At 42.3% G+C, this 40,592-nt stretch carries 33 protein-coding genes and 1 pseudogene (1 of these 34 running past the window's edge); 15 read left to right on the top strand and 19 right to left on the bottom strand.

What is annotated here, in order from left to right:
- Window positions 1-48 carry the 5' portion of a WD40 domain-containing protein gene (locus ACYRY3_RS35385; protein ID WP_460206357.1) on the bottom strand. 1,389 nt of this gene lie to the left of the window's left edge, so only the first 48 of its 1,437 coding nucleotides appear in the window; the start codon lies at window positions 46-48; its stop codon lies off the left edge, out of view.
- Between the two features lie 28 nt (window positions 49-76).
- On the opposite strand from ACYRY3_RS35385, the gene ACYRY3_RS35390 reads away from it, so the two are divergent.
- Both ACYRY3_RS35390 and ACYRY3_RS35395 read left to right on the top strand, forming a co-directional pair.
- The gene (locus ACYRY3_RS35390; RefSeq protein WP_460206358.1) at window positions 77-1,204 is read left to right on the top strand and encodes a tocopherol cyclase family protein; all 1,128 of its coding nucleotides are present in this window, start codon (window positions 77-79) and stop codon (window positions 1,202-1,204) included.
- Window positions 1,205-1,953: 749 nt separating this feature from the next.
- Window positions 1,954-2,487 (top strand): YdcF family protein, encoded by a 534-nt coding sequence (locus ACYRY3_RS35395; RefSeq protein ID WP_460206392.1) that lies wholly within the window; start codon window positions 1,954-1,956, stop codon window positions 2,485-2,487.
- Between the two features lie 133 nt (window positions 2,488-2,620).
- Here ACYRY3_RS35395 and ACYRY3_RS35400 read toward each other — a convergent pair whose 3' ends face one another.
- From ACYRY3_RS35400 to plsX, 6 genes are all read right to left on the bottom strand, one after another.
- The gene (locus ACYRY3_RS35400) at window positions 2,621-2,923 is read right to left on the bottom strand and encodes a DUF2288 domain-containing protein (protein ID WP_460206359.1); all 303 of its coding nucleotides are present in this window, start codon (window positions 2,921-2,923) and stop codon (window positions 2,621-2,623) included.
- Window positions 2,924-3,057: 134 nt separating this feature from the next.
- Window positions 3,058-4,107, bottom strand: a complete 1,050-nt coding sequence (locus ACYRY3_RS35405) for an AI-2E family transporter (protein WP_460206360.1) — start codon at window positions 4,105-4,107, stop codon at window positions 3,058-3,060.
- 94 nt (window positions 4,108-4,201) lie between these two features.
- Window positions 4,202-4,840: a lysophospholipid acyltransferase family protein gene (locus ACYRY3_RS35410; RefSeq protein WP_460206361.1), complete on the bottom strand. Its 639-nt coding sequence runs from the start codon at window positions 4,838-4,840 to the stop codon at window positions 4,202-4,204.
- Window positions 4,841-4,972: 132 nt separating this feature from the next.
- Window positions 4,973-5,851, bottom strand: coding sequence for an ACP S-malonyltransferase (gene fabD, locus ACYRY3_RS35415; RefSeq protein ID WP_460206362.1), 879 nt, complete (start codon window positions 5,849-5,851; stop codon window positions 4,973-4,975).
- Window positions 5,852-5,955: 104 nt separating this feature from the next.
- Window positions 5,956-6,948: a beta-ketoacyl-ACP synthase 3 gene (locus ACYRY3_RS35420; protein ID WP_460206363.1), complete on the bottom strand. Its 993-nt coding sequence runs from the start codon at window positions 6,946-6,948 to the stop codon at window positions 5,956-5,958.
- A 112-nt stretch (window positions 6,949-7,060) separates the two neighbouring features.
- On the bottom strand, window positions 7,061-8,086 hold the full coding sequence (gene plsX / locus ACYRY3_RS35425; RefSeq protein ID WP_460206364.1) for a phosphate acyltransferase PlsX: 1,026 nt from the start codon (window positions 8,084-8,086) through the stop codon (window positions 7,061-7,063).
- A 925-nt stretch (window positions 8,087-9,011) separates the two neighbouring features.
- Here plsX and ACYRY3_RS35430 point away from each other — a divergent pair.
- Entirely contained in the window at window positions 9,012-10,349 is a 1,338-nt protein-coding gene (locus ACYRY3_RS35430; protein ID WP_460206365.1) for a D-alanyl-D-alanine carboxypeptidase, read from the top strand.
- 63 nt (window positions 10,350-10,412) lie between these two features.
- Here the strand turns inward: ACYRY3_RS35430 and lptC are convergent, their stop codons facing one another.
- The 4 genes and pseudogenes from lptC to ACYRY3_RS35450 all read right to left on the bottom strand — a co-directional run bounded on the left by lptC (window position 10,413) and on the right by ACYRY3_RS35450 (window position 13,502).
- Entirely contained in the window at window positions 10,413-11,633 is a 1,221-nt protein-coding gene (lptC, locus tag ACYRY3_RS35435) for an LPS export ABC transporter periplasmic protein LptC (protein ID WP_460206366.1), read from the bottom strand.
- Window positions 11,634-12,269 carry a LabA-like NYN domain-containing protein gene (locus ACYRY3_RS35440; RefSeq protein ID WP_460206393.1) on the bottom strand — a complete coding sequence of 212 codons (636 nt, stop codon included), beginning with the start codon at window positions 12,267-12,269 and terminating at the stop codon, window positions 11,634-11,636.
- Window positions 12,270-12,412: 143 nt separating this feature from the next.
- Window positions 12,413-12,679, bottom strand: a pseudogene (locus tag ACYRY3_RS35445) (methionine--tRNA ligase); the annotation flags it as partial.
- A complete protein-coding gene (locus ACYRY3_RS35450; RefSeq protein ID WP_460206367.1) occupies window positions 12,636-13,502 on the bottom strand; it encodes a hypothetical protein in 867 nt (288 codons plus the stop codon). The pseudogene ACYRY3_RS35445 and the gene ACYRY3_RS35450, both read right to left, overlap by 44 nt.
- 617 nt (window positions 13,503-14,119) lie before the next feature.
- Here ACYRY3_RS35450 and ACYRY3_RS35455 point away from each other — a divergent pair.
- The 6 genes from ACYRY3_RS35455 (at window position 14,120) to ACYRY3_RS35480 (ending at window position 19,695) form a co-directional block, all read left to right on the top strand.
- Window positions 14,120-15,397: a DUF4255 domain-containing protein gene (locus ACYRY3_RS35455; RefSeq protein WP_460206368.1), complete on the top strand. Its 1,278-nt coding sequence runs from the start codon at window positions 14,120-14,122 to the stop codon at window positions 15,395-15,397.
- On the top strand, window positions 15,394-17,388 hold the full coding sequence (locus tag ACYRY3_RS35460) for an ATP-binding protein (RefSeq protein WP_460206369.1): 1,995 nt from the start codon (window positions 15,394-15,396) through the stop codon (window positions 17,386-17,388). Before ACYRY3_RS35455 ends, ACYRY3_RS35460 begins: the two co-directional genes overlap by 4 nt.
- Before the next feature lie 116 nt (window positions 17,389-17,504).
- Complete coding sequence (locus tag ACYRY3_RS35465; protein WP_460206370.1) at window positions 17,505-18,449, top strand: eCIS core domain-containing protein; 945 nt, start codon at window positions 17,505-17,507, stop codon at window positions 18,447-18,449.
- Window positions 18,450-18,521: 72 nt separating this feature from the next.
- Entirely contained in the window at window positions 18,522-18,830 is a 309-nt protein-coding gene (locus ACYRY3_RS35470; protein WP_460206371.1) for a hypothetical protein, read from the top strand.
- 71 nt (window positions 18,831-18,901) lie between these two features.
- Window positions 18,902-19,330, top strand: a complete 429-nt coding sequence (locus ACYRY3_RS35475; protein ID WP_460206372.1) for a hypothetical protein — start codon at window positions 18,902-18,904, stop codon at window positions 19,328-19,330.
- A gap of 26 nt (window positions 19,331-19,356) precedes the next feature.
- A complete protein-coding gene (locus tag ACYRY3_RS35480; RefSeq protein WP_460206373.1) occupies window positions 19,357-19,695 on the top strand; it encodes a hypothetical protein in 339 nt (112 codons plus the stop codon).
- A 145-nt stretch (window positions 19,696-19,840) separates the two neighbouring features.
- On the opposite strand, the gene ACYRY3_RS35485 is transcribed toward ACYRY3_RS35480, so the two are convergent.
- From ACYRY3_RS35485 to ACYRY3_RS35500, 4 genes are all read right to left on the bottom strand, one after another.
- The gene (locus tag ACYRY3_RS35485; protein WP_460206374.1) at window positions 19,841-22,861 is read right to left on the bottom strand and encodes a COG1470 family protein; all 3,021 of its coding nucleotides are present in this window, start codon (window positions 22,859-22,861) and stop codon (window positions 19,841-19,843) included.
- Window positions 22,845-25,127 carry a hypothetical protein gene (locus ACYRY3_RS35490; protein WP_460206375.1) on the bottom strand — a complete coding sequence of 761 codons (2,283 nt, stop codon included), beginning with the start codon at window positions 25,125-25,127 and terminating at the stop codon, window positions 22,845-22,847. Before ACYRY3_RS35490 ends, ACYRY3_RS35485 begins: the two co-directional genes overlap by 17 nt.
- 41 nt (window positions 25,128-25,168) lie before the next feature.
- Window positions 25,169-26,350: a DUF4159 domain-containing protein gene (locus ACYRY3_RS35495; RefSeq protein WP_460206376.1), complete on the bottom strand. Its 1,182-nt coding sequence runs from the start codon at window positions 26,348-26,350 to the stop codon at window positions 25,169-25,171.
- 232 nt (window positions 26,351-26,582) lie between these two features.
- Window positions 26,583-27,869, bottom strand: coding sequence for a pentapeptide repeat-containing protein (locus ACYRY3_RS35500; RefSeq protein ID WP_460206377.1), 1,287 nt, complete (start codon window positions 27,867-27,869; stop codon window positions 26,583-26,585).
- A 159-nt stretch (window positions 27,870-28,028) separates the two neighbouring features.
- Between ACYRY3_RS35500 and ACYRY3_RS35505 the strand changes: the two genes are divergently transcribed.
- The 5 genes from ACYRY3_RS35505 (at window position 28,029) to ACYRY3_RS35525 (ending at window position 33,507) form a co-directional block, all read left to right on the top strand.
- A complete protein-coding gene (locus ACYRY3_RS35505; RefSeq protein WP_460206378.1) occupies window positions 28,029-29,786 on the top strand; it encodes a tetratricopeptide repeat protein in 1,758 nt (585 codons plus the stop codon).
- Between the two features lies 1 nt (window position 29,787).
- Window positions 29,788-30,150 (top strand): phage tail assembly protein, encoded by a 363-nt coding sequence (locus ACYRY3_RS35510; RefSeq protein WP_460206379.1) that lies wholly within the window; start codon window positions 29,788-29,790, stop codon window positions 30,148-30,150.
- A gap of 17 nt (window positions 30,151-30,167) precedes the next feature.
- Entirely contained in the window at window positions 30,168-30,293 is a 126-nt protein-coding gene (locus ACYRY3_RS35515; RefSeq protein WP_460206394.1) for a DUF6760 family protein, read from the top strand.
- Window positions 30,294-30,417: 124 nt separating this feature from the next.
- Window positions 30,418-32,031: a cryptochrome/photolyase family protein gene (locus tag ACYRY3_RS35520; RefSeq protein ID WP_460206380.1), complete on the top strand. Its 1,614-nt coding sequence runs from the start codon at window positions 30,418-30,420 to the stop codon at window positions 32,029-32,031.
- A gap of 93 nt (window positions 32,032-32,124) precedes the next feature.
- Window positions 32,125-33,507 (top strand): pentapeptide repeat-containing protein, encoded by a 1,383-nt coding sequence (locus tag ACYRY3_RS35525; RefSeq protein WP_460206381.1) that lies wholly within the window; start codon window positions 32,125-32,127, stop codon window positions 33,505-33,507.
- A gap of 97 nt (window positions 33,508-33,604) precedes the next feature.
- Here the strand turns inward: ACYRY3_RS35525 and ACYRY3_RS35530 are convergent, their stop codons facing one another.
- The 3 genes from ACYRY3_RS35530 to ACYRY3_RS35540 all read right to left on the bottom strand — a co-directional run bounded on the left by ACYRY3_RS35530 (window position 33,605) and on the right by ACYRY3_RS35540 (window position 38,009).
- Window positions 33,605-34,111 carry a phosphate-starvation-inducible PsiE family protein gene (locus ACYRY3_RS35530; protein ID WP_460206382.1) on the bottom strand — a complete coding sequence of 169 codons (507 nt, stop codon included), beginning with the start codon at window positions 34,109-34,111 and terminating at the stop codon, window positions 33,605-33,607.
- Window positions 34,112-34,498: 387 nt separating this feature from the next.
- Window positions 34,499-36,220, bottom strand: a complete 1,722-nt coding sequence (locus ACYRY3_RS35535) for a diflavin flavoprotein (protein WP_460206383.1) — start codon at window positions 36,218-36,220, stop codon at window positions 34,499-34,501.
- Between the two features lie 61 nt (window positions 36,221-36,281).
- On the bottom strand, window positions 36,282-38,009 hold the full coding sequence (locus tag ACYRY3_RS35540; RefSeq protein ID WP_460206384.1) for a diflavin flavoprotein: 1,728 nt from the start codon (window positions 38,007-38,009) through the stop codon (window positions 36,282-36,284).
- Window positions 38,010-38,168: 159 nt separating this feature from the next.
- Between ACYRY3_RS35540 and ACYRY3_RS35545 the strand changes: the two genes are divergently transcribed.
- Window positions 38,169-38,333, top strand: a complete 165-nt coding sequence (locus ACYRY3_RS35545) for a hypothetical protein (RefSeq protein ID WP_460206385.1) — start codon at window positions 38,169-38,171, stop codon at window positions 38,331-38,333.
- Between the two features lie 308 nt (window positions 38,334-38,641).
- Here ACYRY3_RS35545 and ACYRY3_RS35550 read toward each other — a convergent pair.
- The coding region (locus ACYRY3_RS35550; protein ID WP_460206386.1) for an RNaseH domain-containing protein at window positions 38,642-40,592 on the bottom strand (1,951 nt) is incomplete at its 5' end.

Genomic DNA, 40,592 nt, shown 5'->3' on the forward strand with positions numbered 1-40,592 from the left:
CAGACCAAGGATATCGTAAGCATGATTAATGTCGAGGCGATCGCTCATACTGGAAAATAAGATAAATTGTAAATCTATGCTAACTACTCTGAGAAACCCATATTATTTTATTCAAACACCCCATAGTGGCTACCACTGGGACGGTAGTGACCGCCGCTTCTTTGAAGGCTGGTATTATCGCGTAACTTTGCCGCAAGAACGACAAACCTTTGCCTTTATGTACTCCATAGAAGACCCAAAAGGCGGTCAACCCTACAGTGGTGGTGCAGCACAAATTCTCGGTCCAAACGACGAGTATCTCTGGCGTACTTTTCCAGATGTCAGCAAATTTTGGGCAACCCGAGATGCATTAGGTTTAGGGCATTGGGGAAAAACAAACCTAAAAATTCCACCTTGCTATCTAGTGGAAACAGAGTTTGAACGCCACGTACAAGAAGGTTACCAAGCAACCGCCACTCTCAATCAAGGGGCAATTCACGACCCTGCAACAGGTCATTATTGCCGTTGGCAATATGAAATTAAACCAATTTACGGCTGGGGCGATAAAGGAAGCATTCAACAATCAACTGCTGGTTGGCTGTCCCAACTACAGATTTTTGAGCCGGGATGGCAAATTCTCATGGCTCATGGTTTGGCTTCCGGTTGGATTGATTGGAATGGCAAACGCTATGAATTCACCAACGCCCCTGCTTATGGCGAGAAAAATTGGGGAGGTGCTTTCCCGCAAAAATGGTTTTGGTTGAACTGCAATAGCTTTGAAGGCGAATCTGACCTTGCTCTCACCGCCGGTGGCGGACGGCGGGGTGTTTTGTGGTGGATGGAATCTGTAGCGATGGTTGGGGTTCACTATCAGGGGAAGTTTTACGAATTTGTCCCTTGGAACTCAGAAGTTCGTTGGAATATACAACCTTGGGAAACTTCGGGAAGATGGCAAATGCAAGCGTGGAATTCTCGTTATGAGGTTGAGGTTACAGGAACTACCAACTTCCCCGGAACTCGTCTACGTGCTCCAACAGCTAAGGGTTTGCTTTTCTGCTGTCGTGACACAATGCAGGGGGAGTTAAATTTAGAACTGCGAGATAAAGGTACTGAAAAAGAAAAAATCATCCTGAAGGCGCGTAGCTTCCTTTGTGGATTAGAAATAGGTGGTGGATCTTGGGAAAATTCCTGGCAGTCCCATGAAAAGTGGTATCATAATAAGTGATATTAATTTTTTGGGGCTGTAGCTCAGTAGGATAGAGCGAGCGCCTCCTGAATTATCGGGCACCATAAAGGAAACTTTATGAGTGAATGTGGTTAAATTCGGTGAACCCTAAAGGGTGTATAAACTCCAAGGGAATACCGAGCCAAGCCGAAGTTAGTTGTCAAAGTCATTTGTCCTTTGTCATTTGTGAGGAACAAGGGGCTAAGGACACTGGAGCAAGGACAAAAAACTATTCGGAAGGTGTAGAGACTAGTAAGCCACCGCCTAAAGGCTGAAAGCCAATGGTGAAGGTATAGTCCGGAGAGTGGGGAAACTCACACAAATCTGAAGCGCTAGGTCGCCGGTTCGAATCTGGCCAGTCCCGTCCAAAAAAACTAAACAAAGTAGTCACACTATGTGTTATCTGCTTGAATAGCAGGTAAAATCCTGCATTGAGTTTAAAACCTATGTTTTGCTCAAGCAACGCGATATTAGATCCTCGTCGTAGCCTTAACTTGCCGCGACGCTTGGAAGTTGCGGGATCTTATACAATGTTTGCTCGTGCAGACTTGAGAAAAGGGCTATTGTTCAGAGGATTCGATCTCACCAGTCGAAGTTACTGAAATGATAACTCAGATTTTGTATCTGGGCATCTTTTTTGTAGGTCTGTTAATCTACATAATTATTTTTTAAAGCCAAATTTTTGTCCAAGTCGCTGAAGTGATAGAACCTTGAGCAAGCAACCATTTAAAGCTATTTCTTCTCGGTTTATGCTTTTAGCCCTACCACTTATACTGTGGTGGGGTTACAAAGAGATGCAAAACCAATTTGTGCGACCCCAGGCAATTTTAGTTTTGGGTGGTTCAACATCAAAATTAGAGCGAGAGAAGTTTACAGCAAATTTTGCCTATAACTACCCTCATCTACCTATCTGGATTTCTGGGGGTAGTCCTCCAACAATTACAAAACAAGTATTTCGGAAAGCTGGAATTGACACGAAGCGATTACATCTAGACTATAGGGCGCAAAATACCCTTGAGAATTTTACAACACTCGTTGACGATCTAGAAAACAGCGGGATCAAGAGCGTCTACCTCATTACTTCGGATTACCATATGCCTCGCGCCCGTGTCATAGGGGAAATTATTTTAGGTAGTCGAGGAATTGAATTTCAACCAGTACCAGTTCCTTCTGGAACTTCTCCCGAACCAATTGAAAAATCTATCCGCGATGGAGTGAGAGCCATTGTTTGGATAGCAACTGGTTATACGGGTAGTAAAGAATTTGAAAAATATAAGGAATAAGTCATAGCTCAAAATCCAAAACTTTACTACCTCATGACTATTTACATCTCATTATACAGAAGATGTCTTATTTATTCGAGAAATGTCCTTGTTTTTTTGCTTCTAGTATTTACTCTTATTCCCACCGACTTACTTATGGTGCTACTTTTTCTTGCACCAACACGAAGGGCTGTACGATGAGGGTATTAAATCGTTTTTCTTTCTGGGTGTTCCATTTTCCCACTTGAGCGACAGAGGGTTTGGTAATTAAGGCTTCATCAATCCACACTTGTACCTCTGCAACGCGATCGCTAGCTATGGCAACTCCGACCTCTAACAAGTCCAATCCTGCTGCTACTACAATTACTGCATCGCGTTGTACGTGAGGAATTAACCATTCCCACGCTGCTTCGTCTAAATTTTCTGTTAATTCCGATCTTAAATCTTGATTAGTCATTAGTCCTATGTCATTAGTCCTTTGTTATTAGTTTACAGTTAATAATTCCTATTCTAACTAATTTTTCAGCAAAGCTACGTATTTCAACCTAAAATTCTCTTACCTCTAATTTTTCATCCTTCATCCTTAATACTTTATCCTTTTGACTGAGCTTCTGATTTCATTTCATCAATTTCAAATAAAGAAACAATGACCCCTGTGATGGGAATAGAAATAAAAATTCCTAATAAGCCAGCCACTTTAGCCCCGACAAGCAAAGCAAAGAATACCACAACAGGGTTGAGATTAAGGGCTCCCTGCATAATCCGAGGTGAAATTAAGTTATCTTGTATTTGTTGAAGAACAATACAAGCTGCCAGTACCTTGAGTGCCAGCCAAACACCTTGTGATAGTACGATCGTTGTAATAACACTAATACCTAATGTAGCTCCTATACCAGGTATAATATCAAGAATCCCAACGATAACTGACAGGATTAAGGCAAAAGGCACATTGAGCAGTAAAAAAACAAGAAATGTGGAAGAGGTGAGAAATAAAGTCAATATCAATTGACCTTGAAAAAAACCTAAAAAACTGCGTTTTATAATACGTGTAAATCTATCTCGCCTTCGCTGCGGTACTATTTTTAGAATCAACAACCAAAGCTTCTCACCATCTAGCAACATAAAAAAAGCGACTACAGCAATTAAGATAAAAGTCACAAAATTAGTAATAAAGCTTTGAAAAATATTGAGACTAGTCACAAGTATCGATATAGCTTGAGTTCGCAGTTGTTCTTCGATCGCGCTTAAATCTATTTGGAGATTGCGTTTTTGCAGAAATTCCTCTAGTTGCTCTATCAAAGGTACTAGAGAGTTGAGAAACGCCGTCAAACTGTCAATTAATTGTTGTCCTTGAGATAAAACTGTTATGCCAACTGTAATTGTCAAACCACTAAGAATGACAATACTAAGTAAGAAAATGACAACAACTGCTACGCTGTGAGGCAAAAAATGCCGCAGCCATTTTACGGGATAGCTCAACAAAAAAGCCAGAATTGCAGCAAATGAGAAAATGACAATAACTGGTTCAAAGTAACTAAGAAGTTGTACAATTGCCCAGCCAGATGCAACTAAGAGCAAAAAACGAATGAGTGCCAGGTTATTCAGGCGGTGCCAAAAATCCTTGGCATCAAAACCGCTCATACACAGTTTGGGAAGGTTTACAAAATGCTTAATATTAAACTGACATAGCGATCGCTGCGATCGCTACTTCCTTTAAGCATATTCCCCCCTTCAGCTACCGTCCCAAATCGTGAAGCGCATTAATCTCCCATGCACATCGTCGCGTCAGTGCTTCCAATTCCTCTTTACTTGTAGAATTAGGGGCATCGATCGACTTGCCAATCCTGACAGTTACCGGAACTGAACGGGGAATCACTGACCCTTTGCGTTCAATTGCCTGAGTACCCCACAAACATACGGGTAAAAGAGGTACTTTTGCCTTAGCAGCAATCAGGGCTGCACCTCGTTTGGGGTCTGTAATACGTCCATCGGGAGTACGAGTGCCTTGTAAAAAAACGCCTATAGCCCACCCCTCATCCAAACATTTTAAGGCAGCACGAATTGCAGTGCGATCGGCACTACCCCGACTGACTGGGTAAGCCCCGTACAACTCAATAGCTTGTTTTAAAATTGGGATTTTAAAAAGTTCTTCCTTAGCCATGTAAGCCACAGGGCGGCGCATACAGCTAGAAACAATGGGCGGATCGTAGTTACTGGCATGATTGCTGACAACGACAAGGGGTCCGCTTTGAGGAACGTTTTCAGCACCGTAAATTTGCCCTCGAAAGAAGGTGCGTAGCATGGGGTTGACTACCGACCACTTAAAGGCATAGTAAAGTAACAGACTGGCAAATGGTTCGCGGTTTTTGGACATAGGTTAATGGTTAGCGGTTAGTGGATGGTAGTTAGTGGTGAGTCCAGGGAAAGGAGGCGGGTTTCCCGCGCCCTGGGAGGTGAGTCCAAAGGGTTAATTGTTTCCTACTAGCGACTAACGACTAACCACTGACTAAACAAATAAATCAGCACCAGAACGGATATTTTCTAAAGTTAAGCCAGAGCAGGTGCGTTTAATCAGACCGGTTAACACGTTCCCTGGCCCAATTTCCACAACTCGCTCGATTCCATTTACAGGTAAGGCTAATGCAATTTCTCGCCACCGGACTCCGCCAGTCATTTGTTGGGTTAAGCGTTGTTTTAAAACATCCGCATCAGTAGATGGAACTGGGTCTACATTTGATAGGACTGGTACCTTAGCTTGCTGAAATTCTACAGAATTTAAGAGAGTTTGGAACTCAGTCGCTGCTTCTGCCATTAAGTGTGAGTGAAACGCGCCAGAAACATTGAGGGGAAGAGCGCGTTTTGCCTTAACTTGGGACATGACTGCTTTAACGGCTTCTGGAGTGCCTGAAATTACCACTTGTGTTGGACTGTTATCATTTGCCAGAACGACATTAGGTGTTTGAGCGATCGCTTTTTCAAGTTGTTCCCTGTCAAAATTTAGCAGTGCCGCCATCATACCACCTGCAGCACTATCCATGAGTTCAGCACGATTCTTGACTAAATGCAACCCAGCAGACCACTCGAAAACGCCTGCCGCATAAAGGGCAATGTATTCTCCCAAACTGTGACCCGCAACTAGATTCGGGCTGTACTTTTGGAGCAAAATATCAGCTAGTATGCTTTCGACCACATACAGACAAGGTTGGGTGTAGAGAGTGCGAGATAGCTTCTCCTCGTCTGTTTGGCACATTTCTGTTACAGACCAGCCCAAAATTTCTTCTGCTTTGGCAAACTTCTCTTTTGCTGATGGTAAATTGAGTAACTCGATTCCCATTCCCAAGGACTGCGAACCCTGTCCGGGAAATACCCATGCGGTTTTAGTCATTAGTCAATTGTCAATAGTCATTGGTCAAGAGGTCAATAATCATTGGTCATTAGTCCTTGGTTATCAGCGGGCGGACACTCGTACAAAGGACTAATGACAAATAACTATTTTCCCCATCGAAAGATACTGGCACCCCAAGTGAGCCCTGCACCAAAACCGGAGGCAGCTATAATGTCACCGGGTTTGATTTTACCACTTCGTACTGCTTCGTCTAAAGCTAGAGGGATGGAAGCTGCGGAGGTGTTACCGTAGCTTGCAAGATTACTAATAACCTTGTGTTCTGGAATATTCATGCGTTCGGCAACAGCATTGAGAATGCGCTGATTTGCTTGATGCAATAGCAGCCAATCTAGTTGGTCAACACTGAGGTTGGCACGGAACAAAGCTTTGTCTATGACTTCTGGCACTTTTTGCACTGCGAAGCGATAGACTTCTTTGCCGTTCATGGTAATAGGTTCAAAGCTGCCTTTCCCAACACTGATACCTTGAGTCAGTTCCAAAGGGCTGTCTTTGTACGCAAGGTTGAGGTAATGGTTCTGTGTGCCATCGCTTTTGAGTTCAAATCCCAGCAAGTTATCCCTTTGATTTGCTTGCATGACAACAGCCCCAGCTCCATCGCCGAATAGTACACAAGTCCCCCGATCTTGCCAATCTACCCAACGGGAGAGGACATCTGCCCCTATTAACAGTACGTTTTGATAAATTCCGGTCTTGATATATTGGGCCGCGGTAACCAGTCCAAACACAAAGCCGGAACAAGCTGCTGTCAAATCAAAAGCCACTGCTCTACTAGCTCCGAGGGCTGCTTGAATTTTACAAGCAGTCCCAAATAAGTCATCGGGGGTGGAGGTTGCCAGCAAAATCAAATCCACGTCTTGCGGATTGATTTGAGCCATTGCGATCGCTTGATTGCCAGCAGCTGCTGCCAAATCAGTCAATGATTCACCAGGGCTTGCCAAACGTCGTTGACGAATTCCAGTTCTTGTGGTTATCCATTCATCTGATGTTTCAACCAGTTCAGATAGTGCCTGGTTATCCAGGAAACTGGCGGGCACTGCCGAGCCACTTCCTGTGATTGCTATTCCTAAATTTTGCACTCTGGCATCTCCCAAGCTCTCAGCTCTTGTGTCTTTTGTCCTTGGTCCTTTGTACGAGTGTCTTTTGCCCTTGAGTCATTACAAATGACGAATGACAAATGACTTATGACATTTAACCACTTTCATGCTGAACGCTTTCATATTGGGACTGAATTCTTTGTTGCACCCGGTTATCCACAGCTTCCTTCGCCATGCGAATAGCGTTAAAAATTGAAGGTGCCTGGGAACTTCCGTGGCTGATAATACAAACTCCTCCCACCCCTAAAAGCAAAGCACCGCCATGTTCTGCATGATCGACCCGCTGCTTAATCCGTCTGAGATTGGGTTTTAAAATAGCTGTACCGATTTGACCGCGCAATCCTCGGGGTAATTCTTCCCGCATAATTTGCAGCAGGATCTCCCCAACGGCTTCGGCAAATTTCAGCAATACATTGCCCACAAACCCATCACAGACAATGACATCAAAATGCCCGGAAAGGACATCGCGTCCCTCAGCATTACCGACAAAAGTGATTTGGTTATTTTCCCGTAGCAGTTGGTGGGCACGCACTGCTGCGTCATTGCCTTTGCAGTCTTCTTCACCGATATTCAACAAACCTACCTTAGGTTCTGGAGTCCCCAAGACATACTGGCTGTATAGTGACCCCATAACTGCAAACTGCTCCAAAAATTTTGGACGGCAATCTACATTAGCGCCAACATCAAGTACCAGTACTGGCTTGCCTGCTACCATTGTGGGAAATACCGCGCCGATTGCCGGACGGTCAATGCCTGGTAATCGTCCCAAGCGAAGCAAAGCTGCTGCCATTGCTGCCCCAGAATGTCCGGCAGAAACCACAGCATCCGCCTGTTGTTTTTTCACCAAATTCATTGCCACATTGATGGAAGCCTTCGGTTTGCGCCTAATAGCGCTTAAAGGCTCCTCATCCATTGAAATCGTGTCTTCAGCATTCACGATTTCAATTTTGTGCAAATTAGTTTTTGGAGGCAGTTTGCTTTGAATTTGTTGGGGATCGCCCACCAACAATACTTCTACACCCAATTCTTCTCGTGCCCGCAGAGCGCCAGCAACGATTTCATCAGGTGCGTGATCCCCTCCCATTGCGTCAATTGCGATCCGTACGCAAGTCGATCCCATTGCTCAGAGCTTCTAGAAACCTTACAAATTTTACCAGATGCCTCTTCAAGGCAGAAGGATGAAGCATGAAGGATGAAATCCTAAGTATAAAACCCTTAGTTTACCGTTCACTCTTTATCCCTTACACTTTGTTAGAGGTTCTGCCAAGCCCAACATAACACGAATTACACCCGTTACTACGACCGTAAAATTACGGCGATAAAACAGAATTTTGCCCGGTTTTTCAAAAACCCTATTTTCAGCAAAGCCCTGTACCTTTATTTTTTCGCTGGTTTTTGTCCCAAATAAAAAAATTGCCTGATTGGTTCGTTGGCATTGGGAATATATTGGATAGACAAAACTGAGTCAAAGGCTCAAGTGTGTAAATTCACGTCTTGCATTCAGCTTTGGCGATCTAGAAATAGCACGGCAGTTGCTTCAACAGGACAAACCCGTCTGCGCGGGTTTTGTTTGTGTAGCCGCGATTCCTTCCAGTCGTCCAGTACAAGATTTGAGTAGACCCACTTATGCAGCTTTTTAAAGAGTAGAGTAGGGTAGGATGAAGCATGAAGTATAAATTTTTCATCCTTCATCCTTTTTCATTGAGTTTTATTTGAGGATATCCTCATCTATTAAACCAGTAGTATACCTGAAATTCAAAGTCAGTTTTGGGACTTTGATATTGCAATTGTACTTTTGTTGCATTTATCAATAGTAAACCTAACATACGGAGAAATACAAGGTACAGATTCGGGTAATGAATCCTCAAAGGCAAATGCAACAGCCATATAAAATGATTTAGTTGATGCTGCAGGAAGCAACGCCTGTTATTCCAACCACTTCCACAACAAAAAATCAGCGGTTATGATGACTCAATGCAAAGCAGTTTCACATCTTATGCAATATTAATTAGTACAAAGTAGCATAAATTACAGAGGAAGAACGGATGCTGGAATTATTTAGTTCAGGGTTAATTTCCATTTGGCTAGAGATGGCAGGGATACAGGTTAAACCTACAGATGTTTTAGATATACTAGCTTGGCAAAGTAGCCCTGGTTTGGTTCTTGCCGCCGATCCAAATCCATCTGGAGCTACAATTGTGCAGCAATATCTCAAGGGACTGCAAACATTAAAACTCGTAACATCAGAGCAAACACAGAGTCAGGGGATTTGGCTGCAGTCAGGACCGATACTCATGGCTAACCATCAAGGGACAACGCCTCTACCCGCTGCCTCCTTAACCAAAATCGCCACCTCATTAGCTGCTTTAACAACTCTTGGCCCAAACCACCAATTTCAAACTCTCGTGAGTGCTACAGGCCCTTTGCAAAATGGTGTGTTGCAGGGTGATTTAATCATAACTGGCGGCGGCGATCCATTATTCGTTTGGGAAGAAGCTATTGCCCTGGGGAATAGTCTCAATCAAATGGGCATCAAACGTGTGACGGGCAAATTGATAATAAATGGCAATTTTGCTATGAATTTTCAACGCGACCCACAGCTTGCAGGTCAGATGCTCAAGCAAGCAATGAATTCCACAACCTGGTCTCGTGCTGTATCTTTCCAACACTCACTCATGCCCAAAGGCACCCTCAAACCTCAAGTTGCGATCGCTGGGGAAGTAAAATTAGGGGCACAAGATATTGCCTCTTTACAAAATCAACAGCAAACCTTATTGTTGCGTCACTATTCGCTGCCATTGAAACAAATTATCAAAGAGATGAATGTTTTCAGTAACAATGAAATGGCAGAAATGTTGGCAGAAGCTGTTGGCGGAGCACAGATCGTACAATCGAAAGCAGCAAGACTGGCACGAGTGCCGCAGTCAGAAATTCAATTAATCAACGGTTCTGGTCTCGGGCAGGAAAATCGCATTTCTCCAAGAGCAGCTTGTGCGATGTTAATGGCAATTCAAAAGGAAGCTCTCAACTACCAGCTAACTTTAGCCGATCTATTCCCAACTTCCGGTTTTGACCATCGTGGAACCATGCACTCTCGACAACTTCCCCCTGCTACAGTCATGAAAACTGGTACTCTTCGTGATGTCAGCGCTCTAGCTGGAGTTGTGCCAACACGCGATCGCGGTTTGGTTTGGTTCGCTATTATCAATCGTGGTTACGGTGTACCGGCTTTCCGTGCTAACCAAGATCGACTGTTACAAACTCTTGTCAAACAACTACAAATAGCTCCAGGCATACCTGCTAGTTTAACTCCCCACACAACGACTAGCGCATTACCCCAATTTGGTGCAGCCAATCGGAATGAGATGGTGTATGGCGGTTAGTCATTAGTCATTTGTCATTAGTCCTTGGTTCTTACAAATGACCAATGACCAATGACAAATAACTTAATTACTTTTTGGTTCTTTTGGAATAATCTCTGTGACAACTTTATCAGTGGCGTTGTCACCTCTAACCTCTATGGTTTCTGCTTGGAGATTACCAGAGGCTTGTTGACCCTTAAAAGCTAAGGGAGGATCGACTTGCCGATAAACCACATTACCTTGAGCTTCAACTAATTTCTTCTCAAGATACCAAGTCAGATTATTGGATTTTAGGGACTGGCGGCGTTCCCCAACAGCGTAAGCATCTCCTGTGAGATAAACTGTTTTTTGTGGTATCTTCACTTCACCACTGTTAGCTGTAACTCTGAGATTTTCCGCTTGGTGAAAAACCTGCACGGGAGAATCGCTGGTAACAGTTTCCGAGTTCAGGTTCCAGTTCATAGAATGACTGGCTACTTGTACTGGTGGATCTACCAATTGTATTTGGGCATTTTTCTTAACAGTAGCAATCTTAGTTTTCAAGTTAAACTCAGCGGAATCTCCTCTTCCACGGTCAGTAATTTGGTTGTTTTTATAGCGGTCTATTTCAATTGGGCGATTGCCTATTAATTTTTCCTCTTTTATTCGCCACATCAATTGCTCGGTTCGCATTTGCGTTTGCGGATCGATTGATTGTGCAACCACCCCCCCAGAAAACTCCACGAGTTGTTCGCGAGTTTTGACTCGTGCCTCCTGCGCCACGGCTCGTAGTTGTTTGTGAGTTCCATTCACTCGATTGCGGACTATTAGCAAATCTTCTTTAGGTCGCCACTCCAATTCATTACCTTGCAATACAACACCATTACGAGGGTCTGTAGCAACAATTTGTCCCTTAAGAAACAGTTGCTTGCCATCTTGCTCAATATCTGCTTGTTGAGCTTGAACTTGGTATACTATTTTACCATCTTGATAGAGTTCACCGTAAGGATTTTCTGCCTCACCAATTTGTTTTTCTTTTGTATACTTTGCCTGTTTGGCAACAACTTTCCAAACAGGGCGTCCAGTTTCATCGGCTTGTAATAAGGAAACGCCAATAAAAGTCAAATTACTATCTTTGTTACCTGGTGATGGAGTTTCAATAGGGGTTTTATCCACCACGTTTGTTTTTCCTCCTCCACAAGCAACTAGCCCAATTGCCATCAGGGATAGGAGAGTAAAGAAGATGGGGGGAAAGGGAGAGGGGGAGAGGCAGAGAAATTTCTCTTTACCTCCTTTTCCCTCTAATCTATTTTCTTGCTGGTTCATTTACTGTTCTTGAATTTCCAGGTGAGTGTCACTCTCTCTAGGTTCTTCCAAAAAACCTATACCCGCAGATAGAGGTCGATAAGGATAGCTTTGACGGGGGGTTTTTTGAATATCTTCTTTTATTGCTTCTAAATCAATGTAGCGATCGCTGACATTAATCAGGCTATCACTGGTCATTGAGCGCAAGCTTACCACTTCTACCCTTACACCCCGGTAACTTACTGAGTTTACCGCATATGCCAGATCCCCATCTCCACTCACTAATACTGCGGTATCATATGAGTCCACCAAAGCCATCATATCTACTGCTATTTCTACATCTAAATTGGCTTTTTTAGAACCATCTGGCAGCTGCACTAAATCTTTAGCAATAACTCTATAGCCATTACGTCGCATCCACAGCAAAAAACCTTGTTGCTTTTCGTTAGTTCTGTCTACTCCCGTGTAAAAAAAAGCTCGTAACAGCCTAGAACCTCCTGTTAATCTACATAGTAGCTTAGTGTAATCAATTTCAATTCCTAGCTGTAGCGCTGCATAGAATAAATTTGAGCCATCAATAAATATGGCAACACGTCCCCGATTTTCCAAAACTTGTTCTGGTGTAAATATTGAATCGTTTTCTAGATTATTCAACATTGTTGTCATACCTCATTTTTTATCAACGTAATAATTGATACTTAATTTCTGAATAGCTAGTAAGAACGGTTTATGATAATTTTTCAGGACTAATTAATTTAGTCCCGATAAATTAGAAAAATCAAAAAACAAACTTGAAACAACTAATCATTTTTAAGCGGTTCTAATCGCTTAAATATTGGTCTTGGCTCACCCAGTTTTTGTTGACTGGATAGTACACCCCATGTTCCGTGGATTGAAAAAGGCGCAGCTATTGAAGTTTTTATTTGTTCGTTAAAGTTTATTCCAAAACCAAGTTGCTGGTATATATCGCTACTGATACTTGGAATAATTGGTGATAGAAGATATGCTGCTAGTCTTACCGATTCAAGAACTGCATACAGCACTTTTTCTACCGCCTGCTGCTGTCCCAGCTAGCATGGTGATTTCATCAATCTCGAATAGCCCCTGGATACCGCTCTTGTCATCGCGTACCCCTTGCACATAACGAGCTAAGTTTTCTTGGGTAGGCAAAACTGGGGGAGGGCTGACTTCAAATTGACCATCTACAGGACGACGGGCTAGGGGGAGTCCGCGTTCCGTTAGGTCTACCACACTAACATACTCAGAGTCTTGCAAGGCTGTAACAACATAGGTTCCTACCTCTTCTTGAACGTTGCGATCCATCGTCAAGTTTTCGTATCTTCCCAGTTCTTCCCCTTCCCGCTTAATGACGACTGTGAAGAATTCTGCTGGTATCGGTGCTGGGACATTTGGATCTTCAGGAGCACTGATTTTAGGCTCGCCTGGAAGAATTTCTACATTGACGGAGCCATTTTCTGCTTCTTCTGGCTTGAGGGTGAACTGCAAAGCTTCGCGCTTCCCAGATGTTTTCAGCGTTAATGCAGTGGTGTCGGGACTTGGTTGTGTGGTTTGTTCTGCTGGTTTGGGTAGTTGGGTACCGATGCTCACGACCCAACAACGAGCACCCCCGTTCAAGAACCAGCCGTTAACCGCAAAAGGTAGATAAGCGTCGAAGTCCGTGAAACCATCGGAATTTTCTCTGGCAAAGTATTCCTGGTACTGGTTCCAACTGGTGACCAACATCGGCTTACCTATTTCCGCTCCATTACGTATGGCTTCTGTAAAGCCAACAAAACCTGCAATGTTCGTTTGCACTCCCTCAATCGGGCGACTACCACGGTCAACTTCTTCGACGTATACGCCAGGAGCAAAGTAATCTAGTCTTGCCATATAGGTTTTTCCTTAATTCGGGCATTGGGCTGGTGATATGGGGTGCATCTCTCAAAACACTCTCTAACTACAAACTTCATTGAGAGTATTTCGGACAATGTTTCAGGGTTTTAATTAACGAAAGAATTTGGTGGTTTAGAGAAACCAATTCTATATAGGAACACAGCAAAGTACCTCATGCAGTTGTAGCCTATGGGATAAGTAAGTCGGCGCAAATAATCATCACGAGTTCGCAGTTATGCTCTCGCGCCATAAAACACAACTAGGAGCAGAATTCAAAGATTCTACATCCCGTTACATAGTTTTGTTTTTTCTTGCCGACCTACTTAATGTTTCTCTCGTGTAGTTTTGACAGTGCCTACTATCTCTAGGTTTTGTACGGCAGAGCAACTACCAGTGTCTGTTTCAAAAATCCAATAGGATTCTTATAGATGCCATTAGTAAAATCAAGTTAAACTACATGTAAAATTCCTTAAAGGTAAGAATAGAGTTTGTATCTTCGATAGATAAAAAAAGAAATGGTATGCTGCCCTTAAATTACACCGAAATTTTAATTTGTATTTTCTAAAACATACAACTGCATCTTAACAAAAATTTGTAATTAATACTTTAATGATATGAGTAATTATTTAGCGATCGCCACTGTCACTGCAACTCTACAAAGAATCTTACAGGCTGCCGTACAAGTAGACGTACCTGGAGCAAGAGTCACCACAGTGAGACCAGATGCATCTGGAAGTGGTACACCAGAAGTTGGGGTAAACATCTATTTATACCAAGCTACCCCCAACCCTGCTTGGCGCAATTATGACTTACGCAACCGTCGCCCGAAAGGAGAGTTAATCAAACACGCGCAAGCGGGACTTGACCTTTACTACATCATGACTTTTCACGGTAATGAGGTGGAGTTAGAACCCCAACGCCTGCTGGGTAGCAGTGTGCGTACCATTGTCGATCACCCAATTTTAACGCCCCAGATGATTCAGGAAACGGTGCATAACCCAACCTTTAGCTTTTTAGCAGGTTCTACCTTAGACCAGCAAGTGGAACGAGTGACGATCGTTCCTAGTATTATGAACACAGAAGAACTCTCAAAAATCTGGTCAGTATTTTTCCAGTCACCTTATGTATTATCTTTTGCTTTCCAAGGTGGTGCTGTATTAATTGAAGGGAACAAACAAAGTGGTAGACCATTACCTGTAAAAGGTATTGATTTTTATACTACACCCAATCAACCGACAATTTCACAGGTGATGTCAGAAGCTGGTGTGAATCAGCCAATTGTAGCTAACACTGGCGTAATTATTCGTGGTGCGCTGTTGCAGGGAGAACGCACGCAAGTCAGAATTGGTGATGCTAAATTGACTCCACACAAGGAGAGCGAAAAAGAGATTCGATTGGAGTTATCTTTATTACCAGCACAAGAAGGGCGTTGGCTGCGGGCTGGGGTGCAGAGTTTACAAGTGTTGCATCCTATATCAAGACGCGCAAGATTTGAGCCGGAGCGCTTTGTTGGGTCTAATGTGGTACCGTTTGTGTTGTGTCCGACAATAATAGAAGTAGGAGTAGGAGCATTAGAGGATAACGGTGATGGGTTTTATTCAGCACTCTTGAGGGTGCAAGTTGATTTAACAGTTGGTGTTGGACAACGGACGTTATTGTTTTTAAATGAGCGATCGCTCTCACAACCAGCTGCTTACATCTTTACTGCTAACTCTCGCGTCGAAGATACAAATGTGGTTGAGATCTCTATTCATGATGTCAAGGCGGGAGAGTATTTGGTGCGGATACAGATAGACGGTGCAGAAAGTCTTTTGGAAGTGGATAAAAATCCGGAAAGTGAAAAATACGAGGAGTATGTAAGTCCGACGGTGGTTATTAGGGAAGTGCAATGAACAATTGGCAAGAAGCGAACCAACGATATTTGGGAGCAGCATTGGCTGTGGTGCGAGAGGCTCTCATGAAAAAAATGGCCGATAATAAAAAGCAGCCAACTTCCTCTAGTAATGTCCAATCTGGATTGGAAACTGCTACAGCTGCAATGCCAAGACCATCAGCATTGCAACAGTTGTGCGCCACTTTTACACTATCGGAATTTGAACGGGATGTGTTGCTGTTATGTGCGGGGATAGAACTTGATGCTAGTTGGGGCGGTTTGTGTGCCACAATTCAGGGAGATCCAAAGCTGAATTATCCGACTTTTAGCTTGGCTTTGGCTGTGTTAAACACACCTTATTGGGGTGCGCTGACTCCTGTAGCTCCCCTACGACGGTGGGGGTTGATTGAAGTTGGGGCTGGTAATGCTCTGACAACTGCGCCTTTACGAATTGATGAACGCATATTGCACTATCTCATGGGTGTTTCTCATCTTGATGAGCAACTGCTCAGTATGGTCGCTCCAGTGACAAACGTAGGGGTGCAGCATGACATAATAGTAGACTCTCATCGGCAAATAGCACAACAGGTAGTGACGACTTGGGGACAAGAATGGCAAGATTTACCGATTATCCAGTTATGTGGCGATGAAATTGCTAGTAAACGGGCGATCGCATCTCTCAGTTGCCATCTACTAGGATTCAATTTGTATACTCTATCTGCTCACGCCCTACCAAGCAACACCAATGACCTATATCAACTCCTTCAAATATGGCAGAGAGAAGCGGCTTTGAGCAAGTCGGTGCTACTGCTAAATTGCGATGACATAAATGCAAACGATACAACACAAGAAAATAGAGCTCAATCTTTTATTGAACAGATTACCAGTCCGTTGATTGTGATGAGTCGCGATCGCCTACCTTCCAAGCAACGCACTATTGTGACATTTGATGTCTACAAACCTACCATCAGCGAACAGCGTATAATTTGGCAACAGGTTTTGGGTGAAAGAACTGGTGAACTCAATGGGATGATAAATACACTCGTTGCCCAGTTTAATCTTACTGTTCCTGAAATTCATGCCGCGTGTACTCAGGCAGTAGGGAGACTAAAAGCAGGAGATAAGGAGGGATTGGCTCCTTCATCTCCCCCACTCAGCACGACATTATGGGATAGCTGTCGGAGTCAGGCTCGACCAAAACTAGACGAATTGGCACAACGAATAGAACCTGCCGCCACTTGGGATGATATAGTATTGCCAGAAGCACAGTTGCAAACTTTGCGGACTATTGCTGCTCACGTCCGCCAACGAGATAAGGTATACCAAAGTTGGGGATTTGCTAGCAAGGGTGGACGCGGCTTAGGTATCAGCGCTTTGTTTGCTGGCGTAAGCGGGACTGGTAAGACCATGTCTGCTGAGGTATTAGCCCAGGAATTACAGTTGGATCTTTACCGTATAGACCTAAGTTCAGTTGTTAGCAAATATATCGGTGAGACAGAAAAGAATTTGCGACGGGTGTTTGATGCGGCAGAAGCAGGGGCGACGATTTTGTTGTTTGATGAGGCAGATGCTTTATTTGGCAAGCGTTCTGAGGTAAAAGACAGTCACGATCGCTACGCCAATATGGAAGTGAGCTATTTGTTGCAACGTATAGAATCATACCAGGGACTAGCTATTCTTACTACTAATTTGAAAGACTCTATAGATACCGCCTTTCTCCGTCGTATCCGCTTCATTGTCAAATATCCTTTTCCAGATGCCAATCAACGCGAGGAAATTTGGCGGCGCATTTTTCCCAAAGACACACCTACAGTTGGATTGGATTTTATCAAGCTGGCAAAGTTAAATGTTGCTGGGGGTAATATCCGTAACATTGCCTTGAATGCAGCTTTTATTGCAGCAGATGCAAACGAGGCGATTGGAATGAAACATATCAAAGCTGCGGCTGTAGGTGAATATGTTAAGTTAGATAGAACGCTAGCGGATGCAGAAATCAAGGGGTGGGTATAGATTAGAATTCGGTTCACTCTCCGGCTTGTTGTTTGAGCCTTTCCGTATTTTCTGGCGAAATTGATGTATAAATAAGAGAAAATACTAAATAATTAGAACAACCCAGGAGGCGGAATATGAGTAGGCAATGGCAAGCGCAAAGAAAACCTTTGTCAAGTTCCGCTTCCCCACCTGTACACAAAAGCTTGTTTCGCCAACGACCTTTTAGCCCCCCAGTTGAAGATACTGCTGTGCAGCCAAAGCAACAGGGCACAGCACAACGTTCTGGCTTTGACTTAACTAGCATCAGACTTTTTCCTGATTCTCCCTTGCCCATTCAAACGAAACTAACCGTAGGTGCGCCAGGGGACAAGTACGAGCAAGAAGCAGACAACATGGCAAATACGGTGATGTCTATGTCTTCTCCTACTGTTCAGAGAGAGATGGCACCAGAAGAAAACAAAGAAGAGGAAGTACAAACCAAGCCTCTAGCATCTACTATCACACCACTAGTGCAACGGGAAATGGCACCAGAGGAGAAGGAAGAGGAAGTGCAAACCAAACCTCTAACAGCTTCCACTATCCAACGGGAGATGGCATCTCAGGAAGATAAAGAAGAGGAGGTGCAAACCAAGCTTCTGACAGGTTCGACCATTCAACGGGAAATGGCACCCCAGGAAGATAAAGAAGAGGAGGTGCAAACCAAGCTTCTGACAGGTTCGACCATTCAACGGGAAATGGCACCAGAAGAAGAGGAAGAACCAGTGCAAGCTAAGTCAGCACCAGAGGGAAACTCCCAAACTAGTGGCAATATAGAGAATCAGTTAAATGCAAGCACGGGAGGTGGTAGCCCTTTATCAGATGAAGTGCGATCTTTTATGGAACCCCGCTTTGGTACTAATTTTAGCTCTGTGCGTGTTCATACCAATAGTGCAGCAGTGCAGATGAATCGAGAGTTGGCCGCTCAGGCTTTTACTCATGGTAGTGATATTTATTTTGGAGCAGGGAAGTCGCCTGGGAACAATGAGTTGATGGCACATGAGTTGACTCATGTGGTACAGCAAACTGGTTGGGTGCAATGAAAATGTTCAACTTGTGAACAAGAAGACGGACTTTTACAAAAATCTGTCAACGTTTCTGATAGCTCATCGTTATTGATTCAACGATTTGATCCAATTGAATATATTCCAGTTGTTGGAACAGTTTGGAAAACTGCTAAATGCTCGTATTATCTCAACAAAGCTAGTGATTTATTGAGTAATTGTAAAAAAGAATATAACGAAAATTGCGGTGGTGATAAAAGTACTGAGGAATGTGTAGAGTATATGGATGGCAAGGGTTCTGGTAATCCTTCTGACGTAATTCTCAATTGTGCTAAAACAAAAAATCCTGATATTATCAAAAATATGCTCGCAAAATGTTCACAAGTAGCAGTAGGCTCCTATACAAAAACAAAATTGTAGTGCGATCGCCACCATCTCCACTGCATTTGGATAGTTCCAGAATGAGACAAGGTTAGGAGAGCGAAAAAGCAATGGGAGCGCTAGAAAGCCAGCCTCCTTATCGAGGAGTTGAAATTATTGATGCAAAAGGATCGCCCATTGGCGAGTTTGACCGAGTTAGCAATGGAGTTTTCGTTGAGGAAAAATCTGCAAGAGGGCTAGGCACTTTGAATCCACGTACTGGTCGTCCTGCCCAAACTGCTCAGGAGTGGGTGCAGAAACAACTATTTGATAAAACGGATACGCGCATTCAAAACCTTGCTAAAGCTTCGGCGACGAGATCCACTGCTGCGGGTACACCTGATGTTCCTTCTTTAAGAGAGATTCAAAGCATTCGTCAACTTCAGTTTCAGATTGATACAGCCCCTACACCGGAGTTAGAAGCAGCTGTGAATCAAGCTCTAGCACGATTGGGGGCAAAATATCCTGAGTGGAGTTTCTCTGTTATATTTGTTAGTTAATATTTGATAGCAAAAGGAGTATAATTATGTCGGTCAGTTTTTTTGCCAAATCTTCAACTTCTGAGAATACAGAACATTTTATTCCAGTGTCCACAGAGGAGATTTTTGAGGAATATTGGCAGCCTGCTTGCTCTAAATTAGGTTTGAAGTGGATTCCTCTGTTTCAAACTGGTCTACCTTTGGAGGTAGAAGATATATCAAGCGTTATTCAAGAACTAAAGCAGTTAAAACAATTCTTTCTAAATCCATCTGAGTTTAACATTCCAGAGAATATAAAAGAGTATGTGATAATGCGGATTCAAAATTTAATAAATGAGCTACATAAAATCCAAGAAACCCCTTTTGTTGAAGCATACATTGGATAATTACAATGTGAGCTTAATACTGAACTTACCTTGCTATTATAGACATCTTAACGCTCACTTGCTCTTGCTAATGAATGGCAAAATGATTTTTAGCCCTGTTACGAGAAAAAGGACTGCGTAATGGTAATTTGGTTTTAGAGGAACATTAATCAGCTAATGGTGGCACTTCAATTGGCGCTAGCTTATCCGAATTTGAGAATTGTGGTGAAGCAGTTGATTCGGAGTTACCTCCAGGTGCAGTGATGCCAGAATTCCTATTAAAGGACGATGATTGAGATTGATTTGGAGGATTTGATTCCACAGTTTCAATTACGACTGATTGAGTTTTCTGTTCACCAGCCTTATTTGTGACTCTGAGCGTAATCGTTTCGCTGCTAGGGGGTTTACTTAGGGAGTAATTTTCTAGAGAACCTTGTGGATTAACAATTCCTGGGGCGGGAAGCACTTCCACCTTAATATCTTCACCATTGTCTACTTGCCAAGACACAGTAATATTTGCGTCGGAGCGTTGTTTATTTATAGTAAAAGAGTGTTTTGGTTTTTGACTGGCTTCTTCACCATTGATTTTAAAAGAAACAATATTAACAGGTGTGGCTGCTTTAGGCGGTTGGGGTTGGATTTTAATGGCATCTGTGTTTTTCGTAATCTCAGCTCCTGCTGACTTGGGAATCGCTGTCATTTTAAAAGTGTAGTTACCTGCTTGACGCACATCTGTAGGTACGTTTTGGCAAAATAGCTCTTTCGTCGTACTAACACAGAAGGGTCTCAGTTCTACAGGCAAACTATTATTAATAATGATGTAACGTTTCAAGTTACCACTAATTGAACCATCAGCAGCTAATGCCACAATTTTTAACTCTTTCATTTGGCTGGGGTTAGCAATTCTCCAATTCAGACGGATCGGCGGAGAACTGGTTGTTGGTTGTGTAGCAATGTTCTGAGGTGGTGGTACTGTCCCAACTTCTTGATAGATAGGTTTTGCGGGTAAGAAATCGGTAATTTGTGGTAAAGGTAGGGGTTGAATTTTAATTGTAGGTGTCTGCTTAAAGATTTCTTCTTGTCCCTCCTTCGGTGCTGCTGTCTGAGGCACTACTGTTAGTGTAAAAATGTAGTCCCCTGGTTTACGTGCATCGTTAATGGGTACATCGTTACATAGGAGATTTGTGTTATTATCAAGTTTGCCTTGAGGTTGGCAATACTTTCTAAGCTGTGGGGGAATATCGTTATTGATAATTGTGTAAGACTTTTCAATACTATTAACAGAACCATCAGGCGCTTTACCAATAATTTTCAACTCTTTGATATGGCTGGGACTGCTGATTTCCCAATTAAGGAGAATAGGTGCTGATACTGAGTTATTTATTGGCAATTTTGCTGAAGCTGAATCTGTATCGACCTCTTCATAAGCGGGGTACGTAGAGGATAAATTGAGAATTTTTGGTAGAGGAAGGGGGGTTGCTGGATTAATTTTGATGGTATCCGTGATTTGAGATGATGAAGGTTGTTCTGGATTTTGCTTCGGAAATACCTCTAGTTTAAAAGTATAATTTCCTGCTTTTTTAGAATTTGTTAATATTTTTTGACAATCTAAAATATTGATTTCTTGATTTGGTTCTTTTTTTCCAGAGAAAAATTTAAATTGTGACAAAAAACTTCCATTTTGCCCCTGTTGTTTCTCTGTTTTATCTTTTTCACTTAAATTATTATGGGCTGTAGTAATTTCACATCCCTTATTTTTATTTTGTTTATTTTGTAGTAATAAATCTTTAGGAAGATTATCTTGAAATAAATAATTTTTTCTATCAGTTTCTATGTTGCCTTCCAAACGAATCAGCGTGAGTTTTTCTATTTGCTTGGGGTGGCTAATTTGCCAATTGAGAAGAATACCATCGTTTCTACCTTCTTGATAATTTAAAGATGTAGCACCCAATTGAATCACTTTTGGGGATGGTGGAGGCGGAATTTTTTCTCTCAAGAAGTTCCACCAAATGAGAAAAGCTATTCCCCCAATACCTGCTAATCCAAGCACGCACAATAGCCACCAAGGGTAAGGCTCCCATACCAAAGTTCCTTGGGGTAAATTATTAGGTAGTGCTGGAGGTTTACTGACTTCAGGTAATAATATATTTTCCAGTTCAATGTTAAAGGTGAGTGACAACCCTTTTCCTTGCCAAGGACGACGCCACCATTTCCTTGGTTTCACCTTCAAGCTAACTAGGCGGGTGTTTCCCGGCAACATTTGTACGATCGCAGGTTCGGGAATATAATTGAACAATCCCTCCTCATCTTTGGCACTTACAAGTATTTCCCGTCTGATATTACCCTGGTTGGTTAACTCAACCTCAAACACTCGCTCCTGTTGTACTTTTTGTGACAGGGGATGCATTTCTACATTCAACCTGTCATCAGGAAGAATTTGCAGGTATATCACATCCAGCAGTACTAAGTCTTCTCTGTTACTGGATATGAGGCGGATGGTAGGAAAGTAATTTGCCGTAGCTGTATATTGCGGTGGGTGTAAAACTAGAGCAATTTCGCCTATTTTACCTGGATTAAGTTCTAATCCGTCAGTTTCTTTAACCAACCCAGGGACATCTAAACCACTTTCTGGATACCGTATTGTGTACCATTCTTTTGTTAACTCAGGACAAGTCAGATAAAAACGATCTACCCTTTTAGAACGGTTTTCAACTTTAACTTTTACTTCTAACTGTTGCCCAGCATGTAGAGGTATGGGGTTGGCAGAGCTCGTAACTGGCTGTATGCTAAATCCTGGTTCATTGCCCCATTCAGCATCTTTATCTGCGGGTAAAACCCGCAATTGTTGTGGACGGTTAAAGATTTTACCAGGGTATTGAGCCGCAGCTTCAATACGAATTTCGTAGTTGTATAAGCCTGGAATCGCTTGTGGTGGGACTTGAAAATTTAATGTTACCTCTTTAGAGTCTCTAGCGTCTATTCGTAGCGGATTTGGCTCGCTAAAATTACACCATCGCAATATTGATTCAGATTTCTCGTCTGTAGCGTCGATCCAAATATCAATTTCTGCCATCCTGTCGCCGAGATTTTTTACACGGATGCGACGTTTAGCAGTTGAACCTCTTCTAATTTCATTATTATTGCCTGCGAGGTCTTCTATAAAAAGCTGGTTACTTGCTACTTGCATCGTTTTTCACCCCGTTAACACGATAAATCTGGACATTATGGTTGTCATCGCCGGTTGTAACCAGGAGATAGTTTTGGCTTTCGTCTTTTAAGGCTTTGATGTCAACACTATTAAGCCTTGCATCAGATTGTGCAACGACTTGTCCTTGTGTAAGCCATTTGGCTGGCTTGTCTTCAAGGGACCAAAGCATGACTCGCTTGTCGTCTCCTGCACTTGCTAAATATTTTCCATTTTGGGTTAAAGCCACTGAACGAACTGGTTGTTTGCTATGACCATCAACTGACTGGCCAAGAATATAGTTACATTTCATCAATGGCTTAATTGTCACAATTTGTTTTTTCGTAACATCGACTTTTTTTAGTTTTCCACTACTTTCTGTCTTTTTTACTACAGCATCTTTGTTAATACATGCGCGTATGGTTTTCATATCCCCCAAGGTAATGTAACCATGATTATCAGCGATCGCCAAAATATTGTTAGCACTTGCTAGGCTTGTTATATAGTGCTGTTGCCCGACAACTGGCGTGAACTTAGAATTTTCATATTGATAAGGCAACTCGTATATATTTTTATTAACCCAATCCCAAACGGCAATCTTATTGTAACGTCCTGCAGCAATAACTAAAGGAGGTGCTGACTGACTTTCACTTATAGTGAGAGCATAAATTGTAAATTTAACATTTGCAGTATTAATCGGATTTTTTCTAGGGTTTTTTAAATTCCACTGATGCACTAACCCACTACCATGACCACTAAATAGGGAACGGGAATCTTGCGCGAACACTAAGTCAAAAACACGATCTGTTCCTTTATAAACAGGAGGTTTTTGTTCGCTTCTTTCCGAAATATTCCAAAGTTGAATGTCGCCACTGTCTAGCCCAGCGGCAACGACATCATTATCCTTTGGGCTTTGGCGAATGACACGCACTGCTTTTTTTGTTCCTGGAGCAATTTGACCCTCATATTTCAAACGCCGAAGATCGAGTTGCCAACGACTGTTATCGACTTGCCAAAGACGAATTGTTTGGTCGCTAGAACCGCTAACTACGAGGCTACCATTTCCAAACAAACGCACAGAATTGACTGCTCCTGTATGCTTCACCTGTGGACGCAGCAACCAATTTAATAATAACAGCAGCAGAATTAATGCGCCACCACCAACCTGAAGTAAAAAAGGAATAACAGGTAAAATTGTCAGTTCCAAAACTTGGGTATTGGGTGATGGAAAAATTTCTGTACTAGCTTCTCCCGTCTTGGGATGAGTTAAACCTGCGGAAACTTCAAACAGATATTTCTTGACGCGTCCAATCCAATGTTGTTGCTTTGTGGCCACTAGGTACATCGTTTTCGTCTCAGCAGGAGCAAGATTTACACTTTCAGGAACTGTTTGCATCCACTGTTTTTGCTCTTGTTGTGGAATTGTAATGTTAACCTGTTGAGGTAAATTGCTTTCATTCTTAAAGACCATCTCGTAACTCGCAGTATGAGACTGCTTTCTTCTTTTTCCTGGGATTGTCTGTTGTTTTTCACTACAACTAAACTCCACAACTCCATCGGGAAGAACTTCTAAAATTCCTTGTTCGCGGGTAGTATATTGACTGGTGTTAGATTTGGCATCAATTGTAAATTTATATTCTTGAGCGCGAGTTTGGGTGTCTTTTGGCGGTTGACACACAAAACTCATTTTCTCTAAATCCCCTGGTTCTACCAGCAACTCCCTTGTTCGTCCTTCGGTCATCCAGTCAGAATCTAACCCCGAACAAGTTAAAGTGATTTCAGTTAATTTTGGACTTAAATTATAAACTATAACAGGAATTTCAATGGTATCACCTGGAGTCACTTTGTGTTCTTTGATAGGCAATTCAACACGTAAAGATCTCAAAGGTTTGTTAATAGTTAACTTGAGCTTTTGACTCGCATATAAATTCTCATACTCAACAGAAATGACTTTTAATATGAGATCGATGGTTGTGTCATAAACAGGAATTGGTGCTTTGACGATCGCAACATGAAATTTTGTTTCACTACCCGGTGGTTTTTTGGCACAAATTTCTGGATTTATAACATACCATTTCCTATGGGGATTATCTTCCACTCCTGGTGTTGAAAGCTCTAATTGAAAACTGGCAAATTTATCACTGTCGTTAACAACGATGACATCAAACTCGTTTTCGCCAGGAACGCTAGTATTAAAAGACTCAGACGTAGTATCTGGTGTAAATTCCAAGTTTTTTTTAGAGACTTTTACCCTAACACTACCTGCCATAATAAAAAATACCCCTATAACTCATTATTTGTGTATCTTTGTTACGCTCGCAACAACTGAGTCATGTGCCGTCTTTGTAAGGCAAAATAGAGAATATTAATCCCTAATTCCTGAGCTGTGCGAATGTCGTTACGGTTTAGGGAAAGCTCGTCATCGCATCCCCAAGCGGCGGATAAATCACCTTCCACCAAAACTATTCCTCCTCCATTCGATAATTGAATAGCTTGTTGATTGATTCTGGGAAGTGCTGCAAACAAAAAGGGTTGAGTCCGTAAAGGGTGAGTGCGGCTTAGTTGTGACCATGATTGTAAAGCCGTTTCAAGCTGTCCCACAATCAGGTCTTTCATCTCTGCTGCTAGCTTGGCACTATTTGCAGGCACTTCAATCAGAATGACACCGCCAGTTTGTAAATATTTATTTAGGGTATCTAGTTCTTGTTCATCAAGATTCAACACCTGCCAAGCGGTAAGGTAAAGTAAGTCATAATCGGTATCTTCTGGAAGTAAACTTACCTCTTTGATTGCGGCTCCTTGTAAAGGTGGATATAAAGGTGCCACAGATTGCAAGAGATAGGAGAGATTTTCGTAAATGCGATCGCTAGCGTTGAGGGTAGTTGCAAGACTAACAACAGCTTGAGGTCTAGCTTTGGCTTGGGGACGGTAGCGTAAGTCTAACTGGTTAAAGCTGGGAAATAATACGTCTGTTGGATTTTCCAGTTGCACTGTACTTGGTTGCAACTGAATACGGCACAATTCTATTTCCTTTTCAGTAGGTGGGCTAGTTTTTTCGTCAAACCGGAACCATTCCCGGATGAGCTCGGAGCCCGATCTTTGTCCTGGATTTTGAGGTTCGACATAACTGACAACCAAGTATACTGTGAGAGTTCCGGTTGTAGGCGTTGGTGTTGCAATTCTAAACGTGCGGTCAATGGAAGGGTCAACAATAATCGGATTCCCTTCCAGGTCAATAGCTATACCTGGTTGAATTTCCAACCACCTTTGGTCTCGAAATCTTGCAGGTGCTGCTTCTGGGGGACTAATGACTCTTACTCCCAAACCACAAACAATACCTGGTTCGTTGAGGGACTGGTAGTGGACATTTTGGCGGTGTCGGTGATAGTAATGAGCTAGTCGCCAACGTTCAGCGTTCATCATTAAGCTGTCATAAACATGAAGACGCTGCAAAGGCTCGATAGGTGGTGAGGAAAAAGATTTATGAGTCATGCATTCAGCAAAAGAAAAGCATCAAATTTAACAACATCCACGATATACTTATTCCACAATGAATGGTCAATCTTTTAACAAAATATACTGTTTATATAATAAGTAGGTGGGTGGAAATAAACAGAACTATATGACAAAATGTAAATACGTTGGAAAGCCTGACCAATGACTTTTGACAAATGACTGAGGATGACTATTCCCAGTTACCTTTGTTCATACCGACCTACTTAGTTCACCTGCAATTGTGTTGTTTACCTTCAGGTAAAATTGTTTTACATAAGTTAGTCCGATTGAACTTAACCCCAATTAGGGTTGCTCCCTTAAGGTTTGCCTCACTTAAGTTTGCTCTAGTTAAGTTGGCATCACTCAGGTTAGCTTGACTCAAGTCAGCACGACTCAAGTTGGCACCACTCAAATTCACCCCCGTCAAGTCACTGCCACTTAGGTTAGCACCTGTCAAGTTAATACCACTGAGGTCAGCACCTTTCAAATTTGCACCACTGAGGTTAACATCTCTCAATAGACTTCCTCGCAAATTAGCTCCACTGACTATAGCACCGCTCAAAGAACTCCCGTTCAAGTTAATTCCTTGAAGGTTGGCGTTTGTCAGGTTCGTATTTTTAAGATTCACACCTGTGAGGTTTGACCCACTCAAGTTTGCCCCAGTTAGATTAGTATGGCTCAGGCTGGTATTAAGTAAATTTGCCCTTTGAAGGTTGGCATTACTGAGATTAATTCCTGTCAAGTCTGCATCTTTCAAATTGGCAGCTACCAGTTTGCTACCACTCAGATTACTGTTACGCAAATTGGTCAGATTTAAGTTGCTCTTACGTAAGTCAGCACCACTTAGATCTGCATCACGCAAGTCAGCACTATTGAGGTTAGCTTCGATTAAATCAGCTTGAGTGAGTTTGGCATTCCGCAAATCAGCAATAAATAAGTCAGCACCACGCAAATTGACATGACTCAGATTAGCCGAGCGCATATTAGTTGCTTTCAGGTTAGCATTCTTAAGGTTAGCTCCTTCTAAGTTAAGGTTGCTAAGGTTAGCATGACTGAGGTTAGCATCTTCTAAATCGGCACCCTGCAAGTCGAGACTGGGATCGGGTTTGTTCGCGATTTCCCACACTAAACGCCACTTTTTATCAAGTACAGTTTCCCCATTGATTTGGCTATTTCTCAGATCGCTTCCCCCCAAATCCGCCGAGAGCAAATCAGCACCGTTTAGGTTTGCCTCACGCAAGATTGCACCTCTGAGTTTGGCACTCCTTAGATATGCACCACTCAAGTTAGCACCGCGTAAGTTAGCCCGGTTGAGGTTTGCTCCGTTGAGATTAGCATTAATGAGGTAAGTATTTTGTAGGTTTGCCCCCTTGAGATTGCAGTTGGGACACTCTCTGGTTTCCTGCAATCGTCTCACTGTTGGCGAATCTTCTGCGGCGAGTGGTGTTCCTACAATACCGAACAGCAGCACGTAAACGAAAAAAGTAATAGTTTTAACTGGGAAAATTTTACCCATAAATTGTAAAGAAAAATAATAAAAATCGTCAGATTCAGAAGCCAGTCACTAGAGATTTGGTATAAACTAATAGCATTTTATACTATTTCAATTCAGGCAAAATTAGTCAACGACCCCACCTTACAATCTCAGTATAGTGGGATATCCAACGGAGGTTTTATGAGAGGTATTTATGGATGGTTCGGTGTTACCTCTGGTGTTTTAAGTGTGTTTATACAATCAACAGCTAACGCTACAGAGGAAGGAAAAAAACTACCAACGGCTTCTATTCTAGAGGCAAACTCTCAGAAGTTACCACTTTTGCTGCGCGGGCACAATGAATTATTGATGTCAGCGTCCCCAAAACCAGAATTTGATTACCAAGACTTTGGTTTCTGGTCGAATCAGTGTAGTGTACTGGAAAATGCACAAAAGTATGATGACGCTCTTGCTGCTTGCGAACGAGCCATCGCCCTCAAACCCAAAGGAAAAAACGTTGACTTGTGGACTTCTCGCAGCAATGCCCTGATGAAGTTAGAAAAATACGCCGAAGCAGTTGTTTCGTATAACCAAGTTTTAAAAACCTCACCAAAAAATTCCTTTGCTTTGACTCAGCGATGTGAAGCTTTATCAACATTGGGGAATCAGGAAGACGCAATTGCATCCTGTGAAGAAGCATTGCAAGTCAATGGCAATTGGGGCAATGTGACTCCAGCAGTGACATGGTATAATCGGGGTCTTGCTCTTAAAAAGCTGACACAAAATGAAGAAGCGATCGCTTCTTTTGAACGCGCCTCTCTGATCGATACTGAGTACTCAGCAGCTTTTGCTCAGTCGTGCTCCACATTAATGGATTTACGGCGTTACGAAGAGGCTCTTAAATCTTGCGAGACGGCCATTGAAACTGATAAGAATTGGGAACGTGCGACTCCAGCGGTTGCTTGGAAAAACAAAGCTTTAGCGTTGATGAAATTGGGAAAATTACAAGCGGCTGTCACTGCATATGAAAAAGGATTAGAACTAAATCCCAACGATGATGCTATTAGCTGGTACAATTTAGGAACAATCCAGCATAAATTTGGACAGTATGAAAAAGCACTAAAATCTTATAGTAAAGCCATTGAAATTAATCCTAAATATTCTCTAGCTTTAGCAAGGCAAGCCGATACATTCAACCAATTGCATAATTACCAACAAGCTCTGGCTTCATGCGATCGTGCCATTGCTGGGGATGGTATCTGGAGCGAGACAAGCCCTGCTTACGTTTGGCACCAACGTAGTAGCGCACTTTTAGGCTTACAAAAATATGAGGAAGCACTTGCGTCTGCAGAACAAGCTCTTGTTATAAAACAAGACTATGCAGAAGCTTGGAATAATAAAGGTGTCAGTCTGTGGAATTTAGAGAAATACCAAGAAGCTCAAGTTGCTACAAAAAAAGCCACTGATATTAATCCTAAATACGTTCAAGCATGGTTTAACTATGGTAGAATACTCAGTACGTTAAAACAGTACCAACAAGCAGTTATTGCGTATAACAAAGCCTTAATTATCAACATTCATTCAAAGGACAAGCTCACTCGTGCCAGTATTCAGGCAAACAAAGGAGCAGCACTTTGGCATTTAAAAGAGTATAACAATGCTTTACAAGCAACAAATAAAGCCTTAGACAATAATCCAAAATCTCTTGAAGCTTTGTACAACAAAGGTGTTATTTTACTGGATTTAAAAGAATACGATCGAGCTTTGGAAGCGTACAACCAAGCCGAGAGTATCAATCCTAATAATCCTTATATATTAACGGGAATTGGAATGGCGCTAGCAGCAAAAGGAGAATATCAAAAAGCTTTACAAATCTTTGAGGAAGCTTTAAATATAAATCCCAATAATGTTGTAGCTCAGAAACAAAGAGAAAATTTACTAAAACAATTGAAAGTATAAAATGCAAACCGAATTTAACTTCATATTGCCTAAAGGATTAGTAGATGTTGAAGGAAACATTCATCGTCAAGGAGTCATGCGCCTAGCAACGGCAAAAGATGAAATGGCAGTGAGGAAAGACCGTCGCGTTCAACAAGAACCAGTTTATGGAGTCTTAGTTATGCTATCGCGAGTCATTACTCATTTTGGCGATTTACCATCAGTCACTCCCGAAATTTTAGAGAACCTCTTCACTCGCGATCTAGCTTACCTACGAGAGTTTTACAATCGGATTAACCAGCAAGGAGTTGCAGAAATTCCCGTTCAGTGTCCCAAGTGCAACTATGACTTTAATGTGGAGTTAGTTTTATCGGGGGAGTCGTAAGCTACCCCTTAAAACAACTGCATGAGGAGGTAGCTTGCATTGCATATCACTTTCACTGGTCATTAGAAGAGATTTTGAATTTAGAGCATGATAGCCGTTGCCGCTGGGTGGCAGAAATTGCCAAAATAAAGCAAAATCAATAGTTACGACGTTTCCGGATTGGGGAGTATTGGGATTCATTTATGAAGCGCTTACACCTGAAAAAATGAAGGGAAACATAGAATTTATTTAACCTGCAAAACTTATATTTTTTATTGACTAAAGAAAATGACAATTGGTGTTTGGGTATTAGGAGATCAACTTTGGTCCGAACAAGCAGCTTTGCAAAGTTGTCGCAAGACCGACAGCGTACACGTCATAATGATTGAGTCGTTACGTCACGTCCAAGCACGTCCCTATCACAAGCAAAAGCTAGTTTTAGTATGGTCAGCAATGCGGCATTTTGCTGAAGAATTGCAACAGCTTGGTTACTCAGTTACTTATAAAATTGCAGAAGATTTTGAGACTCCACTTCAACCGTGGATTCAGGAAAAGCAAATCACTGAATTACGGGTGATGGTACCCAATGATATTCCCTTTTTGAAAGTGATTGAAAATTTAGAAACGCGCTACCTTTCGTCTTTAAATTGTCAACTTACTTTAATTCCCAACAATCACTTTTTATGGAATTCTGAAGAATTTAAAACTTGGGCTAAGCTTCGCAAACGATTGTTGATGGAAGATTTCTACCGAGAAGGACGGCGACGTTTCCAAATTTTAATGGAGGGCGATAAACCAGTCGGGGGACAGTGGAATTTTGATAAAGATAATCGCAAACCACCGAAAGGAAAATTAAATACACCACCAGCTAAATGGTTTGAACCGGATGAGATAACTCAAGAAGTAATTGCTCATGTCAACTCGCTACCCTTCCCAACTTATGGAAAGGAAATCTTACAACCGCAACCTGTCGCAGATGAACGCGGACAAAAAAGATCGGAGTCCACCAGCGTTCATCAAAGGTTAAAATCTCAAGAACCGTTTCGCTGGGCAGTCACTCGTTCTCAAGCACTTGAAGTCTTGGATTGGTTTATCAAAAACCGTCTACCTGATTTTGGTCCCTACCAAGATGCGATGGTCACAGGGGAAGAAACAATGTGGCATGCCATGCTTTCTCCCTATCTGAATATCGGGTTACTTCAACCATTAGAGGTGATACAAGCAGCAGAAAAAGCTTATTATCAAAACCAACTGCCTTTAAATAGTGTAGAAGGTTTCATCCGTCAGGTGTTGGGTTGGCGGGAATATATGCACGGGATTTATCACTTTGTGAGTGCAGATTATCCTGAAAAGAATTGGTTCAATCACACTCAACCCCTACCTGAGTTTTTCTGGACAGGTGATACCGATTTGAATTGTTTGCGTCAAATTCTAACTCAGCTGCAACGTACCGGCTATGCCCATCATATCCAAAGGTTAATGATATTGAGTAATTTTGCTCTGATTGCTGGAATTTCACCACAAGAAGTGGAAAATTGGTTTCATGCCACGTTTATTGATGCTTATGACTGGGTGATGCAGACGAATGTTATTGGCATGGGATTGTTTGCTGATGGCGGAATCTTGGCATCAAAGCCATATGCAGCATCTGGTAATTATGTCAATAAAATGAGCGATTATTGTAAAGGATGCGATCGCAATCCCAAGGAACGTGTCGGAGAAAATGCCTGTCCATTTAATTTCTTTTATTGGGATTTTCTTGACCGTCACCGCGAGCGACTACAATCTCAAGGCAGGATGAGCTTTATCTTAGGGCACCTTGACCGAATTTCCCAGGAAGAATTAGACATTATCCGCAAATATGCACAAGATTGGCATTCCCAACATCAAGAATGTGTGTAATTTTGTATACAAATATTAAATTACCCTTGAGGGTACTGTAAATCCTAAAGAAAAGGGAGATAATCTAAATCCATCATTTAATTGCCATTATCCATGGCTCAAGACTTTTCTGGCAAAGACCTGCGGGGTTGTTCCTTTAGAGGTTCTGACCTTACGAGTGCAAACTTTTCCCGAGCGGATATTCGTGGTGCAGATTTTACCAATGCCACTCTTATCGGTGCCAATTTCTGTCAGGCAACAGCTGGATTACAGCCGCGTCACGCAGTAAGTTTAGTATTTATAGCAGTCATCCTATCAGCACTCCTGGGCTTGACTGCCATATTTGCTATTGTTTTTTTTAGCTATTTACTTTTTCCGGCGACGCTAACCCCAAGAAAAATCCTATCAGCAACACTAGTTTCAGAATTGTTTGCTGTCTATATACTTTTCAATATTCCTCATAACATACAGCCTGCTTTGGGAACGATCGCAGCGACTGGAGTCATATTTGGGGCGATCTTTGGGATTAAGACAGGCAACATTGTTGGGGTGAGTGCTGGAATCCTGACAGCAGCCATAACTATAGCATTGTGTGCAATTGCGATCGCAGTTGCAGTTATAGCTATGACAATTTCTGAGATGATATATGGAGTTATTGCTGTCATTGTGACGGCATCTGCAACTCTAGCTAGCGCAATACAAGGTTCTGCATTTGGAGTTACACTGGGTACTGCAGTCGTTCGGTTTATTCGTAATGATGCCATCTTGTCAGTGCCTAAGGTTGAAGCTTTATCTGGAACTCTAATGGCAACTGCTTTCGGAATTGCTGGTGGTGCGCTGGTAGTTAGATACATTGTACGGCAACTTTTGGCAGAAGATACAACATTTGGTTGGATGCGGAAGATTGCGATCGTCATCACTGCAAAATCGGGAAGCAGTTTTAGGGGCGCTGACTTAACTGACACTGATTTCGCCCATGCTGTCCTCAAAAATACAGATTTTACAAACGCAAAACTCATCCGCACTCACTTTCATTTAGTAAAACAGTTGGAAATAGCTAAAGTTGACAATACAATTTTGTCCAATCCACGAGTGAGAAACGTAATTGTTACAAAAAGGGGTGCTAAAGAATCTTTTACAGGCTGTAACCTCAGAGGTGCTAACCTTTTGGGTGCAGATCTCCGCAATGCTGATTTTACAGAAGCAGAGCTCGGTGAAGCAACATTTGAATATGCGAATTTAGAAGGAGCAACCCTCACGAGAGCTAGAGCAATAAAAGCAGATTTTCGATATGCAAAACTCACAGGAGCGTGTTTAGAATCTTGGAAAATAGATAAGACGACTCAACTGAAAGAGACAATTTGTGATTATGTTTATCTCACTCAAAAGCAGTCAAAACGCTATCCAATGAACAGAACATTTGCACCAGGAGAATTGAACATTTGGGCAAAGCAGAAGGTAGATGAGCTAACTAAAGCTGAAAATGTTGCGGAATGAGGGAACCCATTCATTTAAAATCATAAGCAGTTTTATTTGATTCTTGAAATTCCAGAGTCGCAGAGAACACGCAGAAAGAAGTAGAAAAAAAGTGATTTTACTCCCCAATCCCTTTTTCTACTGTCAGTATTTTGTTTCTTAGAGAAATCTGTTTTTCTGGGTCAATTCCATTAAAAGTGGGCGGTATCCAAACCCGAACTATAAGCAGTACTGCCATAACTAGTAAAAAGGCACAAGCGGCTAAAATTTGATTCCATTGTGCCTCCAGTACTCCCCGTACAATAACTTCTCGCAAAACAGATACAATCGAAACTTCCACTGCTACACCAATAGAGACTCGTTGCTCTTGTAAATAGATAATCAGCAGTCGAAATAACTCGACTAAAATTAAGAGAAATAAAATATCTGAGGTAACTCCTTGGAAATTCAGAGGAGGTAGTAAGGAATAAAACATAGCTCTCAACTGAATTGCCATCAAGCTAAATAAACCAATACACAAAGAAATCACAATTAAATCTTGAATAGTTTCAAGACAGCGCACAATCAGGCTTCTATTTAGCCATTCATATTTTTCTGTAAATGATTTCTTCAGCAATCCTTGCATTTGTTTCTCCTAAATGAATGTTGTTTGTTAAGTAGGTCGGTAAGAAAAAAAGTAACTGGTGAGGGTCGTCCTTCATTTGTCATTGGTGAGTCCAGAGAAAGTAGGCGGGTTTCCCACGCCCTGGGGACTGGCGTTGGCGCAGCCTCTGGAGGAGGAGATACCCGGAGGGTCATTAGTAAGGGTTTTCAATGCATTTACATTTTGTAACATACTTGTGTTTATTTACGCCGACTTACTTAGTAGTTATTAGTTATTCTTTACTACTAACCACTAACTACCTAGTACAAGTCGGCGTAAAGGCGGCTCACAAATGTAAATCACTCCAAAGTTTACAGTGTAAGCCTTTTAATTTCATCCTTTATCCTTCATACTGAGCGCCTTTCTGTACTAGTACTGACCCCCAGATTTACGATGATGCATTGCAGTCATTCCTGTAGGTTGTAGCATTTGACCATTGTTAACGATCGCATACACAAGCCAGTGGTCTCCACAATCCATTCGGCTGTGAACATTGCATTGCAGATAAGCAAGAGCATCGTTAAGGATGGGACAACCATTTTCATCTGTTTGAGTGTCCAAACCAGCAAAGCGGTCTTCCCCTGGTGCAAAGGGTTGAAGGAAATGTCGCCTTAAGTTCATACCTTCTTTCAAGATATTAATGACAAAATTGTTTCCCGTATGCATTAGAGATTCAATTGCTCGGTCTTTGGCAACTGCAACAGTAACACCAGGAGGATTAAAGCTAGCCTGAGTTACCCAAGAAGCCAGCATAGCACTTGTAACATCTCCTCGTTTAGCGGATACCACACACAGAGAACCAATAATTCTTCCCACAGCTTGTTCAGTTCTGTCAATTTGGGAGTCATTAATGGCTTGTCGGGGAGTACGAGTTTTCTTTGCCTTTTTCAAAGCCTGAGCAAAATCAGTACCCGCTTCTTTACACTGCTGGAGGATGGCATCCGTGGGCTTGAACTTCACTCGCAGTGAGTCAAAGCCAAAGCGATAACCCGCATCTTGTAACTTGTGTTCAATCTCATCAACGGCTTCCCCACTCCAGCCATAGGAACCAAATACGCCTGCTAATTTGTTTTTAGGCGCAACGGAAAGTACAATCCCCAATGCAGTTTGCACTTGAGTGGGCATATGTCCTCCTAATGTGGGAGAACCGATGATAAATCCATCACATTTTTCTACAATCGCCTGAATTTCAGCCGAATCTGCAAACTCACAATTTATTAATTCTACAGCGACACCTGCCTTTGTTATGCCCTTAGCGATCGCTTGCGCCAAGGTGCTTGTATTACCGTAAGCAGATGCATAAATCATTGCTACAGTCAAGCCTTTATCCTTCTGCTGCTGACTCCACTGCTGATAGTCATGGTTGAGTCGGCTTTTGCTGTAACGTACAACAGGTCCGTGACCGGGAGCGTAAAAATTAATTGATAAGGGAGTAAATTTATCCAGTGCTATTTCTACTTGCCGGGATTGAGCAGCATGAAGGCAATCATAGTAATGCCGTCGGTCTTCGTCTAGAGCTTTCCAATCTTCATCAAAGATTTCATCCCCACAAATATGAGCACCGAATAACTTATCACTAAACAGAATGCGAGTCTTGGAATCGTAAGTATAAACCTCATCGGGCCAGCGTGGCATGGGGACGGGGATAAATTGTAATTTGTGACCGTTGCCTAAATCTAGAACTTCTTCCTCCCGGACAACACTTATTTTTAACTCCCTTTCTGGAAAGGCTGTACGTAAAGCAATTGCGCCTACTTTCGTGCAAACCAACGTGATTTGAGGGGCTAAATCCAGTAACTCCTTTAAGGTGACACAGCGGTTTGGATTTACGTGACCCAAAATGACGTAATCCAAATGTTTTAAATCAAGAATCTGCTGTAATTGCTGCAAGTAAATTTCTGTAAATGATTGTCCTGGCGGGTCTAAAATAGCTGTTTTCTCAGCTTGAATCAGGTAAGAATTGGCAGTTGTACCCTTTTGTAGAGAGTACTCTACTTCAAACTTCAGTCGTTCCCAAGTGCGCGATCGCAGTACAGTGGTGTCAGTACCAATCGAGGCAACCTGAACATCGCGTATTTTAATGTCTGGCATAAGATTGTTAGTGGTTGGTAGTTTTTAGCTTGTAACTAGTGGGTGATGACCCACGACTAAATTAGTAATGATTCCCGACTTTACGATGGTGAACCGCAGTAAGAGCATCGGGTTTTGAGACACGACCTACAGAAACAGTGCTGTAAATACTCCAGTGGTCGCCACAGTCCATACGGCTTTTTACTTCGCACTCTATATAAGCAAGGGCGTCTGCCAAAATCGGACAACCATTGGTCGCAGGGTAAGTTTTTACTCCTTCAAAACGATCGGCACCGGGATGAAAGCGCTGGAGGAAGTGCTTCATTAATCTTTGATAATTGCCTTCTTCTAAAATATTGAGAACAAAGCGATCGCCGATATGCAACAAAGACTCAATGGCACGGTCTTTAGCCACCATCACTGTTATACCCAAAGGTTTAAAACTAGCTTGCGCCACCCAAGAAGCCAACATAGCGCTGTTCAGGTTGCCCTTTTGAGCAGTGAGAATATACAGTCCATTGCTCAACCGTCCCAACGCTTTTTCTAAATCGGAATTGAAGGCTTTGATTTGCTTGATACTGCGATCGCGAGACAATGACTGTCCCATATCAGTACCAGCTTCTTCACACAACTGATAAGTGCTGTCAGTTGGTGTGTCTTTAAGGACAATTGGTGGGAAGGCTGGATTTAAGCCCAAGTCGTGAAACTGATTGAGCAGTAAATAGACTGATTCACTGTCTCTGCCTCCAGACTCAAATACACCAATAGATTGCTTGGGTTTGGCAGCTGCAAGAATAGTGCTCAGGGCAGTCCGAGCAGAAGAAGCAGATGTTCCGGAAATGGGTGGAGTGCCTATGACTATTCCGGCAGCAATACTGACTAATTCTTTGACATCTTGAGGGTCAGCCGACCTCAAATCCATGAGTTCCACTGCCACACCAGTCTTTGCAATACCGTAGGCAATTGCCTGAGAAAGGCCATCGCTAAATCCATAATCAGAGACATAAAAAACAGCAACAGTTGTTTCTGCCTTTGCTTGCTCTTGACTCCACTGACGATAGCGATTTACAAGGTCAGTGAGATTGTGGTGGAGTAGGGGACCGTGACCCGTGGCAATGGTTGTCATTGAAGGTAACTCACCCATCCGTTTGAGAGCAGACAGAACTGAGCGAGCATTTGGTCTCATCAGGCAGTCGTAATAGTATTGGAAGTCTTCTTCAATTAGAGCTAAATCTTCATCAAAGGTGTGGTCATCACAATAATGCATACCAAAAGCATCACAGGTATACAAAATTTGTGTTTTGATATCATAGGTGAATATTGTATCGGGCCAATGCAGATTTGGTGCAATCACAAATTCCAGGATGTGTCCGTTACCCAAATCCAGGCGATCGCCATTTTTCACGATTTGTTGCTTAAACGGCTGATGTACCCAATTTTCCAAAAACTGAATTGCTACTTTTGAACCAACAACGGTGACTTGAGGAGCTAATGCCAGTATGTCTTTGACCAATCCACTATGGTCTGGCTCAGTATGGCTGACAATCAGATAGTCGAGTGAAGTTAGGTCAACCAGCCCTGAAAGATTGTCCAAGTACTGTTGGCGAAACTTCTCATGGGAAGTGTCAATTAAAGCTGTCTTCTCGCTTTGGATTAAAAATGAGTTGTAAGTCGTGCCATTTTGCAGACCGAACTCAATATCGAAGCGATCGCGATCCCAGTCCAAACAGCGAATTGCAGTTGTACTGGTTCCAATTTCTATAGATTGCATGGTTAATCTGCGTTGAACGCGTTCGGTCAGTGCTACCATTGGGAGCCTCCTGTGCAACTTAATATGGTGTAGATTGATATATGCTTTTTTCTATGCTTCTTTACAGAACTATATTTATAAAATCAGGGAATAGCAATACCAGTTAAATATAATTTTTCTTTATGTCTGATAGAGATAGCTTAACTGCGCGAACAAACTATGGTAAAGCTAAAAATAGCTGATACAACCTTGCTAGGCAGTTGCATTAACAGCACACAACTGATAGCAGTTCTCCACGAAGATGCACTTAATTTTCAGGCAGGAACCGCCAAGACGCCAAGAGCGCCAAGAAGAGAAATTGAATCAAAAGGTGCAAGTTTATAGAGAATTGGTATGAGACGTGTCTTTTGAGTTACTCCTTTTCCGCTCTAAAATTACCAATTTTTGTAGGGTGGGCACTGCCCACCAAAGCGATCGTGTAACGTAATCCTACCCATAACAGCTACTGGAGGTTTGGCATCGAGTGTTCGATGCCTGCAACTAGCAAAAGACGCAAATGACAGGCTGGACAAGATAGCCACGGAAAAGTAGTCTCCTGCTATCTTCCAGCTGACTAGATAAGATGTAATTTAGTGCCACCTCGCTGGAAACATTGGCAGTCCGCTACCCAAACAATCAGCTATTTTAGCCTCTCAATCAAAAGATTCCTCTGAATCTTCCGCCTCGTCTAAGTCAACGGATTCTGCTGCATCCAATGCACTAACCGCATACTCTTTGGCTAAAGTAGCAAAGGGAAAAGGTATCGGCAAAGAGACCTCGTTCGCAAAATAGGGCCATCGATCTCTGAGACTATGGACGAAGCAAGCCAATTTATCGCGGTCAATTCCTGGATGATGAATGACGGCTATTTCTAATGGTTTGGGGTTACCAGCTTGTAGGCTGCCATTATCAAGACGAGACTGTTTCGGTTTTAATGTGTTTGTACCTTGTTCGGTATTTAACAGTTTTCTGACACTTAGATAAAGCGCAGTCTCCCCATCATCACAAACATCCTGCCAACAGAATAAACCACTCGTTCGGCTACCAGGAGAACCCTTGACAATACCTACAGGGACTTCACCTCCATTACCAGCAACTCGCAACCGCACAAGCAACAAACGACTTATTTCAGATTCACTCATGTGCAGTTTCAGTGCATCAGGTAAATCGTTGGCTGGTAATTTATCCTTTGGATTTTGCAGCCATGTCAGCATCTTGCGGGCATTTTGTGCTTCCGCCATCAATAGCACTCGGGGAAGTTTTTCCCCTTCAACTGGGGTATTCAAGCAATCGCGCAAACACTCAGTAACGAAATTATTGAAAAACTGTTGTTCGCTTTTGGTATTGCTAGACTGTTGTTTGTCACTCATGTCATCAGTCGTGTCATCAGCATAGGAATTAGGGTTCCATTTTTCATGGAGGAGATATCCAAGTCCGTCTGGATATGATACCCAACCAGGGTTGGGAAATAAAGAAGGAGTAGTAAGCTGTACAATTCCTGTTACTGGGTTAACTCGTACCACGATTGCTACAGTAGAAGCCATATTATTAGCTGTTGTTTTTCGGGTGCGGCGTAAAACATAAAAACAAGTTAGCCACATATTCGGATCTATGCCATCCTTTGTGATATCGATTAAAGGAACAGGCAAAATTCCAAATTGTCGTAGTAAATCTGATACAGCTTTTTGCACTCGATTTGGAGCTTCTTTAGTTATGTATTCAGAGCCATCCTTTTTACGACGCGTTAAAGCGTGGATGTGCTGATTGACATAACCCGCCTGCATTGCCCCAATTCGCAATGCTAACTTTGGATCTGACTCTGGTATAAAGGGTTTGGGCGGAATTTCTATTAAGGCACCGCTGAATTTCTCTGGTTTAGGTAAATATGAAATAATCTGATGAATGCGCTTATCCATCAAATTCATGCGCCGTTGTTGTCTGTTTTTACCTTCTACTGAAGGATTATCAACATCAAATATTTGTGTGAGGTCTAATACGTGCTGTGTTTTGATATGCAGGCAACCGTAAGGGCTTTCATAAATAGTTTCTTTTCCTGTGACTCCGGGCAGGGTTTCATATGTTTTTGTTTCCCCTTTTTGAGATAATAAAAGTAACTCACAAATTTCAGCAATTAACGCATCTCGACATTCTTGGGTTTCCCAAAGAATCAGTATCATGTTGGGAGAATTCTCTGAAGAACGAAATGTTGCGGGTGCAGCAATTTTTGGCCGCTGCATTGGTGTAGATAAATCGTTACGGTCTTTAGGTTCTTGACTACCTTTCTTTCGTGGTTTTCCTGGTTCCCAGTAGGGCTTATATGTACCTGATTTCTTTACTGCTTCACCTACTCGCCGAACAAGGACATTTTCTTGCTTTATCTTATGTTGAATAGCACTATCTAGACTGGCTACATCTAGTGGACTCACACCAGGAAGACAAGGGATATCGCCGCGATGTCGAGAATCGTAGGCGAGCGCAGCTTGTATAATACTATTGGGATTTTCACCAATTCCTGACCAGTTATAAACTGGTTTACTTGCTAAGGTGTTAGGGTCAGGGAGTAGAGAGTCGTTCATTTTCAGTAACTCGCTAATAGCCCTAGAC

It is taken from the genome of Scytonema sp. NUACC21 (assembly GCF_054684315.1).

Coding starts and splice junctions, on each gene's coding strand:
- ACYRY3_RS35480 (WP_460206373.1), top strand. CDS start 19,357: ATGTCGGTCAGTTTTTTTGCCAAATCTTCAACTTCTGAGAATACAGAA.
- ACYRY3_RS35450 (WP_460206367.1), bottom strand. CDS start 13,502: ATGGCAAGACTAGATTACTTTGCTCCTGGCGTATACGTCGAAGAAGTT.
- ACYRY3_RS35540 (WP_460206384.1), bottom strand. CDS start 38,009: ATGGTAGCACTGACCGAACGCGTTCAACGCAGATTAACCATGCAATCT.
- ACYRY3_RS35400 (WP_460206359.1), bottom strand. CDS start 2,923: ATGACTAATCAAGATTTAAGATCGGAATTAACAGAAAATTTAGACGAA.
- ACYRY3_RS35530 (WP_460206382.1), bottom strand. CDS start 34,111: ATGCAAGGATTGCTGAAGAAATCATTTACAGAAAAATATGAATGGCTA.
- lptC (WP_460206366.1), bottom strand. CDS start 11,633: ATGAACCAGCAAGAAAATAGATTAGAGGGAAAAGGAGGTAAAGAGAAA.
- ACYRY3_RS35545 (WP_460206385.1), top strand. CDS start 38,169: ATGGTAAAGCTAAAAATAGCTGATACAACCTTGCTAGGCAGTTGCATT.
- ACYRY3_RS35395 (WP_460206392.1), top strand. CDS start 1,954: ATGCTTTTAGCCCTACCACTTATACTGTGGTGGGGTTACAAAGAGATG.
- ACYRY3_RS35505 (WP_460206378.1), top strand. CDS start 28,029: ATGAGAGGTATTTATGGATGGTTCGGTGTTACCTCTGGTGTTTTAAGT.
- ACYRY3_RS35465 (WP_460206370.1), top strand. CDS start 17,505: ATGAGTAGGCAATGGCAAGCGCAAAGAAAACCTTTGTCAAGTTCCGCT.
- ACYRY3_RS35460 (WP_460206369.1), top strand. CDS start 15,394: ATGAACAATTGGCAAGAAGCGAACCAACGATATTTGGGAGCAGCATTG.
- ACYRY3_RS35525 (WP_460206381.1), top strand. CDS start 32,125: ATGGCTCAAGACTTTTCTGGCAAAGACCTGCGGGGTTGTTCCTTTAGA.
- ACYRY3_RS35410 (WP_460206361.1), bottom strand. CDS start 4,840: ATGTCCAAAAACCGCGAACCATTTGCCAGTCTGTTACTTTACTATGCC.
- ACYRY3_RS35405 (WP_460206360.1), bottom strand. CDS start 4,107: ATGAGCGGTTTTGATGCCAAGGATTTTTGGCACCGCCTGAATAACCTG.
- ACYRY3_RS35390 (WP_460206358.1), top strand. CDS start 77: ATGCTAACTACTCTGAGAAACCCATATTATTTTATTCAAACACCCCAT.
- fabD (WP_460206362.1), bottom strand. CDS start 5,851: ATGACTAAAACCGCATGGGTATTTCCCGGACAGGGTTCGCAGTCCTTG.
- ACYRY3_RS35495 (WP_460206376.1), bottom strand. CDS start 26,350: ATGACTCATAAATCTTTTTCCTCACCACCTATCGAGCCTTTGCAGCGT.
- ACYRY3_RS35475 (WP_460206372.1), top strand. CDS start 18,902: ATGGGAGCGCTAGAAAGCCAGCCTCCTTATCGAGGAGTTGAAATTATT.
- ACYRY3_RS35520 (WP_460206380.1), top strand. CDS start 30,418: ATGACAATTGGTGTTTGGGTATTAGGAGATCAACTTTGGTCCGAACAA.
- ACYRY3_RS35500 (WP_460206377.1), bottom strand. CDS start 27,869: ATGGGTAAAATTTTCCCAGTTAAAACTATTACTTTTTTCGTTTACGTG.
- plsX (WP_460206364.1), bottom strand. CDS start 8,086: ATGGGATCGACTTGCGTACGGATCGCAATTGACGCAATGGGAGGGGAT.
- ACYRY3_RS35510 (WP_460206379.1), top strand. CDS start 29,788: ATGCAAACCGAATTTAACTTCATATTGCCTAAAGGATTAGTAGATGTT.
- ACYRY3_RS35430 (WP_460206365.1), top strand. CDS start 9,012: ATGCTGGAATTATTTAGTTCAGGGTTAATTTCCATTTGGCTAGAGATG.
- ACYRY3_RS35455 (WP_460206368.1), top strand. CDS start 14,120: ATGAGTAATTATTTAGCGATCGCCACTGTCACTGCAACTCTACAAAGA.
- ACYRY3_RS35535 (WP_460206383.1), bottom strand. CDS start 36,220: ATGCCAGACATTAAAATACGCGATGTTCAGGTTGCCTCGATTGGTACT.
- ACYRY3_RS35490 (WP_460206375.1), bottom strand. CDS start 25,127: ATGGCAGGTAGTGTTAGGGTAAAAGTCTCTAAAAAAAACTTGGAATTT.
- ACYRY3_RS35440 (WP_460206393.1), bottom strand. CDS start 12,269: ATGTTGAATAATCTAGAAAACGATTCAATATTTACACCAGAACAAGTT.
- ACYRY3_RS35485 (WP_460206374.1), bottom strand. CDS start 22,861: ATGCAAGTAGCAAGTAACCAGCTTTTTATAGAAGACCTCGCAGGCAAT.